Origin of the sequence: Bilophila wadsworthia ATCC 49260 (genome assembly GCF_000701705.1) — a bacterium.
Lineage (GTDB): Bacteria > Desulfobacterota > Desulfovibrionia > Desulfovibrionales > Desulfovibrionaceae > Bilophila > Bilophila wadsworthia.
The window spans coordinates 85,497-143,167 of the sequence record NZ_JNJP01000003.1 but is presented as its reverse complement, the minus strand read 5'-3'; the positions used below and the strand labels follow the sequence as shown (position 1 = coordinate 143,167).

58 protein-coding genes (1 of these 58 only partly in view) are annotated in these 57,671 nt (G+C 54.8%); 49 read left to right on the top strand and 9 right to left on the bottom strand.

All coding sequences use genetic code 11. The annotated features are described in order from the left end of the window. The 10 genes from T370_RS0102715 to T370_RS26235 form a co-directional block, all read left to right on the top strand. Window positions 1-776: the 3' portion of a helix-turn-helix domain-containing protein gene (locus T370_RS0102715; protein ID WP_081847462.1), read on the top strand. It extends 394 nt beyond the left edge of the window; 776 of the gene's 1,170 nt are visible here — the last part of the coding sequence; its start codon lies beyond the left edge, outside the window; its stop codon occupies window positions 774-776. A gap of 9 nt (window positions 777-785) precedes the next feature. Beyond that, window positions 786-1,730, top strand: coding sequence for a DotH/IcmK family type IV secretion protein (locus tag T370_RS0102710; protein ID WP_029434656.1), 945 nt, complete (start codon window positions 786-788; stop codon window positions 1,728-1,730). Between the two features lie 9 nt (window positions 1,731-1,739). Next, the gene (locus T370_RS0102705) at window positions 1,740-2,852 is read left to right on the top strand and encodes a DotG/IcmE/VirB10 family type IV secretion system protein (RefSeq protein ID WP_029434655.1); all 1,113 of its coding nucleotides are present in this window, start codon (window positions 1,740-1,742) and stop codon (window positions 2,850-2,852) included. A gap of 4 nt (window positions 2,853-2,856) precedes the next feature. Next, complete coding sequence (locus tag T370_RS0102700) at window positions 2,857-3,363, top strand: hypothetical protein (protein ID WP_029434654.1); 507 nt, start codon at window positions 2,857-2,859, stop codon at window positions 3,361-3,363. Between the two features lie 10 nt (window positions 3,364-3,373). After that, on the top strand, window positions 3,374-3,616 hold the full coding sequence (locus tag T370_RS0102695) for a hypothetical protein (protein WP_029434653.1): 243 nt from the start codon (window positions 3,374-3,376) through the stop codon (window positions 3,614-3,616). Window positions 3,617-3,769: 153 nt separating this feature from the next. Then, entirely contained in the window at window positions 3,770-4,966 is a 1,197-nt protein-coding gene (locus T370_RS0102690; RefSeq protein ID WP_029434652.1) for a tyrosine-type recombinase/integrase, read from the top strand. A gap of 39 nt (window positions 4,967-5,005) precedes the next feature. Further along, window positions 5,006-5,230: a helix-turn-helix transcriptional regulator gene (locus T370_RS0102685; RefSeq protein WP_029434651.1), complete on the top strand. Its 225-nt coding sequence runs from the start codon at window positions 5,006-5,008 to the stop codon at window positions 5,228-5,230. A gap of 455 nt (window positions 5,231-5,685) precedes the next feature. Then, window positions 5,686-6,009: a plasmid mobilization protein gene (locus T370_RS0102680; protein ID WP_029434650.1), complete on the top strand. Its 324-nt coding sequence runs from the start codon at window positions 5,686-5,688 to the stop codon at window positions 6,007-6,009. Continuing rightward, on the top strand, window positions 6,006-7,400 hold the full coding sequence (locus T370_RS0102675) for a relaxase/mobilization nuclease domain-containing protein (protein WP_051643715.1): 1,395 nt from the start codon (window positions 6,006-6,008) through the stop codon (window positions 7,398-7,400). The genes T370_RS0102680 and T370_RS0102675 overlap by 4 nt, the downstream gene beginning before the upstream one ends. Next, window positions 7,301-7,627, top strand: a complete 327-nt coding sequence (locus T370_RS26235; RefSeq protein WP_428829475.1) for a hypothetical protein — start codon at window positions 7,301-7,303, stop codon at window positions 7,625-7,627. Before T370_RS0102675 ends, T370_RS26235 begins: the two co-directional genes overlap by 100 nt. A gap of 230 nt (window positions 7,628-7,857) precedes the next feature. Here T370_RS26235 and T370_RS24775 read toward each other — a convergent pair whose 3' ends face one another. Beyond that, complete coding sequence (locus tag T370_RS24775; RefSeq protein ID WP_156034318.1) at window positions 7,858-9,360, bottom strand: hypothetical protein; 1,503 nt, start codon at window positions 9,358-9,360, stop codon at window positions 7,858-7,860. 11 nt (window positions 9,361-9,371) lie between these two features. Further along, on the bottom strand, window positions 9,372-12,488 hold the full coding sequence (locus tag T370_RS24065) for a DEAD/DEAH box helicase (protein WP_081847461.1): 3,117 nt from the start codon (window positions 12,486-12,488) through the stop codon (window positions 9,372-9,374). Between the two features lie 646 nt (window positions 12,489-13,134). On the opposite strand from T370_RS24065, the gene T370_RS24770 reads away from it, so the two are divergent. The 5 genes from T370_RS24770 (at window position 13,135) to T370_RS26230 (ending at window position 18,169) form a co-directional block, all read left to right on the top strand. Then, a complete protein-coding gene (locus T370_RS24770; protein ID WP_156034317.1) occupies window positions 13,135-13,299 on the top strand; it encodes a hypothetical protein in 165 nt (54 codons plus the stop codon). A 16-nt stretch (window positions 13,300-13,315) separates the two neighbouring features. Next, complete coding sequence (locus T370_RS0102645; RefSeq protein WP_162177128.1) at window positions 13,316-14,035, top strand: DotI/IcmL/TraM family protein; 720 nt, start codon at window positions 13,316-13,318, stop codon at window positions 14,033-14,035. Then, window positions 14,035-16,467, top strand: a complete 2,433-nt coding sequence (locus T370_RS0102640; RefSeq protein ID WP_051643714.1) for a hypothetical protein — start codon at window positions 14,035-14,037, stop codon at window positions 16,465-16,467. The genes T370_RS0102645 and T370_RS0102640 overlap by 1 nt, the downstream gene beginning before the upstream one ends. Before the next feature lie 128 nt (window positions 16,468-16,595). Further along, complete coding sequence (locus T370_RS0102635) at window positions 16,596-17,792, top strand: tyrosine-type recombinase/integrase (protein WP_009368896.1); 1,197 nt, start codon at window positions 16,596-16,598, stop codon at window positions 17,790-17,792. Beyond that, window positions 17,789-18,169: a hypothetical protein gene (locus T370_RS26230; protein ID WP_428829474.1), complete on the top strand. Its 381-nt coding sequence runs from the start codon at window positions 17,789-17,791 to the stop codon at window positions 18,167-18,169. The genes T370_RS0102635 and T370_RS26230 overlap by 4 nt, the downstream gene beginning before the upstream one ends. A gap of 246 nt (window positions 18,170-18,415) precedes the next feature. On the opposite strand, the gene T370_RS0102625 is transcribed toward T370_RS26230, so the two are convergent. Next, window positions 18,416-18,868 carry a hypothetical protein gene (locus T370_RS0102625; protein ID WP_029434644.1) on the bottom strand — a complete coding sequence of 151 codons (453 nt, stop codon included), beginning with the start codon at window positions 18,866-18,868 and terminating at the stop codon, window positions 18,416-18,418. Between the two features lie 292 nt (window positions 18,869-19,160). Between T370_RS0102625 and T370_RS0102620 the strand changes: the two genes are divergently transcribed. Together T370_RS0102620 and T370_RS0102615 are read left to right on the top strand one after the other, a co-directional pair. Next, window positions 19,161-19,484 carry a plasmid mobilization protein gene (locus tag T370_RS0102620; RefSeq protein ID WP_009368899.1) on the top strand — a complete coding sequence of 108 codons (324 nt, stop codon included), beginning with the start codon at window positions 19,161-19,163 and terminating at the stop codon, window positions 19,482-19,484. Then, window positions 19,484-21,136: a relaxase/mobilization nuclease domain-containing protein gene (locus tag T370_RS0102615; RefSeq protein ID WP_009368900.1), complete on the top strand. Its 1,653-nt coding sequence runs from the start codon at window positions 19,484-19,486 to the stop codon at window positions 21,134-21,136. Before T370_RS0102620 ends, T370_RS0102615 begins: the two co-directional genes overlap by 1 nt. Window positions 21,137-21,215: 79 nt before the next feature. On the opposite strand, the gene msrA is transcribed toward T370_RS0102615, so the two are convergent. From msrA to T370_RS24060, 6 genes are all read right to left on the bottom strand, one after another. Continuing rightward, window positions 21,216-22,256, bottom strand: coding sequence for a peptide-methionine (S)-S-oxide reductase MsrA (gene msrA, locus T370_RS0102610; protein ID WP_009368901.1), 1,041 nt, complete (start codon window positions 22,254-22,256; stop codon window positions 21,216-21,218). 4 nt (window positions 22,257-22,260) lie between these two features. After that, on the bottom strand, window positions 22,261-23,397 hold the full coding sequence (locus tag T370_RS25340) for a cytochrome c biogenesis protein/redoxin (RefSeq protein ID WP_009368902.1): 1,137 nt from the start codon (window positions 23,395-23,397) through the stop codon (window positions 22,261-22,263). 35 nt (window positions 23,398-23,432) lie between these two features. Beyond that, window positions 23,433-24,761, bottom strand: a complete 1,329-nt coding sequence (locus tag T370_RS0102600; RefSeq protein WP_009368903.1) for a HAMP domain-containing sensor histidine kinase — start codon at window positions 24,759-24,761, stop codon at window positions 23,433-23,435. Beyond that, window positions 24,754-25,428 (bottom strand): response regulator transcription factor, encoded by a 675-nt coding sequence (locus tag T370_RS0102595; RefSeq protein WP_009368904.1) that lies wholly within the window; start codon window positions 25,426-25,428, stop codon window positions 24,754-24,756. The genes T370_RS0102600 and T370_RS0102595 overlap by 8 nt, the downstream gene beginning before the upstream one ends. Before the next feature lie 164 nt (window positions 25,429-25,592). Continuing rightward, on the bottom strand, window positions 25,593-25,856 hold the full coding sequence (locus tag T370_RS0102590; RefSeq protein ID WP_009368905.1) for a hypothetical protein: 264 nt from the start codon (window positions 25,854-25,856) through the stop codon (window positions 25,593-25,595). A 197-nt stretch (window positions 25,857-26,053) separates the two neighbouring features. Then, complete coding sequence (locus T370_RS24060) at window positions 26,054-26,707, bottom strand: IS1595 family transposase (protein WP_081847458.1); 654 nt, start codon at window positions 26,705-26,707, stop codon at window positions 26,054-26,056. A 150-nt stretch (window positions 26,708-26,857) separates the two neighbouring features. On the opposite strand from T370_RS24060, the gene T370_RS0102580 reads away from it, so the two are divergent. The 32 genes from T370_RS0102580 to T370_RS0102430 all read left to right on the top strand — a co-directional run. Next, the gene (locus T370_RS0102580) at window positions 26,858-27,775 is read left to right on the top strand and encodes an IS481 family transposase (RefSeq protein WP_009368907.1); all 918 of its coding nucleotides are present in this window, start codon (window positions 26,858-26,860) and stop codon (window positions 27,773-27,775) included. A gap of 427 nt (window positions 27,776-28,202) precedes the next feature. Then, the gene (locus tag T370_RS0102575; protein ID WP_029434640.1) at window positions 28,203-28,775 is read left to right on the top strand and encodes a hypothetical protein; all 573 of its coding nucleotides are present in this window, start codon (window positions 28,203-28,205) and stop codon (window positions 28,773-28,775) included. Continuing rightward, on the top strand, window positions 28,772-29,869 hold the full coding sequence (locus T370_RS0102570; protein ID WP_029434639.1) for a hypothetical protein: 1,098 nt from the start codon (window positions 28,772-28,774) through the stop codon (window positions 29,867-29,869). The genes T370_RS0102575 and T370_RS0102570 overlap by 4 nt, the downstream gene beginning before the upstream one ends. A gap of 11 nt (window positions 29,870-29,880) precedes the next feature. Then, a complete protein-coding gene (locus T370_RS0102565) occupies window positions 29,881-31,983 on the top strand; it encodes a DotA/TraY family protein (RefSeq protein WP_029434638.1) in 2,103 nt (700 codons plus the stop codon). A 1-nt stretch (window position 31,984) separates the two neighbouring features. Next, entirely contained in the window at window positions 31,985-32,626 is a 642-nt protein-coding gene (locus tag T370_RS0102560; protein ID WP_029434637.1) for a hypothetical protein, read from the top strand. After that, the gene (locus tag T370_RS25335; protein ID WP_029434636.1) at window positions 32,623-33,051 is read left to right on the top strand and encodes a hypothetical protein; all 429 of its coding nucleotides are present in this window, start codon (window positions 32,623-32,625) and stop codon (window positions 33,049-33,051) included. Before T370_RS0102560 ends, T370_RS25335 begins: the two co-directional genes overlap by 4 nt. 47 nt (window positions 33,052-33,098) lie before the next feature. Continuing rightward, the gene (locus T370_RS0102550) at window positions 33,099-33,569 is read left to right on the top strand and encodes a DotD/TraH family lipoprotein (protein ID WP_029434635.1); all 471 of its coding nucleotides are present in this window, start codon (window positions 33,099-33,101) and stop codon (window positions 33,567-33,569) included. Between the two features lie 129 nt (window positions 33,570-33,698). Further along, complete coding sequence (locus tag T370_RS0102545) at window positions 33,699-34,811, top strand: type IV secretory system conjugative DNA transfer family protein (RefSeq protein WP_029434634.1); 1,113 nt, start codon at window positions 33,699-33,701, stop codon at window positions 34,809-34,811. 93 nt (window positions 34,812-34,904) lie between these two features. Further along, window positions 34,905-35,966, top strand: coding sequence for a type IV pilus twitching motility protein PilT (locus tag T370_RS0102540; RefSeq protein ID WP_051643713.1), 1,062 nt, complete (start codon window positions 34,905-34,907; stop codon window positions 35,964-35,966). Beyond that, entirely contained in the window at window positions 35,950-36,246 is a 297-nt protein-coding gene (locus tag T370_RS0102535; protein WP_029434632.1) for a hypothetical protein, read from the top strand. Before T370_RS0102540 ends, T370_RS0102535 begins: the two co-directional genes overlap by 17 nt. After that, window positions 36,246-37,019 (top strand): phosphoadenosine phosphosulfate reductase domain-containing protein, encoded by a 774-nt coding sequence (locus T370_RS0102530; protein ID WP_029434631.1) that lies wholly within the window; start codon window positions 36,246-36,248, stop codon window positions 37,017-37,019. Before T370_RS0102535 ends, T370_RS0102530 begins: the two co-directional genes overlap by 1 nt. Continuing rightward, a complete protein-coding gene (gene icmT, locus T370_RS22540) occupies window positions 37,012-37,284 on the top strand; it encodes an IcmT/TraK family protein (RefSeq protein ID WP_034505597.1) in 273 nt (90 codons plus the stop codon). Before T370_RS0102530 ends, icmT begins: the two co-directional genes overlap by 8 nt. A gap of 25 nt (window positions 37,285-37,309) precedes the next feature. After that, window positions 37,310-37,729 (top strand): hypothetical protein, encoded by a 420-nt coding sequence (locus T370_RS0102520; protein ID WP_029434629.1) that lies wholly within the window; start codon window positions 37,310-37,312, stop codon window positions 37,727-37,729. Between the two features lie 16 nt (window positions 37,730-37,745). Further along, window positions 37,746-37,961, top strand: coding sequence for a hypothetical protein (locus T370_RS0102515; protein ID WP_029434628.1), 216 nt, complete (start codon window positions 37,746-37,748; stop codon window positions 37,959-37,961). Further along, the gene (locus tag T370_RS0102510) at window positions 37,958-39,322 is read left to right on the top strand and encodes a zincin-like metallopeptidase domain-containing protein (RefSeq protein WP_029434627.1); all 1,365 of its coding nucleotides are present in this window, start codon (window positions 37,958-37,960) and stop codon (window positions 39,320-39,322) included. Before T370_RS0102515 ends, T370_RS0102510 begins: the two co-directional genes overlap by 4 nt. A gap of 1 nt (window position 39,323) precedes the next feature. After that, window positions 39,324-41,444 carry a DNA topoisomerase 3 gene (locus T370_RS0102505; RefSeq protein WP_029434626.1) on the top strand — a complete coding sequence of 707 codons (2,121 nt, stop codon included), beginning with the start codon at window positions 39,324-39,326 and terminating at the stop codon, window positions 41,442-41,444. Window positions 41,445-41,620: 176 nt separating this feature from the next. After that, window positions 41,621-42,037, top strand: a complete 417-nt coding sequence (locus tag T370_RS0102500) for a hypothetical protein (RefSeq protein ID WP_029434625.1) — start codon at window positions 41,621-41,623, stop codon at window positions 42,035-42,037. Next, the gene (locus T370_RS23385) at window positions 42,034-42,549 is read left to right on the top strand and encodes a lytic transglycosylase domain-containing protein (protein WP_051643712.1); all 516 of its coding nucleotides are present in this window, start codon (window positions 42,034-42,036) and stop codon (window positions 42,547-42,549) included. The genes T370_RS0102500 and T370_RS23385 overlap by 4 nt, the downstream gene beginning before the upstream one ends. Next, entirely contained in the window at window positions 42,546-43,883 is a 1,338-nt protein-coding gene (locus tag T370_RS0102490) for a secretion/conjugation apparatus DotM-related subunit (protein ID WP_029434623.1), read from the top strand. The genes T370_RS23385 and T370_RS0102490 overlap by 4 nt, the downstream gene beginning before the upstream one ends. Window positions 43,884-43,894: 11 nt before the next feature. Further along, complete coding sequence (locus T370_RS0102485; RefSeq protein WP_051643711.1) at window positions 43,895-45,670, top strand: type IV secretory system conjugative DNA transfer family protein; 1,776 nt, start codon at window positions 43,895-43,897, stop codon at window positions 45,668-45,670. 73 nt (window positions 45,671-45,743) lie between these two features. Continuing rightward, on the top strand, window positions 45,744-46,418 hold the full coding sequence (locus tag T370_RS0102480) for a DsbA family protein (RefSeq protein WP_156034316.1): 675 nt from the start codon (window positions 45,744-45,746) through the stop codon (window positions 46,416-46,418). Between the two features lie 10 nt (window positions 46,419-46,428). Further along, on the top strand, window positions 46,429-46,908 hold the full coding sequence (locus tag T370_RS0102475; protein WP_051643710.1) for a DNA N-6-adenine-methyltransferase: 480 nt from the start codon (window positions 46,429-46,431) through the stop codon (window positions 46,906-46,908). Window positions 46,909-46,994: 86 nt separating this feature from the next. Then, window positions 46,995-47,174 (top strand): AbrB/MazE/SpoVT family DNA-binding domain-containing protein, encoded by a 180-nt coding sequence (locus T370_RS0102470; protein ID WP_081847455.1) that lies wholly within the window; start codon window positions 46,995-46,997, stop codon window positions 47,172-47,174. A 520-nt stretch (window positions 47,175-47,694) separates the two neighbouring features. Beyond that, window positions 47,695-48,015: a hypothetical protein gene (locus tag T370_RS25875; protein WP_034505609.1), complete on the top strand. Its 321-nt coding sequence runs from the start codon at window positions 47,695-47,697 to the stop codon at window positions 48,013-48,015. 140 nt (window positions 48,016-48,155) lie between these two features. Further along, on the top strand, window positions 48,156-51,455 hold the full coding sequence (locus T370_RS0102465) for an SNF2-related protein (protein WP_248604189.1): 3,300 nt from the start codon (window positions 48,156-48,158) through the stop codon (window positions 51,453-51,455). Between the two features lie 108 nt (window positions 51,456-51,563). After that, window positions 51,564-52,763 (top strand): tyrosine-type recombinase/integrase, encoded by a 1,200-nt coding sequence (locus T370_RS0102460; protein ID WP_051643709.1) that lies wholly within the window; start codon window positions 51,564-51,566, stop codon window positions 52,761-52,763. After that, window positions 52,757-53,962, top strand: coding sequence for a tyrosine-type recombinase/integrase (locus tag T370_RS0102455; protein WP_029434616.1), 1,206 nt, complete (start codon window positions 52,757-52,759; stop codon window positions 53,960-53,962). The genes T370_RS0102460 and T370_RS0102455 overlap by 7 nt, the downstream gene beginning before the upstream one ends. Window positions 53,963-54,239: 277 nt before the next feature. Beyond that, a complete protein-coding gene (locus T370_RS0102450) occupies window positions 54,240-54,443 on the top strand; it encodes a helix-turn-helix transcriptional regulator (RefSeq protein WP_029434615.1) in 204 nt (67 codons plus the stop codon). Window positions 54,444-55,161: 718 nt separating this feature from the next. Next, window positions 55,162-55,512, top strand: coding sequence for a plasmid mobilization protein (locus T370_RS0102445; RefSeq protein WP_029434614.1), 351 nt, complete (start codon window positions 55,162-55,164; stop codon window positions 55,510-55,512). Beyond that, window positions 55,506-56,720, top strand: coding sequence for a relaxase/mobilization nuclease domain-containing protein (locus T370_RS0102440; protein WP_029434613.1), 1,215 nt, complete (start codon window positions 55,506-55,508; stop codon window positions 56,718-56,720). The genes T370_RS0102445 and T370_RS0102440 overlap by 7 nt, the downstream gene beginning before the upstream one ends. A 14-nt stretch (window positions 56,721-56,734) precedes the next feature. After that, complete coding sequence (locus T370_RS0102435; protein WP_029434612.1) at window positions 56,735-57,106, top strand: hypothetical protein; 372 nt, start codon at window positions 56,735-56,737, stop codon at window positions 57,104-57,106. A gap of 2 nt (window positions 57,107-57,108) precedes the next feature. Beyond that, the coding region (locus T370_RS0102430; protein ID WP_029434611.1) for a nucleotide-binding protein at window positions 57,109-57,671 on the top strand (563 nt) is incomplete at its 3' end.

Sequence of the window (57,671 nt, the reverse complement as noted above, 5' to 3'; positions counted from 1 at the left end):
ACTCCCCCCTTTCCCCCCATGCGCACGGAGAGACGGTCAACCCTGTTCGCCGCATGGTCAGAACGCCTGCGGCGGGGGGCGTGTCTTCTTCTCTTCCCGATTTTGAAAGCGTCTGGGCCATGTACCCCAAAAAGGAGGCCAAGGGCTTTGCCCGCATGGCCTGGCTCAAACTCGTGAGAAGCGGCCAGCTTCCGTCACTCCCTGAACTTCATGCCGCCATTCAACGCTTTGCCTCTTCGGAAAACTGGCAACGCGAACAGGGGCGCTTTGTGCCGCAAATGGGCAACTGGCTGCGCGGACAACGCTGGCTCGATCCGGTGCGGCCTTCCGGTCAGATAGGCGAGGGACACACTCAAGACCTGCGGAGGGCAATGCAGGCACGGGAGGAACGGGAACAACGCCAGCATGAGGCGTGGAGCGCGAACAAGGCACGGCTGCGGCCTGAGTTTGAGGCATTCGCGGCGAAATTTCCGCCCGTGGTCAATGATGCCATGCCGTTCGGCATCTGGCTGCACCTTCATTCCCAAAACCGTGCGCCATCTGCGGACGATGTTCCACCAGAAAATGCCCTGGGCATCATCGAATTTCTCCAGGATTACAAACGCCGCCGTCAGGCCGCCGACTACCGGATGCAACGGGAAACACCGCTGAATGACCGAAAGGATGCCGGAAATCCGTGTCGTTTAGTGGGAGAAATCCTGAAAGGCATGGGCGCGGCGTTCCGCACGGGAAACGCCTTCAAAGCGCCTGATTTTCCCATAACCGCTTGTACATAGAGGATTACCGTGAAGCTAAAAATATGCTGCCTTCTGGCCTTGACCGTCCTTGCCGGACGACCGGCGTTTGCGGACGACATGCCCGCCACGCCGCCCGAAAAACACAACACCGTTCTCGGACAGACGGAAAAGAAAACCGCCCAGAACCCGGCGGACAAAAAAGCGCGGGACGCGCAAGCCCTGTTTGAAGAGAGTCTGCGGCAGATGATGCCGCTGGATGAGAACCAGATACAGGAATACCGCTCGCGCTCGGACGAGCGTGACCGCGCCCTGCTGCCCGTGTCTCCGGCATTGAACACGCGCACGGTGCGCGTGACGCTGGAGCCGGGCCGTTCTCCCGTGCCTGTGTTTACCACGGCCAATATCGCCACGTCCCTGGTCTTCCACGATTCCACGGGCCAGCCCTGGCCCATCACCTCCGTAACCAACGGCGGGCCGTCCTTCTTTCAGGTGCTGCGCCCGGAACTGCCGGACGGAAACCTGCTCAACGTCATGCCCACTCAGGGCTACGCCACATCAACCATTGTGGTGACGCTGGAAGGCCGGGACATGCCGCTGGTCGTCCGGCTGGAATCGGATTCCGTGCGTGCGCCGGAGCGCAAGGCGGATGCGCTGGTGCTGTTTCAACTTGCCCATCACGGCCCGAAAGCCGCCCTCTCGATTATCAAGGACATCAAGGAAACGGCGGATTCCGCCATGCTGGCGTTCCTTGACCGCGTTCCGCCGAAAGATGCCCGGCGCGTCCGCGTGGAGCCGGGGGCTGATGACGTGCTTGTCTGGAGTCACAACGGCAAGCACTACGTCAGAACCGTCCACAGCCTGATGTGGCCCGCCTGGACAGCAGTGGTCAACGGCGCGGGCAATACCAGATGTTACGAAGTCCCGGTTACATCGAGGATCATGCTCTCCAGAAACGGACAGATTCAGACGCTTCTCCTGAAGCCTTCCAGATGAGGGAATGCCATGAGCGATATGACAAGCACGGAAAAAAAGCGGCGACTCATCCTGTTCAGCCTTCTGGGGGTTGCGCTCGCCGTCTCCATACTTCTCGCGTCCTTTTTCCTGTTCTCCCCGGAAAAACCGTCCGCCACAGCCAGCCTGACTTCGGCAAGGACGGACGCCATCAGCGGCAAGGCGGGAGGCGAAGGCTCGGAAGAATACAATCAGAAGCTGAAGGAGCACGACACGCGACAGGCCAATGAAGCTCTCAAAACGGGTGAAAGTTTTGTGCCCACGCCTGTGGGGCAACGGAAACCCGTGGTGAGAAAAAAGGAAGACACGCCCCCGGCCCCGCCGCCGGTCGCGCCGGTGCGTACCGCGCCCGTCCAGATGCCGCGCACGGACAATACCATGCTCAAGCGCATGATGGATGATTTGGCGGCCTTGGATACGAAACTGTCCGCCGTTGCCGTGGGTGAAGGTCGGATAGTCTATCTGCGCGACTTTTCAAAGGAAGCAGCACATGCTGCCGCGCCTGTTGCGGCAACGTCAGAGACAACGCAGTCAGGGAACACGCTTCCCGCCGTGACGCTCAAGCCGGGCGATCTGCTCTATGCCATTGTGGATGTGGGCGTAAACTCGGATGTGCCGTCCGCCGTGCTGGCGACAGTCACATCCGGCGCATACCGCAACGCGCGGCTGATGGGCGGCTTCCAGCGTCATGACGAACGCCTTGTGCTGGCCTTCAACCGGGCCGTGCTGCCTTCCGGCGAGACCGTCCAGCTTGAAGCCTATGCCGTTGATCCGTCCACTTCGGAAGCCTCGGTCGCCAGCTCCGTGGATACCCACTTTTTCAGCCGCTGGGGCGGGCTTGTCGCGTCCGCCTTCCTTGAAGGATTGGGAAGCGCCAAACGCTACAGCGGCGCGCAAAGCACCATCTACGGCTACGGCAATGACACCACGGATCAAATGGTCTGGAACGAATACAGCGTGGAAGACCAGGCATGGATAGCCGCCGGGAAAGTAGGCGAAAAGGCCGGGAAAATCTTTGAAAAGGGCTTTGACCGTCCGCCGACCGTCCGACTGGAAAGCGGCACTCCCGTGGGCGTTCTCATCCTGAACGTCAAGGGCAGGTGATGACATGGACAATTACGTCGCCAACGTCATCCCGCACTTGCAGCAATGGTGGCCCGTGCTTGTCCGGCTGGCCTATCTGGTGGGCGTCGCCTTCGCCGTGGTTTCGCTTGGACAGGCCATCAGCCACAAGCATCGCTTCAACCGCTCCACAGCGGTCTGGACATTCGTCTGCGCGGTTTTGCTGCTCAATCTGCCCGCGCTCATGGATTCCCTGTCCATGACGGTATTCAACCAAAGCTCGGAGCAGTCGTTGAGCTACAGCCCGCCGTCTTCGCCCGGTTCCGTCTACATCCAGTTCGCGGTGTACGCCATCGCCACGGTGGGCCTCATCGGCATTGCGCGGGGGCTGTGCCTCATGCGCGACACGCCCAATCAGCCCATGAACCTCAGCCGGGGCCTCGTCCATCTGTTCGGCGGAATCATCGCCGTCAACCTCGTCACCTTCCTGCGCGGCATCGGAGCCACCATAGGAGGGGATGTGCAAACATATATAGCCAGAATTATTGGCTGAAGGAAACACCATGAACACCATCAAGAATACGTTTTCCGTTTCTCCCGTCCGCTTCACCGTCGCCTGCATGGGCATGGCCGCCGTCTGGCTGTTCGCACCCGAAATAGTCCATGCCGCTGTCACCTTCGGAGAAATCGGCCAGAACATTGCCGACAACTCCAAGGGTGTCGCCAGGGGCATCACAATGGCGGGCTATGCCGCCGGAGCGGGCATGGGCGTGTGGGGTTGTGTGGACATGTACAAAGCCTCATAGTGTCAAATATCATCCAAATTTGTACAAAATATATTGCTATTATTGAATAAAATTTTATTTTAGCATCCAATGAAATTTGAAAACGTACATAGACATACCCCCAATTTTGGGGTACGCATCGGGGTAAGAAAAACCACAAAGGAGGATTACCCCATGCCCCTGACCGACACCGCTATCCGCGCCGCGAAACCCGCTGAAAAGGCACAAAAACTCTTTGACGGCAAAGGGCTGTACCTGCTCATAACGCCGAGCGGCACAAAGAGCTGGCGGCTGAAATACCACTTTCTGGGAAAGGAAAAGCTGATTTCCCTCGGCTCGTATCCCTCAACCTCCCTGAAAGAGGCAAGGGAAAAGGCAGCCGACGCCAGAAAGACGCTTGAAAATGGCATTGACCCGTCCGCTCAGCGAAAGCAGGACAAACAGCTTGCGCAGAATACTTTTGAGCTGGTGGCGATGGAGTGGATCGAACGCCAGAAAACCAAATGGTCGCCAAACTATGCAGACACAACCTATCGAAGGCTGAAGCGGAATATTTTCCCGTTTATCGGTTCCAGACCCGTCAACGCCATAACCGCGCCCGAACTTTTGACGCTTCTGCGAAAAGTTGAGGCTCGCGGCATCATAGGTACTGCCCATGCTCTCAAGAATCACTGTTCCTGCATCATGCGCTACGCCATTGCCACAGGCCGCGCGGAACGTGATCCGGCAGCGGACTTGCGGGGTGCTCTCATGCCCCATGTAAAAAAACACCGTCCGGCCCTGACGACGCCTGAGAAGGTCGGTCGTCTGATGCACGCCATCTACAACTATCAGGGTTCACTGGTCGTCAAAAGCGCCTTGCAGCTCATGGCGCTTACCTTTTGCCGGACAACCGAAATTCGTTGCGCGGAATGGCAGGAGTTCGATTTTGAGGACAAGCTTTGGCGCATCCCGGCGGAACGCATGAAAATGCGGCGCGACCACCTTGTTCCTCTCAGCAGACAGACATTGACCGTTCTGGAAAAACTGCGGGCGTATTCCGGCGGCAACCAGTACGTCTTCCCCAGCTACCGTTCCGAAGCAATTCCATTCGGAAAAACAGCCCTCAGCAGGGCCATACGCCGCATGGGATTTGAAGAGGATGAAATGTGTCCGCACGGTTTCCGCGCTATGGCCTCCACCCTGCTGAATGAACTCGGCTACAACCGGGACTGGATTGAACGCCAGCTTGCCCATGCCCCTACGGAGCAGATACGCGGGATTTACAACCGGGCTGAATACCTGCCGGAACGCCGTCGTATGCTCCAGGAATGGGCCGACTATCTGGACGGCCTGAGAGCAAAAGCGCGGCAGGAGGCCGAACTTGAATAGGTCAACGATATTTCCTTTCACAACAACAGGAGACACCATATGAAAAAATTGGCGGAAGAATCTTTCCTGCGTCTACCGCAGGTTCTTGAACTTATCCCTGTATGCAAAAGCGCATGGTGGCAGGGCTGCAAGGACGGACGTTTCCCCAAGCCGATAAAGCTGGGGCCGCGCACCAGCGCATGGCGGGCCTCCGACATCGCCGCCCTCGTGCGGCAACTTTCCCAGCAGGATACTCAGGGAGAAAACAACGGGGCTCGGGACTGATATGAACAGTCCATCCGACCCATCCCCAAAATGCGGCGCGGCCAAGGCATGAACCTTGACCGCGCCGCTTCCTTTCTACCACTTCATAACGCGCCCCCGTCCCGCTTTCATCGTTTTCCCCACCGGTATCGGGCGGGGCTGTGTCTTGTCTTTCCTCCAGTATGGCAAAAAAATTGATCTGGTATGAGCGGATCAATCCATACACCCTTTTCAATTTTTCTCTGGCAATCCATACAATTTTCCCGCTATGCTTACGTCAAAATCAGAAAAGCAGCACAGCCAATACTTCCGCCAAGGCAATGAGCGTCTGTTTCCAAAGACGAGGCGGGTTCTTCGTAGCAGGATGGGGGTTGTGCTACACACAACCCCACCCTGCCAAAGGACTGACGCCCTCTGGACTCCCCAGAGCGTTCGGCGCTTCGCTTCTCACGCTCTCAAAAAGGCAGGAAAGGCAGATGGAAAAACGGAAGGCGACAACCAGATTTCAGAGACGGCGGACGCTCAGGCTTTCCGCCGAGGAAGACGAAAGATTGAACCGGCAGGCCGCGACAGCCGGAATCTCCGTTTCCGAATACATACGGCGGCTGTTCTTCGGCGGCAGGCCCATCATCGCCAGAACGGACGACCAAAGTATCCGGGAACTGCGGCGGCTTGGGGGCCTGCTCAAACATCATTTCGATGTGGTGAAACGGACGGGAAGTGTGGACACTCTCGCGGAGCTGGACACCGCTCTGCGGCAAATCCGGCGAGCCATCGAAGTCCTGAGCGAGAAACGATGATTGTCAAAAAGCTCAAGCGTACCAGTTTCAAAAAGTCCAAGGCCGCCATGATAGGCGGTCTGGTGGACTACATCCTTGCTTCTCACGATGAAGTGGGAAAAGAGAAACTCGCTTTGGCCGGGAGCAGAAATTTCCTGACCACGACTGTTGCCGCCCAGAAAAAGGAGATGATTTCTGTTGCCGAGGAATCCATTCAAAGCCGGATGCCGGTCACACACTGGACTCTGTCATGGCAGGAAAACGAGCAGCCCACTCGTGAACAGGTGGACGAGGCGGTCAGTCTTTTTCTCCGGGGAATGGGGCTTGCTGAACACCAGACTTTCTACGCCCTGCACAAAAACACGGGCAACTATCATATGCACATTGTCGTAAATCGGACGCATCCCTACACGCAGAAAGTCATCCAGCCGCACAGGGGGTTCGACATCGACGCAGCGCACAAGATTATTGCCGAAATCGAACACAGGCAAGGGTGGGCGCCGCAGCTCAATGCCCGCTATCGCGTCAACGAACAGGGGTATGTGGTTAAAAATCTCCAGCGGCGGACGCAGATAAAACCCAGGCCCAGGGCGGAAGATTTTGAAAGCGCCACCGGCGAAAAGTCCGCACAGCGCATAGCCCAGGAACGCGGCCATGCCGTCATTCAGAACGCCTCATGCTGGGAAGAGCTTCACGCCGGCCTGGACGCCGTCGGCCTGCGTTTCGTCCGCAAAGGCTCCGGCGCGGTGATTTTCGTTGGGGACAGGGCGATCAAGGCGTCCAGTATGGACAGAAATTTCGGCTTGTCCAAACTATGCAAAAGGCTCGGAGAGTTCAAGCCCGGCTACTACTCCGAACGGACATTCAACAAGCCCGCTCCGGAGCCGGCCAGTCACGTTTGCCGTGCGGAATGGCTGGAGTATCAGAAGGAGCGACAGAGATTGGCCGAAGAGAAACATCACGCCAGAAAGAAACGGGAGGAAGAACGGAAAGAGCTGGAACGGCGGCAGCGGGAGCGCCGGGAAACGGCCACAGCCCGTCTTGCTCCGCACGGGCTTTCCATATTGAACATTGCCCGGCATTTCCTGAAAGAGCAGGAACAGGAAGAAAAAACAGCGCTGTGGGACAGGCAGCCTCAGCCGGAACAAACGGAACGGCTCAGGCGGTTCAAGCACTGGCTCGGCAAGCGTAGCCCGTACCTTTTGGCAATCTCTGGCGTTTCCGCAGACGGATTGCGCCCGGCGTGGAAGTCAGGAAACGCGGGTTTTCCAAAGTCGGCACACTGGCCTCGCCGTATGCCGCTTATCGGAACATGGTCAAACAACGGTTCCCTGAAAAGATGGATGAATCACGGCTGGATGCGGCCATTGCCCTGTACATGCGCTGTGCGGGGTACACGCGGCAGGATGTAGCTGGAGAATTGTACAGACACAGCCCCGCCCGCCCCAAAGGACAGAACGGTGACGAACGGATAGAGTACGGCCGCAGGGCGGTTTGGTACGCCTTCAGCACGGCGGGAGATATTGATATTGCCAATGTCAACCCCACGCCGGAACAGATTCAGAAATTCAATCAGGAAGCGGAACACAATGAAAGAAAAAAAGCGTTACGACGAAGCTCAGGACTACACATGAGATAACATGAAATTTTTCGCTTAACAATAGATAATATTTTCAATAAGTACTCCCACATCAATGGAAAAAATTTTGGGCATTGCCAAAACGAAACTTGTACGTTTTCACGACACATGAAACACACATTCTATTTTTATTTAAAAGAATATGAATTTCTATTCATCATAGATAAAATGTGATCTACATAATGATGCTCAAAATGCGCAAAGATTTCCCTCACAGCTAGTCAAGATACTTAATTAATTATACCTGTTCCTAAGCATCGAATACAATTTTTATTCAATCCTCCACAAGAGCATCTTTGATTTTTTGAATTAACCAACAAAATTTTATTTTCAGATGGCAATGAGTGCATCACCAAATCATCAAAAAGAAACGATAAACCATACGCAACATAAAATCTCGTAATATACTTCCTGCATTTTTCAGGCAATTCTAAATCCTCAGGATAAGGCATTGATGTTACGATAGGATCATGGTTATATGTAGTAATGTATTTAAATGAATCTATTATAGCATCTTTATAGGGAAAAGATATGAATCCTCCGCCACTAAAAATAAATTTTACTTTTTCCTGAAGTGTTTTCTGCTTACTTATTCCATTTCCTTCAGGAAGACATTTCTGAGTATCATGCAATGTTTTTTGATTATCACGATAGGCATCATCGTAAACTTTATACTTTGCTGTAATAATATTTTTATTCTCATTTCCTTTTTCTTTTACCCTACGCCAATATTCCAAATTTTGTATTGTAGGATTTTTACAACAAGCATGAAATTCAATAGATCGTGAACCATGAGGAAAAACTTTTCCTGCAAAATAATTCAATTTACGCTCCTCTCGACCTGCAAAAGTAAACACGCTTTGGTCAACTGTACCCGCGCCTACATCTGTAAAAAAATAGATAGTTGTCTGATCTGGACTTGATGCTGGAGAACGGATAAACGCTTGAACATTGGCGCTTACTTCAGGATAAACTTGACATAAATCATTTTCAGTACAATTATTATCACTTATGATAGAGATATATTCATATAGATCATCAATTTTTATTGAAGTATCAATGATAGATTCTGATTTCAACTCCCAAGCGATAGAAAGCATAGAGCGAAAAAGTCCACGCACATTTTCATCGCAGATATCTTCCACAGGAATTGCCATATTAACACGAATCTGGTCTTCTTTCAGACTTCCATAGGCAGGATATTTGTTTTTAATATGAGCCACGACTCTCTTTAACCATAAAGATAAGAAAAATATTGTTGCCATTTTAGTAATCTCAGAGGGGGAATATTTGCAATTTTTTCCGATAATATTCCCATATTCATGAAGAATTTGTGCGTCGAGCTTACTAAGTGCGACCATTTCCAAGGCCACTTTCAAATGATAGAGTCCATTTTTTGGATAAAGCTTATTTATACTATCATGAATCGTAAACGTATCATTATCAAATAAAACAACACTAGGAATAAGAATGGCAGAGAGCTTTTTGGCATCATAATGTTGAAATACCCATGCCTTATCTATATTAATATCACGAATAACCACTTTTGATGAAGATGTACCAAAATCAAATCCTATTTGAAATATAAAAGGATCGCGCTGATCATTTGAAGGAAAAATTTTTTTTGAAGGTTTACTCTGGATAAAAACATTCCTTTCCTTTTCTTCATGCTGTCTATCTGTATCTAATAAACCAGGAAACAATGATTTTATGATATTTTTAAAAGTAGACATCGCTTGCCCTCCTACTGTAAAACATTAACTAAGCCGATGACAACAAGATTGAACTCAGGGTCTACGATTCTTTTACTATTTAATAACTTAATAGTTTCTTTTTTCTTTTCTTCATTTTTTACGATAGTGGCCTGTGTCATCCTTATAACATTTTCTTTACGTTTATTTGCTATAAGAGACTCCAGCCTACTTTTACTTTGTGCTATTTTTCGATCGAATAGGCTCTCCCGCCGATGAATCTTTATCTGCACGATATTCTCATTTTCTATTCCAAATTCAGCTATATCATGATCTATTTGAGTATACAGGAATTCCTCTAGCTTAGTATAGCATTCACCAAGGCAGTCCTTGTTATACTCTTTATAAGTCCAATCAATTCCGCATCTGAGCATATCTTGGACAACCTCTTCAGACTCAGAAGAGGGAAGACACATTCCACTTGATAGAGATATCAATCCATATTTTAGAATCTCTCTGTCTACAACACCTTTCATTTTAAGTTTTTCAACTCTGAATAAGTATGTACCATAAGTAATTTTATTTGTTTTTGACTGTAATGCATACACTCTGTATGTATTATAAGCATTATCAACATTCTCTTTTGTTATCCACCGAATAAATGGAGACATATGATTAATAAAATTAATATTCTTTTTTCGTACACTTTCTATAATCTCACGATTAAAAGTTATAGTAAAAGTTTTTTGGCGTAAATATGTAGAGACAACAGTCCTTTCTTCATCAATATATTTTCGGAATGATTCGCGTGCATCATCGGAAAGTGAAATCTGCAAGCATCCAGGATAAGGAGTATTATAATTTATGATAGTCCCGTAATAGTAACGTTCAAAGAAATTTTTAACATATGATTCAAGTTCTACTGGCTGGATATAACGCCCTTTACCACGATCTTCTTCTATTTTCTTCTGAACATAATCAGAAAAAGCGACCAGACCTTCACCCGATTCTTCCAGCAACTGAATATCAAGCTGTCGTTTTTCTATTGCTTTTTGAGTCTGAACAATACGTCTGTTTTCTTCTTCTTCCGTTAAATTGTTACTCAGCAAATCCATTGTCAAATGCTTTATTTCATAGCCAATAACTTCATCAAGATCCCCAAGGCTATTTGCGAATTTGTCAAGTTTTTGATGAAGTCGTGTAAAAATTCGTTCCTCAATAGTATTTTTTATTTTAAAGCTGACAATAGAAAGACGATCCGCCTGTTGGCCGACGCGGTCAATTCGACCGATACGTTGTTCAACACGCATAGGATTCCACGGCAAATCATAATTTACAACGATTCTACAGAACTGTAAGTCAATACCTTCGCTACCGACCTCTGAAGAAAGAAGAATTCGTGCGCCTGATTTATCTCTAAAAAACTCAATTTCCTTCCAACGATCTTCTGGAGTAACTCCTCCATGTATGAGGGCAACCTTTTCGCCTTGCAGTGAAAGCTGTTTTTTTAAATATTGCAATGTCCCTCTATAGAATGAAAATATAATTATTTTTTCATTTTTTTCTGTTTTTATCAACTGTAGAAGACGTTTAAACTTTGAGTCATTTTTAATAAAGTCATACTGAAGAAGTTGTGTTATATTTGGAATAAAGTCATTAAATGTTTCTAAATGTTCACTTACTAAATTATCGTCCCCAAATGCTTCTGTTAAAATAGATCCATAAGTTTCTATAGAAGATTGTTTCATCTTCTCTACAAACGCAGGTAAGCAGCTTGCTGCCATTAACTGCCAAGTCATAACACGAAAAATATGAAACTCTGTATTATGTTTTGCACAATATGCCTTAACAGCTGTCAAAATTACTTGATATAAAGCCATTTCCTCTTGTGTATACGACAAATCAATCACTCTTGGGACGCGTATTGGACGCTTCTCTTGTACCTGCACTCGTCGAGTTCTATTAATATATGTGCCAAGGGTATTCATTTTTTCTATAAGATCTTGGCATTTTGATATTAATGTTGCATCAGAAAAATGTTTTTTTTCAAGTTCAATTATATATTCAAGAAATCTTTTAAAGTATGGTGAGTCAACAACTGGAGTATACCTCATTTTTTCCAGAGAATTAAAAAGAGCTTCTTTGTCTATAGGATGGCGTCCAAGCGCATTTCCTGTAAGTACAGTCGGCCTATTTGACTCTAACAACATATCAAAACTATATTGTGTTGCAAAAAAATCTTCGTCTATTAATCGTAACAAGCTGTGTAAATCTGTATTTCTATTATTTACGGGCGTTGCAGAAACGCACAAAACGCCACGTGCAGATGCAGATAGACATTCTCCAAGTGAAAATGTCGTCGTTGAAGAATTTCTCATGTAGTGGGCTTCATCAAAAATAACGAGATCAAACGGATAAAAATCTTCTTCCCAAAAACGAATCTCTCGAAGTAACTGAATTTTTGGAGATGCACTTATTTTTTGATCCAAAGGAATCCTCAGCTCATTTTGCAGATCTTTAGGGGGTCTTAGCCCTGTATATGTACCAATAAGAGCAAACGAATACCTCTGTCCGTATTTTTTCGTATTGGTAATCTCATTATTCAGTTCATCAAAATTAACTATTTTTGCATCTATAAAAAATTTTTCCTCAAGTTCAGTTTTCCACTTTGTAGAGAGACTTTTAGGACAGATAATTAAGAGACGTTTAGCCTGATATCTTGCCTGCATCTCAAGCCAAATTAATATTGCCTCGATTGTTTTACCAAGGCCTACCTCATCTGCAAGAAGCAATCTTTCTGACGGTGAATTGATAAATTTTATTACAGGCTTATATTGATAAGGATAAAAATCTATTTGAGCAGCCTCCATTGAATATATAATATCATGTAAACTCCCTTTTAGTTTTTCATAGGTAATGCATTGACGTAAATGAGATATACCTTCAAATCTTCCTTTTTCGAGAAGATCAAAAGGATCTTCAAGAGTTTCTTCATCAACTGCTAGAATCTGACTGACAGGCCTATATTTGGTAAGTCCATTTGGAAAAAGAAGCTGAACCATCATGATGGTACCTGTACGACGATTTTTCCCCGTATATACAGCAATATCACTAGGATGATTCTTATCAACAACTTTTTGCCCGTTGACAAAGGGGATGCTAGAACTCATTAGGATTCCTTAAATTGTATTTTAGCATTTTCAATATTCTGTTTCCATTGGATACAACAATTTCCCGTGGCCGTAGGCGGACGACAAGGAAAAGGCAAAAATCGAAACATTTTCCTAGCCGACTTCTACGATCGACTATGCCGCGGGAACTGCTCAAGACCCACTAGAAACTCGACAGAGAAGTGATGAAGCTCTACGGCTTCCCTGCGGATATGACCGAGACTGAAGTTGTGGCGAAGCTGTTTGAGAGGTATCCGCACCCTGTGGCAGAGAACTGAGTCCTGTTTTTTCGGCATGAACATACTTGTCAATCGTAGCAGGAATGGTCGAGGACAAAGGCCAAGGCGACAAGCAGTACTAAAACAAGTCTCCGCATGGCGGCACCCTCCTCTTTCCGTTTGCGCCGTGCCGACGCATAGGCCAGAGGGTAGCCGTGCGAAAGAATTTATAGTCTGCTTCGCTGATTAGCGCAATATTGGCATCTTTTTCCCTCTGCCTTCCCTCTCCCTCATACGATTATTATCCAAAGCCATGTTTTAACACCCGACAATATCCAAATTTTTTTGGGGTAATTGCCGGGGTATTTTTTTGTAAATTTATTTTTCTACAAAAAATATCAACATATTACATAACAAATTTTCTTGACATGTATAAGGCCACGAAAAATCAGGGACAAAGCACCTATGCCGGTGGCCTGACCAAAGTGGTTATCGGTGCGTTGGCGCTCGGTCTTGGAGAACTTCTCGGTTCCGGCTCGGCCACGCTGTTCGGCTCCGACCAGACCTCCGGCATGGGCGATCTGGGCCTGTAAGCAGGGGATGATGAACATGAGCCTCTTCAAAAAAAAGAGAAACGTCCCCCTGCCGGAGCCGCAGGCAGAAACGCCGTCAAAGAGCATGACGGAAGTTCATGCCTCGCCGCCCGCCCCGGATGCCGCCGCCGTCATCGGCGGCCTGGACTGGTACAGGGCGCAGTTCCGCCGGGCCATGAAACTGGCTCTCACTCTGACCGTGGCCTTGTGCGCCAGTCTGGGCGTTGCCACCATCCTGCTCCTGAATCAGCCGAAGCCGCAATACTTCGCGGCCACGCCGGACTTGCGGCTTGCGCCCATGATTCCGCTCGACCAGCCGCTGCTTACGCAGGAGGGCCTGCTGACCTGGGCGTCGAACGCCATCACCGGGGCCATGTCGCTCAACTTCCTTGAGTGGCGCGAGAAGCTGGAAACCATTCGGCCCCATTTTGATGACGCGGCCTACAAGTCTTTTCTGGCTTCCCTGCAAAGTTCCGGCGTTCTGGACATGATTCGGGACAAGCGACTTTCCGCTTCCGCCGTCGCCACACGCGCCCCGGTCATCATCGCTTCCGGTCTGGTGGGCGGCAAGGCCACATGGAAAGTCGAGTTTCCCCTGATTGTTTCCTACGAATCCAGCCAGGGCGTGGAAAGCACGCAAAAACTCCTTGCCACAGTCCTTGTTTGCCGCGCGTCCACGGCAAAGACGCCGCGCGGCGTGGTCATTCAGCAAGTCGTACTCAAGAGGGATGCGTAATGCTTGATATACTTGTCAACGGCGTGGATCGCGGCATCCGCGCTCTCTCGGAAGCGTTCGCCGGGCCGGTTCACAGTTACTGTCGTCTTGAAACCGTGGATAACGGCGTACTCGTGGCCGATGACGGAAGCCTCGTCAGCCTTCTTCATCTGGAAGGCTCGCTGAAGCATGTGGGGGTGGAAGAATACGCGGCCATCGTCTCCAGCCTGACGGAAAAGCTCCAGGCCACGCTTTCCAAACCGGGGCACGCCCTTCAGGTGGTCTTTGAATATGACCCGGAAAGCAGCGGAGAACGAATTGCCGAGCTTCTTGAGCCGTCGCGCCTGACGGCACACAACCTCGGCCTGCATATCGGCCCGCTGCTGGAAGATTGGGGCCATGCCCTGCAACGTTACTGCGCTCTGGAAACATGCTGGATTGTGCTGTGGACGCGGCCCGCCGTGCTGCCCGACACCCTGCGGAAGACGGCGCTGAAGGAACGCGACGCGGCCATGTCCAAAATGCCCACACTTGCGGGCTGTCAACAGATTGCCCGTGCTGTCGCCACCCTGCATGACGCGCACAATGGCTTTCTTACTGGTGTTCTTGATGCCTTCCGGCAGGCGGATTTGCTGGCCTGGCCGCTCACGGCGCATGACGCCCTGCGTGACATCCGCCTGTGCATCGCGCCGGAGTTCACCAACCGGGCATGGCGGGCGCTTGTACCCGGCGATCCCCTGCCGCTCCGTCTGCCTGACCCGGACACGGGCAAAAGAGAGGCATTGCATAACGTCCTGTACCCGGACTTCAGAACACAGCTCTGGCCGCGCGAGGGGAACATGGTGTCGCGGAGCGCAATCCGAATAGGCGAGCGCATCTATGGGCCGCTGATCATGACCCTCATGCCGCAGACACCCAAGCCGTTTCAGGACTTCTTTCGCGTTCTGGCGCGACGGGACGAGCGTTTGCCGTACCGCATGTCCTTCCTGCTGGAAGACGGCGGCCTGAACATGGGCCTCAAGCCGTTGCTGGCCGCGATTCTGGCGTTCACAAACGCAGACAACAAACGTCTCAATAATGCCGTGGAAACCTTGCGCACGCTGGATTTGGAAGGCGTGTGCTGCGTGAAGTTCCGCATCTGCCTCTGCACCTGGGCCTGTGTGCGGGAAAATGAACAGGACGCTCATCTTCTGCTCAGGCGACGGGTGGCGGAACTCTCCAAGGCTGTTCAGGGATGGGGAACGTGTGATGTGACGGAAGCTCTTGGCGACCCGCTGCTCGGCGTTACCGCGACACTGCCCGGCATGATGCCGTCCAGTCCGGCCCCGGTCACAGCCGCGCCGCTTCAGGATGCCATCGGCATGTGGCCGCTGCGCTCGGCTTCGCCGTGGAAAGAAGGAAGCCTTCTGTTCCGCACGCAGGACGGCAAAATCATGCCCTTTGCGCCGAACTCGTCGGAACAGGCCGCGTGGATCGATCTGGGCGTCGCTCCGATGGGCGGCGGGAAGTCGGTTTTCCTCAACGCCATGAACTTCGCCTTTGTCACGCAGGCCGGGCTGTCCCGCCTGCCGTGGCTGTCCATCGTGGATGTGGGGCCGTCGTCTTCCGGCCTTATCACGCTCCTGAAAGAAAACCTGCCCGAAGGGAAAAAGCACCTTGCCGCCTATCACCGGCTCAGGATGACGCCGGACTATGCCGTCAATCCCTTTGACACGCCGCTGGGCTGCCGCAAGCCCCTGCCCTCGCACAAGGCGTTTCTGGTCAACCTGTTGTCGCTGCTGGCCACGCCCCTGGATGTCACGGCTCCGGCGGACGGCGTACCAGGACTGATAGGCCGGGCCATTGACCTTGCCTATGAGGAACTCTCGGACGGCAATCATCCCCGCCTCTATCAGCCCAATGTGTTGCCGGAACTGCATGACCTCATTGTCCATGAAGGCATCAGCCGCGACGCTTCCACCTCCTGGTGGGAAGTGGTGGATGGGCTTTTTGAACGGGGTCATGTGCATGAGGCATTGCAGGCGCAACGCTATGCCGTGCCGCTGCTGGCCGATGTGGGAGCGCAGATTCGGCAGAACAAGGGCATCCAGAACACTTATGAGGAACATACCATCAACAATGTCTGGCGCTCTCTGCTGGATGCCATCGAGGCGTATGTCATCCTGAAGGAACCCACGCGCTTCGATTTGGGCGACGCCCAGATTGTCAGTCTCGACCTGGACGAAGTGGCTCCGCGCGGCGGCGCCACGGCGGACAGACAGTCGGCGGTCATGTACATGCTGGCCCGACACGTTCTTGGTTCGCGCTTCTTTTTGATGCCCGCTGACGTGCAGCTCATGCCCGAATACTATCAGGACTACCACGCCAGACGCATTGAGGCCATCCGGGAAGATCCCAAAAGATTGTGCTACGAAGAGGACTATCGCAGAAAAATATCATCCGTTTTGATATAAAACATATTGATAATACAAGATAAATTTGAAAATTTGGATATACATGGATTTTCTTGGACGCATGGACATACCCCATTTTTTGGGGTAGCGTATGGGGTAAATCAATCTCAACACGGAGGATTACCCCAATGGCATTGACCGATACAGCCCTCAGAGCCGTAAAGCCCGGCGACAAGGCGCAAAAGTTGTTCGACGGCAAGGGACTTTTCATGCTCGTGTCCCCCAACGGCACAAAAGCATGGCGGTTCAAATACCAGTTTCACGGCAGGGAAAAACTCATTTCCCTTGGCCTGTACCCCACCGTCAGCCTGAAGGACGCCAGAGAACGCGCCGAACAGGCCCGCAAGACGCTTGAAAGCGGTATTGACCCGTCAGAACAGCGTAAACAGGAAAAAGTCGCCTACCAGAACACTTTTGAACTGGTTGCTATGGAATGGTATGAGCAACAGCGCGACAAATGGAGCGAAGCATACACCAAGACCAACCTTTGCCGCATGAAGCGCAATCTCTTCCCGGCCATAGGCTCAAAACCCGTCAACACAATTTCCGCGCCGGAAGTATTGGCGATACTCCGAAAAATCGAAGCGCGGGGAACGAGGGACATAGCGCATTGTGTGCGTACAATCTGTTCGTGCGTTTTCCGCTACGCCATTGCTACCGGCCGCGCCGAGCGCGACCCGGCGGCGGATCTGAAAGGCGCGCTTGCCCCGCGCATACGCCGAAACCTGCCTTCGCAGACCACGCCGGAAGCCGTGGGCAATTTGCTGATTGCCCTGGACAACTACCCCGGAACTCTTGTTGTGCGGAGCGCCTTGCAACTTATGGCGCTCACGTTTTGCCGCACCGGCGAACTGCGCAACGCCGAATGGCGGGAAATTGATTTTGATGACGCTTTGTGGCGCATTCCGGCGGAACGCATGAAAATGTCCCGCGACCACCTGATACCCCTGAGCCGCCAGTCCATAGCGATACTGCGGAGAATGCAAAACTACTCCGGCAATGACGTTTATGTATTCCCCAACTACAAAACAGAAAAGCGGAGCATGAGCAAATCAGCCCTGCTTGGGGCAATACGGCGCATCGGCTTTGACACTGATGAAATGTGCCCGCACGGCTTCAGGTCTATGGCCTCCACCATGCTTAACGAGCTTGGCTATAACGCTGACTGGATAGAACGCCAGCTTGCGCACGTTCCAAGAAACATCATTCGCGGCATATACAACCGCGCCGAATATCTGCCTGAACGGCGGAAGATGATGCAGGAATGGGCCGACTACCTTGATGAATTACGCGAAAAAACGCGCAACAGTCTTGGTGGTGTATGAAAACAATTTTTGAAACAACACCCACAACCAACGGAGGAAAGTATGTCACAAACCATAAACGAAGACGCGCTTTTGCGAATCTCGCAAGTGCTGGAGCTTATACCCATAAGCAGAAGCGCATGGTGGCAAGGTTGCAAAAGCGGCAAGTACCCAAAGCCGATAAAAATCGGCCCCAAAACAACGGTCTGGAAAGCCTCGGACATTGCCAAAACGCTCAGGGAACTGACGGGGGAACAACAAAAAGCGGAGGAGAAAAAGGACGAAAAGCAGAAATGAAAATTGCCCCTGTTTTCGCCCGTCACGCCCGCAACTGTGCCGGAAGCACGGCGGCTCTGTCAAGGCAACCCGCTATGCGGGCGGGCTTTGCCCGGCCTTGACATTCGCCGCCGTGCTTCCGGCGTTTCCGCTTCGCGGGCGACGGGACGAAAAAACGCTCCGCAGGGGGCTTCCGAACAAAAAAACTCCACACAAGCAAAAGGCAGAAAGGCCGAAAGGCAAAATACGCTCACGCCTTTTCTGAAACCGCTTTTACCCTTCACAGTTAAAAATAACTGCACTTTTTCCCGCCGGGCAGGTCAGTAGTCACGGCAGTATCAGCCTGAGCCGTGACCATGCTTTCCGGTTCAGGCTTGCCCGGAATTTCCGGCATATCCCCGACCGTTTGCGCCGCTTCCACCCTCGCCTTGCCCAAGCAGAGCTTTCATGCGCGAGAGCGGAGCCGATATGCCCGCTTTGGCGAGAGTGTCCCTGATTTCATTCAGGCTGTAACCTTGCTCCACGGCCTTGCGAATATCCGCCGCCAGAAACTCCACCGTTTCCGCTCTGGTCTTTCCGGCGTTTTTCACCGCCAGCCCCCGCAATGATTTTTGCGCGGCCTGAATCTGTTCCATTGTGTAGCGTTGCGCTTTTCCCATTGCCTTATCTCCTGTTGCGAAACTGATTTTTGCGAACAGACATATCATAATTGCGACTTTATTTTCAAGTACCAAGGGCAAGACGGCATTGTACAGTAATGCACAGAAAAGACTGTAGCGCACAAATATGCACAGTAACTTTTTTATGAAGTGAAAAATCATGTTTCATCATACAGAAAATGGCTATTGTACTCAAAAGAATAATACCGTCCATTTGCCTTTTTTGCTTGCACATAAAGAAAAATCTCATATATGTTCCAAACAAAATTCAGCGGAAAGCGTCATGCGCTGATTACTGGATTGAATGGAGGTTGTTTTGCATAACGATTGCGGTTTTTCTTCACAAGTTGGTAGCTGTCTGACGACAGCCACACACCTTGCCAAAGGCTGCGCCTCTGGACTCCACAGCGCATTCGGCGCTTCGCTTCTCACGCGCTGAAAAGGCAGGAAAGGCATGAAAGCAAAAGACAAGACCCTCGCGCGTTTTCAGTGCCGCCGGACGCTCAGGCTTACCGGCGAGGAGGACGCGCGTTTGAGCGGACAGGCGGCAATCGCCGGAATCTCCGTTTCCGAATACATGCGCCGCCTGTTCTTTGGGGGCAGACCGCTTGTCGCCAAGACGGACGGCCAGACCATCCGGGAGTTGCGGCGACTTGGCGGCTTGCTCAAATACAATTTTGAAGCGGTCAGGGAAAAAGGCGGGAGGAATGAGCTTGCGGAATTGAGCGCGACCCTGAACGCCATACGGGCGGTCATTGAGAGATTGAGCGAAAGATAATGATCCTGAAAAAGCTGAAGCGCACCAATTTTGAGAAGCCCAAGGCGACCATGATAGCCGCCCTGGTGGACTACATCTTTGCCGAAAAGGACGAATACGGCAACGACAAGCTGATGTATTCAGGAGCGTTGAACTTCATCACAGGGACTTTGGCGGCGCAAAAAAATGAAATGATTGCTCTTGCCGAGGAATCCGTACAAAGCAAAATGCCGATTGCCCACTGGGTTATGTCCTGGCAGGAAAACGAACTGCCGAGCCATGAACAGATTGACGAGGCCGCGCATATTTTTCTTGAACGCATGGGTTTACAGGAACATCAGGCGTTTTACACCCTGCACGGGAACACCGGCAATTATCATGTGCATATCGCCGTCAACCGGACAAACCCCTACACCATGAAAACGGTTCAGCCGCACCGGGGTTTTGACATTGAGGAAGGCCACAGGATAGCGGCCCTCATAACCCACAAGCAGGGCTGGGCAAGTCAGGAAAAAGCCCGTTATCGCGTCAACGAAAAAGGCGAGATAGTGCGCAATATAAAGCAGATACCGTTTCTTGAAATGCCGCAAACCGTCAAGCCCACGGCCAAGGCCGAAGACTTTGAAAACGCTACCGGCGAAAAATCGGCCATGCGTATCGCCCAGGAGCGCGGCCACAAAATCATCAAGACTGCCGGAAGCTGGAAAGAACTGCATGAAAAACTGGCGGCGGTCGGCTTGCGCTTTGAAAAGAAAGGGTCAGGCGCAATCGTGTTTGTGGGTGAAACAGCCGTCAAAGCCTCGTCCATAGACCGCAATTTCGGCTTGTCCAGGCTCTGCAAACGGCTTGGCGAGTATAAAGCCGGAGTGTACCCGCCGGAAGCGGAGGACATGCCGAAAATTGAGCCGGAGCCGGTCAGCGAAGTTTTCATCGAGCAATGGCGGGAGTACCGGCAGGCTCGCGCCGATGAAGCGGAGCGCCGGAGAAGCGGCAGGAAGCGCGTTGCCGCCGACAGGCGGCGAATACGGGAGCGACAGCGGGAACAGCGGCGAAAGAGCCTTGCCGCCCTCGCGCCGCACGGCCTCCCCATGCTGAACATTGCCCGGCATTTTCTCAAGGAGCAACAGCGGGAAGAAAGGGAACGGCTACGGGAAGAAACGCCCAAGCCCACGCCGCTGGGCAGCTTCAAATATTGGCTTGGGCGGAAAAGCAACCGCCTTGCCAATCTCTGGCGCTTCAGGAAGCGCATAAGGCCGGATATGGAAGTCAGAAAATTCGAGTTTCCCAAAATCGGCAGTCTGGCCGCGCCGTACCGCGCCTGTCTGGAAATTCTGCAAAAGGAAAATCCCGGAGCTATCGACGCTTCCCGCATGGACAGCCTGCTTGCCCTGCACATGCGCCTTGCCGGATACACCCCGCAGGAAACCGCCAATGAAATGTACAGGCAGGCCCGTCCGCTCCGGCGGGAGAAAGAAAACCGCGACTGGATAGACTATGCCCGGCGCATGGTCTGGTACGCCTTTGGCGCACCCGGAGATATTGACCTTGCGGCGGCCAAGCCCACAAAAGAACTCATACAGACGTTTCAGAGGGAAGCGGAGCGGATTGAAGCCGAGCGGCAGAAACCCAAGCCGCCGGAAGAACAGCCGCAATACCGTATGAGAATGCGCTGAAACACGGAGAGCGCCCTCAAACAAGGCGCTCTCCGTGTTTTATCTAAAGCCGGTAGGCTGGCTTCAGACACTAAGACCATCACTTCACGGCGCTTTTCAAATCTCCGTACCCCTCTTTGTCCATGTCGTCATAGTGGATGAACCGTATCGCCAGACTGTTGATGCAATAGCGCAAACCGCCACGGTCTTTCGGGCCGTCGTCGAAGACATGGCCGAGATGCGAGTCGCCGACCCGGCTGCGTACTTCGGTGCGCAGCATACCGAAACTTCTGTCTTTGTGCTCGGTGACCACCACCGGCGAGATGGGCTTGGTGAAGCTGGGCCAGCCGCAGCGGGAGTAAAACTTGTCGGCGGAAGAAAATAGGGGCTCGCCGGTTACCACGTCAACATATATGCCCGGCTCTTCATTATCCAAATACCGGCCTGAAAAGGCCCGTTCAGTGCCGTTTTTCTGGGTTACATTGTATTGTTCCGGGCTGAGCAGCTTTTTCAGCTCTTCGGCCGGCGGCTTAGAGTAGTTGCTTGCGTCCAGCGAGTCTCTGTCGCTTGCAGGAATATCTTTGAGACTGTCAAAGCTGATATGGCAATAGCCGCCTGGGTTCTTTTTCAGGTAATCCTGATGGTATTCCTCGGCCGGATAGTAATTTTTCAGGGGTAGAAGCTCCACAGCCAGAGGCTGCGAATATTTGCCCTGTATCTCTTTCCAGACCTTTTCCAGAACCGGCTTGTCGGCTTCATCGGCGTAATACAGGCCGGTTCGGTACTGGCTGCCCAGGTCGTTGCCCTGCTTGTTCACACTGATGGGGTTGATGATCTTGAAAAACTGCTTGGTCAATGTTTCCAGGCTTACTTTGGCCGGGTCGTAGCTGACGTGCACGGCCTCGGCATAGCCGGTTTTTCCCGAGCAGACTTCCCTGTAAGTTGGTTTTTCAGTATTCCCGTTGGCGTAGCCGGAGGTGACGTCAAGCACACCCGGAATACGCGAAAAATATTCTTCCACACCCCAGAAACAGCCACCTGCGAAATAGGCATCTTTTAGGGGTTCAGTTGCTTGGGCGCTTACGCCAAAAAAGCCTGAGCCGAGTATGACCGCAGCCAGCATGAGTATATTTTTTTTCATAATATCACCTCTCTTGCGCGCCGAGGTTTGAAAGTTCCTTAATGACGCGCTCGTTGGATTCGTCTCCGACGCTTTGTTTGAACAGCCTGCCGTCCTTTCCCAGATAGACGAAAGTAGGGTAGGCTCTGATTCCGAATTCCTTGGTTAAAGCGCCGTTCTCATCGAAATAAATCGGGAAAGACAGGCCCTGCGCCTTGGCCCAGGCAGTGAAATCATCCTTGCCTACCTCGCCGTTCAGGCCGGGAGCGACCACGGAGATAACGGCTATATCTTCTGAGCCGGCATACTCGGCGGATAATGCCGCAAAATCCTCGAGACCGGCCAAGCAGAGCGGGCACCAGGTAGCCCAGAACTTTATACACACAGCCTTGCCCCGGAAATCGTCCAGGCTGGCCGGGGCGGCGTTAAGGGCCTGCATGCGGGCGGGATGCCTTTCAGAGTTTGAGACTGGCTCATTCTGCCCGGCCCTCAGCAACGTGATTTGCCCCCAAATCATCCAGCAACCCATAAGGATGATCAGGATACCCCCGGCAATTTTTATTTTGGGAAAATGCGGATATATGCCTTTGATGCGCCCAAACAGACTCCTTGAGCCAAGGGCCAGCACGGCAAAGGGCAGGCTCAGGCCGAAAGCATAGACCAAAAGCAGCCCGCCACCGGTAAGGGCGCTGCCTTGCTGTGAGGAAATGCCGAGCACTGCCCCCAGCACCGGCCCTACGCAGGGCGTCCAGCCGAAAGAGAAAAGAAAGCCGAGGGCAAACGCGCCGATCAAACCTTTGCGTGGATTGAAAGCCACATCCAGCTTTTTTTCCCGTTCAAGCAGGGGGATGCTGATCAATCCGGTCTGATGCAGTCCGAAGGCGATGATTATTGCACCGCAAGCCATAAAGAACCATCTGTTGCTTATGAGCCCGCCCAAAGCTCCGGCTCCGAAACCAAGAATGAAAAAGGAAGCGGCCAGGCCCGCAACAAAGGCAAACGCTTTAAAAAGGCTGGTGTTGTCTTGCTCCTGTGCGGAGTTAACGCCTCCGGAAAGATAGCCGAAATACACCGGCAAGATCGGAAGCACGCATGGCGAGAAGAAAGATAGAAGGCCAGCGGCAAACACCGTGGCTACAAATCCCATTGTGAGCATTTCCATAATATTACTCTATTGCATGACCACGCGCGGCCTCGTTACATGATTATTCTGACCGTGGTTCCTCGGCCTTTATGGCTCTCAATGTCGAGCGCCCAGCCGTGTTTGTCCACGATGAGCTTGGCGATATAAAGGCCAACGCCCTTGCTGTTTACCGCCTTGAAAGCCTGACTGGAACGGTTGATGATATTCTTTGCCGTTTCTTCATCCATGCCCTCGCCACTGTCAGTTATTTCGATTACGACGTTCCGGCCCTCGCGTTTGAGGCTTAGGCTGGCCCCGCCAGCCTGTGTGTACTTGATGGAGTTGGAAAGCAGGTTAATCAGCACCTGGGCCAGACGTACCGAGTCTGCCTCGATAATCACGTCCGGCTCAATATTGTAGATAAAATCCAGTTTTTTTTGCGCGAAGCCGCCCTCGTGGCCGATGGCGACCCTGTGGGCCAGATCGGAAACGTTTACCTGGGTAATGTTCAGATCAAAGGCGTCGTTTTCGTAAATCAGGCGGTCTTCAAGCTCGTTAAGCAACTCGCCGGTGCGGGCAACTTCGGCGCGCATTGCCTCAAGCCGTTCCCTGTCCGCCTCGTAGATGCCGTCGAGCATGGCTTCAAGCTGGCTAAGCAAAATTTGCAGTGGCGTGCGCAGTTCGTGCGAAAGGCTGACGATTAGCTCCTGCCGGAATTTTTCCTGGTTAAGCAGCGATTCGCCAAGGGCGTTGATGGAATCCGCGATCTCGTGCATTTCGGCCACATTGCCCTTGATGGCTATACGGGTTTGCAAGTGCCCGGTCGAAATATCCTTGGCCGCCACGGCAATTTGCCGGATTGGCTTGGAGAGCCGGTAAAAGAACAGCATGGAGATGGCCGCGCCCACCACGCTGATGCAGATTATTGAAAGCACCACCAGCCAAATGCCGCCGCCCCGGAATGCATCGGCTTCGGGTGAACTGATGTGGTTGCTGAAATAGCCGGCCGTAAGTTCGCCAACTGTTTTGCCGTCAACCGTTATGGGCAGCCTGACCCGCGTGTACTTGTGGTTGGGGTTGGCGCAACAGCGCTCCACGCCTTTTTCACTGGTGTAAACAGTGTTTCCGGCCAGGTCGGTTATGGTAAAATAATCGCCGGAGAGTTTGGCTGCGGCCCCGGTCTCGCTGCCGTCATAGCCGTTCCAACTACCATACATCTTGTAGTGCATGGCCACCTGCATGACCAGCATGTGCTGGGTCTCTTCATGCACCTTGTCCACGTAATAGGAAAAGAAGCGGTCGATGATATGTAGGCCGAAAAAGATGAATACAACCACGGTGATGCCCGTTATCACCACAAAATAGGCCGTGAAGAGTCTGCGGAATGGCTTGTTTTTACGCATGGCGCTCCACCCCCAGGCTGTAGCCCTGGCCGTGAACGGTTTTGATAATCTCCGGCTTTTTTGGGTCGTCTTCAAGCTTCTGGCGTAGGTGCGCAATATGCACATCCACAATACGATCCATGGCATCCGGCGAATCGATGTATTCCACCAGTTTGTCGCGGCTGACCACGGCTTTGCTGTTGCTGGCAAGGCAGAGCAACACCTTGTATTCATTGGGGGTCAGCTTGATTTCCGTCTCGTTTTTGCTGACCGTATGTTTATCCATGTAGATTGCAATGTTTTTGCCCAAGTGGATGACGTTCTCCATCGGGCGACAGCGTTTGAGCACGGCCTTTACCCGGGCCACCAGCTCACGCGGGCTGAAAGGCTTGGCCAGGTAGTCGTCGGCCCCAGAGGCGAAACCGTTGATTCTGGATTGCTCGCTACGTTTCGAGGTGAGCATGATTACAGGCGTGTTGTAGAGGCCGACCACGTGTGCGCAAAGGTCTTCACCCTGGCCGTCGGGCAGCATCAGGTCGAGTACGATGAGGTCGATATCGGAACTGACGAGTTTCAAGGCCTCGGCGATGGTCGCGGCGTGGAGCACCGCGTAGCCCTCGCGGCGAAGGTAGTCCATCACGGTTTGGGCGATTTTCAGTTCGTCTTCCACTACCAAAATATTGTACATAAACACCTGCTGTTCAGCGTAGTAGGGAGTTCTCCACAGCTTTCGCCAAACTTAGCTTCTAGGCGTCGGAGGCACAATGGAGAATTTGGCCTCCGGCTCCCCTGTTTTAACGGTGGAAAGCGGGGCCAAGGCAAAGGCCCCGCTCACCACCGGCAGCTTGGGAGCTACATTTTTTTCTTCATGCTGTCGCCTTTCATCACACCCTTGTCGTCTTTCATGCCCTTATCTTTCATCATCCCGTCCTTTTTCATGCCGTCGTCCATCATCTTATGGTCTTTCCCCATGGCGCCGTCTTTTTTCATGCCATTGTCCATCATGGTCTTGTCGCTTTTCATGTCGCCGGACTTGGCTTCCATGGCGATGGCCTGGCTTAAGGACAGTGAGCAGATAATGGCCGTAATGCTGAGAATGGAAAGAAGCTTTTTCATAATACCCTCCAGGTATGTAAAAATGAACACTCAAGCGTGTTGCCTGCTGGGACCGGCTACATTCAGCGGGTTGCCAGCCGTCTTGAGCTCAGATTTACAGGAGAGTTGTTAAGAAATTATTTAGGAATAAATATTTTTTGATTATGCCTGTCCAGCTTGAAAATTTTTTTCAATTTTAGGGGCTGTCCTAGTTAAGACTAATGTTTTGCTTGTTTTACCCAATAAGTTAGCTGAGTTAGGAGCTGTTTATGATTGCCTCCATTGAAACGCCATTCGCATTCCTTGAGGAACCAGTAAAAGTGTTCAGGCTTGATACCGTTAAAGCGACGCAAGTGCCTTTTGGCCTGATTCCAAAAATTTTCTATTCCATTGATATGATTATGCTGTTCCGCAAACTTCTGGGAATGATTGATGCGATGATGATGGAATCCGTTGATATCCAGGGCATTGTAAGCTGAAAATGTATCCGTATAGACTATACTGTCGGGTTCCACCTGTTCTTTGATGATGGGGAGAAGTGTTTCAGTGCGGGCATCAGGAATGATTGCCGTGTAAACTCTGCCGTTTCTCTTCAGTAAACCAAAAACAGCTATTTTTCCGGCAGCTCCCCGTCCTCTTTTACCTTTTCTTACACCTCCAAAGTAACTTTCATCGGCTTCTATTTCACCGGACAGTCGATAACTGGGGAGATGCGAAGCAATGAGACGTCGCAAACGCATGAAATAGGATGTGGCTGTGTTACGGTTTACTCCTGCCATTTCTCCGGCAGCCCTTGCCGTGGCACCAGCCACAAAAAATTTTATGAGTTCGGCCTGTTGCCGATAATTTAGTCTGCTGCGTCTTTCATACATGGTCTTATCCTAGCTCTTTTTTCTTAGCTAGGACAGCCCCCAATTTTATTATGTTCAAACCTAGATGTAATGTTCCAATAGGTTGTTCACCCTGCCTCAAGCCGGTAAAGCTGGAGTTGACAGACAACAGTAAACCGAGCCGAGGACAGGGTGAACAGCCATAAGAATGCCAAATTGACTGCACGCGGTCGAGAGGAAATGATCCGGCGGATGAGCGAAAAGCCCGCAGCCGCAGTTGCGGCGGGTTTTGGTGTAAGCCTGCGTACCGCCAGAAAGTGGATGAGCCGCTACAGGCAGGGAGGCTTTGAGAATCTTGCGGACAGAAGTTCTCGCCCGAAGCGATGCCGGGGCACACTGACGGAACAAGATTTTGGTTCCATTTTGGCTTTGCGCAAAGAGCGCCTGACTGGTGATGAAATTGCGTTACGTCTTGGCCTTTGCCGCAGCAGCGTGTTCCGGGCCTTGCGTAAACTCGGCTGCTCCCGGATTTCATCTTTGGAGGAAAAAGCGCCCATCCAGCGTTACCAGTGGGAAAAGCCCGGGCAAATGCTGCATCTGGATATCAAGCGACTGGGCAAGATTGACGGCGTTGGCCACAAGAAAGCAGGAACACGGCAAGTCCGTCGCCGCCACCCAGGCTGGGAATACTTACACGTCTGCGTGGATGATGCGTCCAGGGCAGCGTATACAGCGGTGCTCCCGGATGAGACCGCGGAATCAGCGATAGAGTTTTTATGGTTTGCGGTAGCTTGGTATAGCGCCCACGGCATAAAAGTGGAACGAGTACTGACGGATAATGGAGCGTGTTATAAATCCCAAAAATTCCGGGATGCGTGCCGGGAGTTTGGCATAAAGCATAAACGGACCCGACCTTACCGGCCTCAAACCAATGGCAAGGCGGAACGCTTTATCAGGACGGCCTTGAAAGAGTGGGCATACGCACACACGTATACCCACTCAGAGAAAAGAACAGCGAACTTGCCGGTCTGGACGCATCGCTACAACTTTGTGCGTCCGCATACGGCTCTTGGCAGAAAACCTCCAGCCTCAAGGCTGAACGGAGGGTGAACAACGTGTTGACACTCTACACCTAGAGCTTGTCCGGGCAAACCCTAAAATGTCCACTCAAAGCTAAAATTTTTAGGGGTATAAAATTTATTTTTCTAAATATGCCGTATAAATTAAGAGAGTTAAATAGGTAATTTAAATCCCGTCTCCGCATTTTGAAATTATGAGCATTAGCTGTGCTTCTCCGATGTGCTTATCAAAAAATGCCTTAAAATGGAATACGTTTACCCCGCTTTTTCGTCCCACTCCAGTTGCCCAATTTTTCCGAGTCCCGCTCCCTTCTGTCTAATCCCGTCCGCAAACGTCCTCAGCTATCCCGAATTTTTTGGGGTAACTGGCAGGGTAAATTTTTTTCAAAAAAATTTTTATTAAATTATATCAAGTAGATATTTGCCAAAAAAGACTGAGCTACGATGAGGCTCACCGTGTGACCAACAACATCTCGGTGGCGGGACAGCTTCAGGCCGACATGACCACAATGGCGCGGGAATCACGCAAGTGGAACCTGTCCATCGGACTGTACACGCAGTCCATTGACGACATTCCCAAAATCATCACGGACGAACTGGCCACAACCGTGGTCATTCTCGGTTCTGGAACCGAGAAAAGCATCGACAATCTCTCGGAACGCTTCGGCCTGAACGGGGCATGCCGTCATGCGCTCTCACGGTTGGGCAAGCCCGGCAAGGCCGGTTCCAATCTCATTGCCCTGTTCAGGACTGGTTCGGGCATGTCCCAGCTTGTCCTCAGTCTTACCATCGGCCCGCAATCCCTCTGGGCCTTTTCCACCACCACGGAAGACGTGGCTATCCGCAACAATCTCTATCAGCGCCTGGGGCCGTCCGAAACCCTGCGGCGGCTGGCCGCGCGTTTTCCGGGCGGTTCGGCCAAGGCCGAAGTGGAACGCCGCAGGCGCAAGGTCGAAGACCAGAGCGACGCCGATGGGGAAGTCGTCAACGTCATTCTGGAAATTGCCAACGAAATAGCGAGGGAACTATGAAAAAAGTTCTTTTGGCTTTGCTGATAACGGCTTTTCCGGCTCAGGTCTGGGCCGGAGGCTGCGGATGCGGCTCTGTCAGAGCCATCGTCACGGCGGCGAAATCCGAAACCATTCAGGCGGTAAACGCCTATACAGCGGCGGAAGCGCAGGCCATCCGTTCGGAAATCCTGTTGGCCGCGCAGAACATCATCGGCACCATCAAGACGGAATCCGCCACCATCGTGCGGGCGCTCGTCGCGCTCAAGGAAAGCAATGCCGCCACGCTCAAGGGACAGGCCGTGGCGGGCGAGGCCATGAAAACCGAGGACATGTACGGCAAGGCCGCGCAGCCTGCCGGACTGTGCGGAAGCAGCTCCCTGGGCGCGGGCATCCAGCTCGGCGCTCAGGCCGGACAGGAAATCCACGCCGCCATGCGCGAAAAGCAGCTTGAACACGCCCATACGTCCAAAAAGCCGGTGGAATTTCTTCAGCGTGTGCTGGCCGATGACCAGCCTTCCGAACAGGAAAGTCTGGACGCGCTCTTTCCGCTGCAAAGTACATTGACCGAGGATCAGGTGGCGCAGGCCCATGAAGCCGTCAAGACGCTGGCCAATCCCCGTCCCTTGCCGGTGGTGACGGAGGAACAGAAGGAAACGCCCGCCGGGCAGACCTACGCGGCGGCACGAAAAATCCATGAGGAACGGGTGGCCGCCGTCATGGAATCCCTGAACAACCATGTGGTCTATCACGCGCCCACGCTGCCGGAAGATGTCACGGCCTGGGCGGAAAACCAGTGGTCGGAAGCGGGCGGGAGCGGCACGCCGCCCGGCATTGTGGACGGCAGGCTCTCCGAAGCCGGACTGTACAGGCTCCTCTCGCAGATGCGCGTCGGGAACCCGAACTGGTTTGCCCAAATAGCCACAGCAACGGATGCGGGGCTTTTGCGGGAGCTGGTGATTATGCAGGCGTTCCAGATGGAGCTGACGCGCAAGAACACGGACTTGCTGGACAGGCTGACCGTCATTGCCTCGCTGGACTACCTCACACGCATGGAGGGCACGACCGGCAAGGAAATGGATGACCTCTACACGCGCATGGTCGGCGCACAGCAGTAGGGAGGAGCTGTATGGCAACTGACCTTCCCGCGACTTCGGAAGTCCTGCTCCAGACCGATGCCAGCAAGCATATTCTGGACACCTTTCTCGGTCAGGGATGGGATACCTGGGGCACGAGCCTCGGCGGTTCGCAGGCATCGGAATTGATGCTTGAAATGTTCAGCGCCTTCAACCTGATCGCTCTGGCTGTCATTTCCGCGCTGTTCCTGTGGGTTCTGGCAGTCGCCGTGGCCGGAACAGCGCACGAGGGAACGCCTTTCGGCAAGCGATACAGTTCCTTGTGGATGCCCTTGCGCTTTGTGGGCGCAATGGGGGCATTGGCTCCCATTTTCAAGGGATTGTCGCTCTTTCAGGTGGCAATCCTGGCCTGCATCGGCTTTTCCATCAATCTCGGCAACTACGTCTGGGAGCTGGGTACGGAGTATTTTGTGGAGCATGGTGGGCAGCTTTCTCCCCAGGCTCCGGATCAGAACGTCACGCACTATGCGTCCATCACCAACGGCGCTCTGGAATCGCTGACACTCCAGTATTACCTGAACGAACGGCGCGGCCTGAACATCACGCCGGGCGGAGAATGGACATACAGCGGCAACTGGTTCCGCTCCGGTGGTGAATACAGATTCATCTTCAACGGCAATGCGGGAAGCATCACGGTTTCCTGCGTGGACGAAGGCGATGCCTTATGCCGGGGTAAGGTCAATGCCGTGGGCGCGGCCATTTCCGCGCTCTCGCCGCTGGCGCAACAGCTTGCCGATCCCGATACTCCGGCTTCCTCCATCGAGCCTCGCGCCCTGTATGATACGGCCAATCAGGTCAACACGACCATCCTTTCCGGCCTGCAAAGCTACGCACAACAGGGACAGCTTCACGACAAGCTCAACGAGTTCAGGGAAAACGCCGCGCAATACGGCTGGTTCATCGCCGGGTCTTCCTACTGGTCAATCGCCTGGATCAATCAGGAAGTCCGGGAAGCCATGTACTCCGGCATCACCTACAGTCCGCATGAGTACACCATGTCGGAGCTTCAGGCGCTGATGCACGGCCTGCGCGACTATGAAGCGGCAAAAGAGCGCGTGGCCAACTACATCAAGACCGCCTACGCCAGCCGGAGGGGCATTTCCGACACCACGGCCACGCCGTCCGTCACGGACGAAGGCCGGGCTTTCGACGAAATCTGCAACTGGCTGCGGGCCACGCTGAATCAGCTTGTGGCCGGGAACATCCTGCCCGTCGCCATTGAAAAATTGTCCTCCAGCGATCCCATTATGGCCGTATCTGATGTGGGGGACTACCTCATCGGCTCGGCCTGGGGTCTGGCCTCGGCGCTCGGCGTCGTGGATGTGGCGCACTCAATGGGCAAGGCGCTGCCGTTTGTGGGCAAGGCCGTTCCCAATCTGGACAAATATATTTCCTTTGTCTTGTTCACGGTCTTTCTGCCGCTCCTGCTCTATGGCCTGGCTCTGGCTTATTATCTGCCCGCCATTCCGTTCATCCGCTGGATTTCAGCTCTCGTCGGCTGGATTATTCTGGTGGTGGAAGCTCTGGTCGCGGCCCCGCTCTGGCTCTGTGCCCATGCCCTGCCCGAAGGGGACGGCGCTGCGGGACAGCACGGCAAACGGGGCTACTTCCTGCTGCTCGGCATCATTATTCGTCCTCCGCTTATGGTCTGCGGATTCTTCGCCGCCGTCATCCTCATGAACGTGGTGGGAAGACTGCTCGGCGCGGGTTTCGAGATATTTGTCGGCGGAACCATGCAGACAAAAATCATCGGCATCACCGGTACATTCGCCATGCTGGTCATCCTCGGCATCGTGGTCATCATGACGGCCAACAAGTTCTTCAGCCTCATTCACTATCTGCCCGAACACGTCACCAACTGGATAGGCCAGCAGTTCCACGCCCTTGGCGAGAAGGAAGACCAGGCAGGTGTGAAAAACGTCTTTGTCGGTTCCACCAATGCGGTTTCCTCTGGCGCTCATGGAGCGCGGGAACTGCGCGGCGACATTTCACGGCAATGGAACAACCCCGGCGCGGGCAACGCCCGGACTTCAACGCCGCAGGCCCCTGCGTCCAGCCCCAGGCCGGGACTGACGCAACAGAATTTCAGGAGCTGATATGGATATTTTCGACAAGGAAAAAACCGTCATCAGTTGCTTTGACCTGACCGGCAACATGGTGCGCCCCTGGGCGGAAGCGGGATACCTCTGTTACTGCGTCGATATACAGCATCCGCAGGGAGAAACGAGACAGGGAAACATTATCCGTGTCGGCGCGGACATGCGCGACTGGCTGCCGCCGTTCCGCCCCATCACCTTTGCCGCCTTCTTCCCGCCCTGCACGGATGTGGCCGTTTCCGGGGCACGGTGGTTCAGGGACAAGGGGCTGTTCGCGCTGTTCCAGTCCATACGCCTGTTCTACGCTTCCATCCGCCTCGCGGAATGGACACATGCGCCGTACCTTATCGAAAACCCCGTTTCCACCATCTCCACCTACTGGCGCAAGCCGGATTACACCTTCGATCCCTGTGATTACGCGGGCTATCCGGGAGGTGAAAACGACCTGTACACCAAGAAAACCTGCCTCTGGACAGGGGGAGGCTTCATCATGCCGCCACCCAAACGTCTTGAACCGGTACAGGGAAGCAGGATGCACCGGCTTCCTCCTTCTCCGGAACGGGCGAACCTCCGCAGCGCCACGCCGATGGGCTTTGCCCGCGCCGTGTTTGAGGCGAACTGTCCCGGCTGGAGGTCGGCATGAAAACGCCCGTTTCCCTTTCAAGCCTTCTGGCTGTCGCCGCTGAATCCCGTCAGCACCTGACGGAACTCCGTTCCGGTTTCCGTTCCCGGCTGGCCGCTTTCCGGCGGAACCGCGCGGCATCGGAACAGGCCGCACTGGAAAAAGATTTCACCCTCGTTCTTGCGGCCTGGGGTATTGCCGACGCGGATATTCCCGGCGTCATCTCGGCCTTGTGCCTGCGGCTGCTGGTGTTCCTCGCTGCGGCTCTGGCCTGCCTCCTCGCGGTGGCATGGTCGCACAGTCCGCTTTCCTTTCTGTCCCTGGCCTGCATCGCGCCGCCCTGTCTGCTCGGCATGGTCACAACGCTCTGGCGCATTTCCATTTTACGTCACCGTCGCTTTACGCCGCTGTGCCGCTGGCTGTTGCATTTCCGCAAACGCCCGTAGCGGGCGGGGGCGTGTCTCCCTTAACCTTAAATATAAGGAGTACCTTTGTGTTTTCCAGAACCGTATTGATAGTGTCCTGTCTGGCTCTTGCGGCCTGCGCGGAGAAAACCGCGCCTCCGGTTCCTCATGAAGTCGATTTCGTATCAGCTACGCTTGGACAGGCTGCGGAGCAGGCCCACGGCGAACTCGCCATGCTTGCCAGACTGCGCGGGCAGGGCTTGCAGCCCTTGCTGCCGCCCGCCGATCCCTCGCTGAATCTGCCCGTTTCCCTTGCCTGGACTGGCGAAGCGTCCGGGGCGCTCAAGGAAATCTGTCTGCAACTCGGCTACCGCTATAAAGAGGCAGGGAGTCCTTCCGCGCAGGCTTTGACGGTCGTGGTGCGCGGTTTGAACCGTCCGGCGCATGAACTGCTGGAAGACATCGCATGGCAGATTCAGCCGCAGGCCATAGTGCGCGTCGATCCGGTCAACCGGGTGCTGACGCTGGCCGGAACTTCCGGCGCGGAGGGAAGGTTATGAGTGCGACAGACATGGAAATACTGTCTTCCCCCATGCCCACGCCCAAAATCGACGACTACAGTTATACGCTGGGATTCAGCAAAGGGGTATGAAGCCGCCGACTCTTCCGCTGTCTGCTGGGCGTTCGGCATGTGCGCCGTTCTGGTCATCATTGGCTGTTTTATTGTGCTGTATCACCATCTCAGCCGACAGAACGATATTTTGTCACGTTTCCGCATTCCTGAAAAACGCGGGGAAAACACGGGCAACGGCAAAGTCTTTTCTCTGCTGCTTCCGCTGGCCTTCACTGTCTGCCTTGCAGGCTGTGCCGGGAAACGGGGGGACGTGGTGAATCCCGCGCCCGTGCCGCCGGATGTCGTCAACGCCCCGGCTCCCGCCGACAGCGCCAACAAGGGAACGGGGAAGTTCGTACCCCATGACGCCGCGTACCGGGAAGACGGCGCGGGACAGTCCCTTGACGTGTACCTTCCCGCCGATCCCGCATCCGGGCCGCGCAAGGGAGAACCGAAGGAACTGGCAAAACTGCTGGAACTGACAGGTACGGCGACCAGCAAGGAGCAAACCGCCGTTCAGCTCATGCGGCCCAAAGCCATCCGGGAGGCGGCGCGGCTGGTCACGTTCCAGACTGCCATGTCCTGGCGTTACGGCCAGCTTGTGACGGAAACGGAACGTTACAGCGCCATTATGGACACGGCCTTCAACTTTGCTCCGTTGATGCTCACGCAGGGTGAAGCCCTGATTATGCCGCCCCTGCTCACGCGGGCGGGAGCATCCATGCGCATTGAAGATGCCGCCACGGCCACGGCGGCGAAAACCACCTATGAACTGCTGGAACCGGCCAGGTACATCGCGGTTGTGCCCAACTGGAGGGAGTTTCTCATGGCCGATGACTTCCCCGCGCCGGAACAGCCCAATCCCGCCGTACTGCCGCAAAACGCGGAAGAACGCGCCATCTGGCGAGCCGCCGTGCGAGAGGCATGGGCACAGGGACTGGCCGAAGCCGACCATCTCTATGCCGACAATGTGTCCCGCATGGCGCGGAGCTATCGCGGCATCATGCTCTATCACCTGCTCACCGCGCAGCACCTTCTGAGCCGGGTCAATACCGCGTTCTCCGACCTGGGGACGCGCCGATCCGACAACGGCAACAAGCTGAATATCGGCCAGAAGGTCTACCGGATTACCGCGCCTTCCGCGTTCACGGTCGCGCCCGCCGCGTCCCGGAAGAAAGGGGGAAAATAGCATGGGGCCAGAGATTTCTACCCTCATGAACCCCGTATCCGCTGGACGCATTCGGAACTCAACGACCTGTTGCTCTGGGGAACCCATTGCGACATGTCAGACCTCAATCTGCGCTCCGGTCTGCCCGCATGGATGCGGTTGAACGGCATATGGAGGAAGGTCACGCAACGGCCCATCACAACTGACGAGCTGCTGGCCGCGCTGGAGCGTCTGACCAAAAACAACTCCGTGTCCGCGCTCATCAAGTCCGGGCAGTCCGATTACGACTTTGCCCACGAGATTGAGGAATCACGCGGTGTGCGCCGCCGTTTTCGCGGCAACGCCACACCGGTGGCGGACGGCTATTCAACCGGCGTCAAGATTGTCTTCCGTACCATTCCTTCCATGCCGCCCGCTCTGGAAGACCTGAACGTCGAACAGGGGATTCTTGACCATGCCATGCCGTCCAACGGCCTGGTGCTGGTCACGGGCGTCATGGGATCGGGCAAGTCCACGCTGCTGGCCGCCATTCTGCGGCGCATCATCGAAAGCGGCGGGCGCAATGTCAGCACTTATGAAGCGCCCATCGAGTTTGATTTCGATGCCGTGCCCAATCCCGGCGGGCCTGTCTCGCAAAGCACGATTCCCGAACACCTGAAATCGTTTCTGACGGCCACGCGCAACAGTACGCGCACAGCCCCGGATGTGGTGCTCATCGGGGAAAGCCGCGATCCCGATACCCTGCGGGGCATGATGGAAAGCGCGGAAATCGGCGTCGCCGCCTATTCCACCGTGCATACACGCTCCGTGCCGGAAACGCTTTCCCGCATCATCAACGTCTTTCCCTTCGCGGAACGACTGCAAGTTGCAGCCACGATGCTTTCCAGCCTGCGGCTGGTCATCTCGCAGCGTCTGCTTCCCCTGCCGGACAACAGCGGACGTATCGCCCTGCGCGAATATCTGGCCTTTACGCCGGAAATCCGGGAAACGCTGCTGGAAACGCCGCTGGAACGTCTGATTCTGAAAACCGAAGACCTGCTGGCCGCTTCCGGCCAACGGATTCAGGATGCCGCCCAAACCGCCTACGCGAACGGAAACATCGCCAGGGACAGCTATCTGGCGATTCTGGCCGAACGCAAACACAGGAAAGGAACCGATTATGGCGCAACAGCATAACGACAACATACCATATTACGAAATCTTCAGCATCAGGGAATACGTCAAGGAAGGAGAGACAAAATCCTCCTGGCTGCGTATCGGTACTGGCTTCAAAAACAGGGATGATTCCTTCGGACTGCTCTTTCAGGCTATGCCCCTGCCCGATCCCAAATCCGGTCTGCTCCGTCTGTACATGCGTCCGTTCCGTCCCGAAACGGAACAGGATGCCGCTCAGGGTGAAGATGCCTTCTATCTGGAGATCGACCCGCTCATGGGCGCTCCGCTGGAGGAGCTGTGATGAAACATCCCGCGAATGTGGTTTCCCTCTCCGGCGGAAAGGACAGCACGGCCATGCTGCTCATGCTCCTCGAACGCGGCGAACCCGTGGCCGATGTCGTGTTTTTCGACACAGGATGGGAATTTCCCGAAATGTATGAACATCTGGAAAAGCTCGAAGCCTTTACCGGCCTGAAAATCACGCGCCTGCATCCCAGGATGCCGATTGGCGTGGAAACGGACAAGTCGCCCTTTGACTGGATGTTTTCAGAATATCCGGTAGCCAGGCGGGGAACACGTCAGGTGCATATGATTGGCCGGGGCTGGCCCAACGCGCCCGTTCGCTGGTGTACGGGCCGCAAACGGGATGCGCTTCACGCGCATTTTCTGGCGCTCACCCACCGGAGTGGCCTTGAACTCCCCCTGCGTCAGTGTATCGGATTCGCCGCCGACGAACGGCATCGGCTGGACGGTTCCACCAAAAGGGGCAGCGCCTACTGTGTACAACGGTATCCGCTAGTGGAATGGGGCGTCACGGAGACCGACGCGCTGGCTTACTGCTACAAACGCGGCTTCACCTGGGGCGGACTGTACCATTTCTTCAGTCGCGTCAGTTGCTTCTGCTGTCCTTTGCAATCTCTTGATGAACTGCGGACACTTCGTGGTTACTTCCCTGACCTGTGGCAACGGATGCTCGTCATGGAATCCTGGCTGCCGGAAAACAGACGGCGTTTCAAGGATTCCAGCGTCTCGGCCCTGGATGCCCGCTTTGCGGAGGAGGCGGATAATGGCTGACGTTCTCTGGCGCGATACCGCGCTCACGCCCAAAATCTTCATTCTGGACGCCCGCGCCGTCTTTCCTCTGGCCCTCTGGCTCTTTCATTGGGCCTGGTGGACGGCGGGGCTGGCGCTTGCCGCGATCCTCGTCCTCTACCTTGTCCAGCGCACAGGCATGACGCCCGTCGCCTGTTTCCGCGCCATCCGCGTGGCCTGCATGGGACGGAGACGCGAAACACGAAACACTGAAAGCCAGTGGCGCAAACGCTGTCGCTGGCAGTAACCCTCTCACTAAAAAGGTGATCAATATGACCCATTACGCCATGCTTTTGAATCTTGATGAAGCCAACGCGCACTCCCTGCGAAGAGATGAACTGTTTCATCACATTCTTCAGGGCAGCATTTTGCGAAAAATCCTGCTTGGTCACGGTCAGACCGAGTATACAGCCATGAAAAACTCCCTTGATGCCATGCTGGATAACGGTCTTCTTGAAATCTGCGAATGTGACGGCGGCGTCGCTTCCATTCTGGAGGGCAATACGTCAGGCAGAGAGGCTTTCCGTCACCTCTGGCTGCATGATGAAGAAAGTGAATCCATGCCCATCCTCCATACTCTGCCCGGTCATGAGTTTGCCATGCAATTTTGCCGTAAATACAGCCTTCCCGGAGAAGCTGAAACTGAGCTGTCCTCTTTCTTCAATATATTGTTCAAGAATAACGAACAGTAACTACAAAGGGATCATCATGAACAGAAAAGAACGCAACAGCCTTGGCCTGTTTGATACCGCGCGGCGCTCCCCGGAAAAGGAGCACGTTTCTCTTACCCAGGAGGACATTGAGCGTCAGCTTGACGCGGGCGCGTTTCTCATGAGCCGCGAGGAAGCCGTCGCCGCCGGATTTCTTAATCCGTATGACGAACAGGATACCGTGATTGTGGACATCAGGGAGGAACAGAAATGAACCAGACGCCACAGAATGAAAAGAAGAGCCGCTTTCAGCTCAGTCGGGAAGTTCAGGAGGAATTTGTCAACGGCATTGCCCAGACCATGTTGTCGCTGGCCGAAAACGCTGAACAAAGTCAGCCGTCTGTGACTGAAACGCCCTTTTGCCCCGCCACCGGAAAGGAATACAGCGGAGCGAACATGGTGCGTCTGACGCTGACCGCTATGGAAAAGGGCTACACCGACAATCGCTGGCTCACTTTCAAGCAGCTCCAGGCGGTCAGGGAGGAATATCCTGACCTGAACATCCGCATCCGAAAAGGAGAACACGGCGTCACCGTGCTGCGCCCGGAGGACGTGTTCTTCACGGTGGAAAAGGACGGAAAGTGGAATTTTGTTTCCGAAGAGCAGGCAAAGGGCATTCCTGATGTGCAGCGACATACCCTGCTGTATCCCTTCACGGTCTTCAATGCGGCCCAGATTGAAAACTTTCCCGCCAGGGAACAGCCCGCGCCCGTCATGAGCGAAGCCCAGCGCAACGAGTTGCTGGAACGCTTTGTCGCCAGTTCGGGTGTGGCGGTCGAACACGACAAGGGCGTTCCGCGCTTCGACCATAAAACGGATACCGTCAGGCTGCCGTACCCGGAGAATTTTCACAGTTCCGGCGCTTACTACGCCGCGAAGCTGCGGGAGTTCTTCAAGGCCACTGGCCATACATCACGGGAAGCCCGACAGCCTGTAAAGGCCCAAACACTCAAAAGCTGCGCCTTCGAGGAAATGCGGGCGGAAATGTTCTCCATGCTGGCCGGGGCGAAATTCGGTCTGCCCATGCCGGAACACGGTTCCGCGGAACGGCTCAGGCTCTGGAACCAGACCTTTTCCAGCGGGGAATCCAGGGCGCTTTTCCGGGCCGCCTCGGAAGCCGCGCGGGCGCTGACAACCCTGCGCCAGTTTGAAGCGGGCGAACAGCCCGCCGCCCGATGGTTCCCCAAACGAGAAGCATGGCCGGAACTCATGGAGATGCAGAAACAACGGGATGCCGTGACCGGTGTGTCCTTCCGGGAAAAGGTTGGTTCCGACGCTCCGCGTCCCGCGCCCGGCGGAACCGCGAATTCTCTGTCCGAATCCGCCAGAGCATTTGCGGAAACGGATGACCTGACCGTCAAGGCCCGCCTGATTCTCCAGAATCCCGACTTCCTGAACATGGCGCTCAGGCTCGACCCTTCCGCCACCAGAGAGCTGGCCGCGCTCTGCGACCAGGTGTCGCAGGCGTTGCACATGGAGCTGGACGAAAAGCTCCGCTCCGCGCCGGGCGCTGTGGAAAATCCCCTTCCCCTGAACGAACAGAAAGCCGCTTCCGCGCGGCGTATGAGGATGTGATATGCGACTTTTCATTGCCGAAAAACCCAATCTTGCAAAAGCCATCGCCAATGGTCTGGGCAATGGCCGCACGGAAAGCGGCTGCATCCGCTGCGGCGACGATGTGGTGACATGGTGCTTCGGGCACATGCTCGAACTTGCCTGGCCGCAGGAATACAAGCCCGAATATTCCCAATGGCGGCGCGAACACCTGCCCATCATTCCTTCTGAATGGAAATACAAGGTCAAAAAGGATTCCGCCAAACAGCTTGCCGTCATCGGCTCCCTGCTGCGCGAGGCCGATTCCGTGGTCAACGCAGGCGATCCCGACCGCGAGGGCCAGCTTCTTGTGGACGAAGTACTGGAGCATTTCAACTATCGTGGCCCGGTGGCCCGTATCTGGCTGCCGTCTCTAGATGACAAATCCGTCCGCATCGCCCTGAACGGCATCAGGGACAATACGCCCTATGCGCCTTTGCGCGACGCCGCCCGCGCCAGAAGTCTGGCCGACTGGCTGGTGGGCATCAACGCCACACGCGCCCTGACCATCAAGGGAAGAGAAGGCGGACGTTCCGAAACGCTGTCTCTGGGCCGCGTCCAGACTCCCACCCTCGCTCTGGTCGTTGCCCGCGACAGGGAAATTACCAACTTCAAACCCGTGGACTATTTCGTGCTGCGGGCCTCACTCACCCATGCCGCCGGAGAATTTACGGCCACCTTTGTTCCTTCCGAGACGCAGGCCGGTCTGGACGCTTCCGGGCGGCTCGTGGATTTCACTCAGGTTGCCGCTGTGCTTGAACAGGTCAACGGCGTGGAGGGCCTTGTCACGGAATCTCTGCGGGAAAACAAGAGCAAGGCCGCGCCCCTGCCGCACAGTCTTTCCTCCCTGCAAAAAGCCGCTTCCGCCCAACTCGGCATGTCAGCGCAACAGGTGCTGAACATCGCGCAATCCCTCTATGAGCGCAAACTGACCACCTATCCCCGGACGGACTGCCGCTATCTGCCTGTCGAGCAGTATCAGGAAGCCGCCGCCGTGCTGGCCGCGCTTTCCTCGCTTCCCGGCCTGGAACAGATCGCGGGAAAGGCTGACGCCTCGCTCAAAAGCGCCGCGTGGAATACGGGAAAAGTCACCGCGCACCACGCCATCGCGCCCACGGGCGAACTGCCCCCGGACAACCTCAAACCAGAGGAGCGTTCTCTCTATTTCATGATTGCCACGGCCTTTTGCCTGCAATTCCATTCGCCCATGCGTTATGAAGCGCGAAAAATCGCGGTCAACCTTGCTGATACCCGTTGGGAGGTCACGGGGCGGCGCATGGTGGACACCGGATGGACGGCCTTCTCCAAAGACGAGGAAGACGACAGGCAGGAAGAGGAATCCCTGCCGCCGGTTGAACAGGGCGATGCCGTGACCTGCCGCACAGTGGAAAGCGTAAAGAAAAAGACTTCCCCGCCTTCCCGTTTTTCCGAAGGCACGCTCATCGAGGCGATGGCCAACGTCCACCGTTTTGTGGGTGACGCCGATGCCAAAGTCACTCTCAAGGAAACCAAGGGTATCGGAACCGAGGCCACCCGCGCAAAGGTTCTCGAAACGCTCAAAGAGCGCGGCTATCTGGCGCTTGAGAAAAAGTCCATCGTTTCCACGCCTCTGGGCCGGGAAATCATCGACCTCACCCCGCCCGCGCTCAAAGACCCCATTACCACGGCGGAATGGGAGTCCCGTCTTGAGGCCATCGCCCAGGGCAGGGAAACGCTCGACGCCTTTCTTGCGGAGCAGAAGAAGATTCTGCCGGAACTCCTTGCCCCCATTCTGGGCGACGGCAGGCCCGCGTTTCCCTGTCCTTCCTGCGGCGCAGCCCTGAACCGCCGCAGGCGCAAGAAGGACGGTTCGTGGTTCTGGGGCTGCACGGCGTATCCCGACTGCAAGGTCATCCTGCCCGACGACCACGGCAAGCCCGGCAAGGCCAGGCCCAAACCCGCGCTTTCGGAATACGCCTGCCCGGCCTGCGGCAAGCCGCTCGTCAAACGCTCCGGCGCGAAAGGCGAGTTCTACGGCTGCTCCGGCTACCCCGGATGCAAGAAGACCTGGCCTGTCGCTCCGGGCGGCGCTCCGGATTTCAACGCGAAGAAAAGAGGAAAATAGGAGGGAAGATGTGGGGGCACTGCCCCCACTCCCCCGCAAGGGGCATGATGCCCCTTGACCCCCATTGCCGGAACACATGGCAAGCCATGTGTTCCGAAATGAGGGGGTTCGGGGGAAATCATTTCCCCCGACGGGGTTTGGGGTGGAACCCCAAATAGAAAAAGGGAGATAGCGACATGAAATATATTGTCACATTTCTGCTGTGCATGGCGCTGGCCGAGCCGTGTTTCGCCGGTTCCTGTCAGGACATGCAAGACGCCGTAGGCGGCGCGATTCAGGAACGTAACGAACGGGTATCGGACACGCATGACGTGCTCATGCCCGACCCGGAAACCGAACGGGACGCGCTTTCCGGCTGCCTCGGTTCCGTCAATGCCATCGGAGATGTCTTCTCTCTCGGCGTGACTCTGCCGAGCATGGATCAGATTGTCGCGGGCATGTGCAGTCAGGTCAATTCCTACATCAACCGGAAAATCAACGAGGCGCACACTCAGGTCAACAATTCCGTCAACGGCATGGGCGGCAACAATCCCTTCAAGGTCTATGGCACCGGCGGGGAGTATGTCGTTAGGATTACGGGGAAACTCAAATGAAAGCGACGTTCTTTCTGTTCGTGGCCCTGTGGCTGTTGCCGGATGCGGTCTTTGCCGCCGGACGGGCAAAAGTCGTTTTCCCGCCTATGCATCCGCTGACGGTTGACTGCGTTGTGGACGCGGCCCACGCCAGTGGAATGCCTGTCGCCGCGCTCTTCGCCATTCTTGCCACGGAAGGAGGAAAAACCGGAGAAGCCCTGAGCAATAAAAACGGCACATGGGATTTGGGAGGATTCCAGGTCAATTCCGTGCATCTCAATGAACTGGCCACGATGGGCATTGCGCCGGAAACCGTACTCCGTGATGGCCGCGTCAACGCCTATGCGGCGGCCTGGTTGCTGCGGAAGGAATATCAGCGCACGGGCAGTCTCTGGCGAGCCATCGGGGTGTATCATTCCCGCACGCCGCATCGCCGGGATGCCTATATCCGGCGCGTCAAAAGCAATCTGGAACGGCTGCGCCGGGAAGGCATTGTCACGCTCTCCGTTCTTGAGCGGGAGGCAGGGCAATGAACAGTCGGGATAGCAGGGACGACCATCTCTTTTTGTGGTGCGCCTTTCTGGTTTTCGTCTTTGTGCTGCTGCCCGCCCTCTATGTCGTGTATGCGGACGATGTGAACAGACCGCTGCTGGCGCTGGCCGAAGCCCAGATTCAGGTCTTCGCGCCCTTCTTTGAGGAGGCGCAAACCGCGTGGGCGCGTATCGCGGATGCCGATCCGGCCTCCCTGTCCTGGGAAAACATGTGGAAGGTGTTGCGCTACACCGGTTCGTGGATTCGCTGGCCCTTTGCCTTGCTGCTCGTCCTGTTCGGCGTGGCGGCCATCTTCATGGGCCGCGTGGATGGTCTTGTCCGGCGTTTCAACATGGAAAGCCTGCTGAAAAACAATGCGGAGTCTTTTCCCTGCCTGCGGCCCGTTGTGGGGCGCGGCAAGTATCTGCTCTCGCCGGAATCCTACGATTCCGGCCTGTGGAAAGTCGCCCGGACACCCGCGCAATTCGCTCTGGAACATGGCTTGCTGCTTGATGAACAGGGAAAGCCGTTCTCACCGGAACAGGCCCTGAAAAACGGCCTGCCGTCCACGGAACTGCCCGCCTGGGGCAACGCCCGGCTGGATGGAGAAAAAGCGCTTCGTGTGCTGACGGAACAGCTCGGCAAACGCTTTGAGGGCTACGAGGGCTTGTCGCCCTGCCGTCGCGCTCTGGCCGTCGCTTTTCTGGCCTATGCGGGCGGGGACAAGAAGGGCTGCGTCTCCCTGCTGGATGCGGTTTCTCTTTTCTACTCCGAAGAGAATGGGCAGGCGTACTGTCCTCTTCTGGAAGACGGCGATTTTACCAACAAGCTGAAAAAGCAATGGGAACGCCATGCTTCCGTGTTGAACGAGAAGTGTCTGAGCATCCATGCCGCCTATGAACTGCCCTGGTTCATGGCCTTGCTGTATCGGGCGCGACAGAAAGGCGTGCTGGCCAGTTCGCAGTTCCTCTGGCTCCGTCCGCTGGATCGTCCGCTCTGGTACGCGCTCAATCAGTGTGGAGGACGCGCGGCATGGGCCGAAGGTTTTGCGCCCTGGGCACACTACACGGCGGAAGAAAAAGAAAGGAAGACGTTGACAAAACCGCATGTGGCTCCCGCCGTGGCAAGCCTCAGGGAAGCTCTGTCCGCTCAGGGCTGGCTGACGGAAATCTTTGTGCCGCCTGCCGAGTCCACAAATACGGAATCTTCCCCTGATAGTTCCGCCCAGGCGTCTTCACCCATTGAGTCGCCGCCGGACATGGTAGTGGCCGATGCGGAAGACGACCCCGAATACGACGCCAATGAAGACCCCTCACTGGCACAACAGGATTATTGAGGTTCAAACTCATGGTACGACATATCAGAGGTCTGGAAGACCACGAAACTCAGGAGCGCAAACGCCTGCACCGCGATGTGCGCTCCCCCTCGCAACGACTTGCGGACGCACTCAAGCTCGGTCAGGTGCAGACCGGCGGCATTTTCACGGCGGGGCTGTGTCTCCTGCTTTTCCCGGCCTGTGCCACGCCGCTGTTTTGTCTCGGACTGGCGCTCTTTCTCGCCCGTTGCGCCTGCGTGAACAGGGAACGCCTGCCGTTCCGTATGCCGATGGGTCTGACCGGTACGGACAAAGGCGATCCCCTGCCCGGACGGGGCGGTTTTGCCAGACCGGAGGGCATTTTCTTCCTCGGCAATCGACTTCAGGACAAACAGGAGCTTTGGCTGAAAGCCAAGGACATCCTCACGCACTGTCTGCTTTTCGGCACGACTGGTTCCGGCAAGACGGAAACGCTGGTTTCCTTGTCCTACAACGCCCTGGCCACGGCATCCGGGCTGTTCTACATCGACCCCAAAGCCAGCCCCAAGCTGGCAGTCCAGATATGGCAGATGGCCCGATTCCTGGGGCGAGATGACGATTTCCGCGTGCTGAACTACGGCACGTCAGGCAAGGTCAAGGGCAAGTCCCCGCGCCGTCTTTCCAACACCAATAACCCGTTCACGTTCGGTTCGGCGGAAGCTCTGACGCAGCTTCTTGTTTCCCTCATGCCCGCGTCGGAGGGGGCCAATTCCATCTTTGCCGACAAGGCGCAGGCCCTGATTTCCGGCGTCATGTACGCGCTGGTGGACTTGCGGGACAAGGGCCTGCTCAAGCTCTCCACCTCCATTATCCGCGACTCCCTGGCACTGGAAAAATGCGTGGCGCTGGCCCTGCATCCTGAACTGGATGAAGAGTCCCGCGCCTCCATCCAGGCCGCTCTTGCCACCTCCGGCTGGATTGCCGGTCGTGACCTGAAAGAGCAGCCGGAATCCTTCGCGGAACAGTTCGGCTACGCGCAATCCTACTTCGGCAAGGCCCTTTCCAGCCTGACCGATACCTACAGCCACATCTATGGCGCGGAAGATGGAGAGGTAGATTTCAGTGATGCCATCATGCAGCGAAGAATCCTCGTCGTTCTCCTGCCTTCTCTGGAAAAAGCTCCCGCCGAACTCGCCAGTCTCGGCAAAATCAGTCTTTCAGCCATCCGTAATGCCTGCGCCGTGGGCCTTGGCGCTCATATCGAAGGCGACGCGGCGGACGTACTGGAAACCCTGCCCACGGATACCGTGGGCATCGGGCCGTATCTGTGCATCGTAGATGAATACGCCGCCATTGTTACGCCCGGCTTTGAAGTCGTGCTGACACAGGGGCGCGGGCTGGGTATCGCCGCCATTGTAGCTTCACAGGACTACGCCGGTATTCTGGAAGCCGACAAGAAAGGCGCACAACAGATGGTCGCCAATACGTCCATAAAAATTTTCATGAAATTGCAAGACGCGGAAAAGACATGGGAATTGATACGCGGGCAGGCAGGGCAAAGCACTGTCCTGCGTACCACAGGTTTCAATGTCAATGAACAGATCAGTTCCGATTACCGTGACGCCATGAATACCACAGTTGAACAGGAAGACCGCGTTGTCCTGCGCGATTTGCAGGAACAGATAGAGGGCGAAGCACACTTTGTCTTTTCCGGTCAGATCGTCCGGGGAGACATGTTCTACGCCAATCCCTCTCTCAAAAAGGCTCAACTGCGCGTTCCTCAACTTCTACAGCTTTCTCAGGAGAAACAGTATGACCATGCGGCATAACATTATATTGGCCCAGATTCTTTTCTTTTGGTGCCTTATTGGACTTTGCCATACCGCTTCCGCCGGAACGCCCATGTCAGACCGGATGGCCGTGGAAGTGGGCGTAAAAACCGAGATAGCCAAAGACCTGGCATCCCCTTACTCCCCGCACGAAAGTCTCTCCGGCAGAACCTGTCTCGACGGCAGGCCGGTGGACGGCTTTGAGGACGACATTCTTGAATACTGGTCGAATCTCGAATGCCCGTACTGCGGCATTCAGGAACCGCTCCAGGCGCAGCGGGACAATCCCGGCCTGTGCATCGTCGTGCGGCATATCCCCTCGGATGAATACGGCGAATCGCTGAAAAAAGCCCTGGCCTATGAGGCATTGCGCGGCTTTTCCATCAATGCGGCGAATCGCTTCTGGGATGCCGTTCTGCCGAAAACATCTCTCGGCATTCCGGTTCCCTATGAAGCTGCTCTCCAGACCGCGATTCAGGAAGCCGCCATTGCGCCGGAAGCCTTCGCGGACGCCCTGCAAGCTGCCGCACCCCTGGTAGGCGCGGATATTGTCGCCGCGCAATCGCGCATCGTATCCACGCCGACATGGATTCTGGACGGCATCCGCTTTCCGGCTTGCGATTTCAAGGCTGGAGAACTACCCACGGCTCTGGAACTAGCCCGCAAGGCCCGCTCTGGAGATATGCGGGCAAAAGACGAAATCTCGCAAATCATAACACGCGGCCTGCTGAACGAGTCGCTTCTTTGAGGGGGAACGCATGAACGTGCATTTTCTGAGTAAAAAACATGATTGGGCGACTCCCTGGCCGCTGTTCCGAGAACTGAATGCCAGATTCGGGCCGTGCGAACTGGACGTATGCGCCACGGCGCGGAACGCCAAGTGCGGGAATTTTTTTTCACCGGAAGAGGACGGACTGCGCCAGGTCTGGCATGGCGTCTGCTGGATGAATCCTCCATACGGACGGGCACTGCCGCATTGGATGGCCAAGGCCGTGAACGAAATTGAGATGGAACGCGCTGAAAGAGTGATCTGCCTGCTTCCCGCCCGAACCGATACGGCATGGTGGCACAGGTATGTCCTGCCCTTTGCGGCGGAAATCCATTACCTGCGAGGGCGTATCCGCTTTGAAGGCGCCGGTTCTTCCGCGCCCTTTCCGAGCGCCGTGGTCATCTTTGAAAAACGCCACCACAGCACCGGGGCTTTTGGCCTGCCAGTCGAAACAGAAGCGTGCCCCTGATGGAGCCTCTTGACAGCTTCCTCTCTTTGCCGTAGTCTTACTTTCAAGGAATACATTACTAGTAAGACCACCCAAGGAGGCAAAATATGGAACTCGCCAAGCTCACGACCAAGGGCCAAATCACGATTCCCGCTGAAATTCGCAAAAGACTCAATGTGCAGGCGGGAGACAAGGTTGTCTTTCTTGAAGAAAACGGGCGGATTTTCATTGAAAACGCTGAAAAACTGAAATTCACCCCGGATGAACATTCCGGCGGGAGGGAGTAGCGCCGCAAGCATTGCGCCGCCTTCCCGCCGTTCAGACAAGGATGGGAACACATGGCCAGACGGCGCAAGCAGACGCACGATCCCCGCCAGTTGTTGTTCTTCGACTTCATGGCGAACCAGATCGAGGAAATACGGGAAGAAAACATTCAGGACGACATGCGGGAGGAAAGTATCCCTGCCCCCGCTACACAGATTGAGCAGAAACAGTCCATTTCCGTCACGCCAGAGGCGGAGCTGAAAAAAGAGGAGACAGACCAGCAGGAACCGGCACGGACAGAAAAGCCTTTTCCCTTCCCCACAAATGACGGGGACAAAAGACGCCTTGGCATCAATGGAAGTGGCGATTCCGTATATGAGCTGCAAGACGGCTCCCGCATGTACAGCCCCAACACGGCCATCATGCAGTTCCTTGACGGTGAAAAAAGAACGCCCGAAAAACTGTTTGAAGATGGGGCGGACGACTATCTGACCATACAGGAAATTTCCGAGTTCACTCATACCCTTTCTCTGGAGGTGCAACATGCTCGACAGGCAAGCCTATCCGCTCGAAATCGCACGAAAGGTTCTCAAGCCCGAAACCATCAACGACGTGAGAAGCGGCGGGTACACCAGTTTGGGCTACTCGATTCTGGATCGCTGGGCGCTGAACAGCCCCGAAGAACTGAAGAAGCTGGAGGCGATGGGGGACATTCCTTTCATGGTGAAACTTTACGGACAGCAGCAGACGGAAGCGGAAGCATTGAGCAGCGAGACCTCCCGGCAGGCGAGCCTGCGGGGGATGTCGGATTCGGAGATATTGGAGAGCATGGGCATCGACATGAGCCTGAAAATTACCGGATAACCCCGGAAGACCGGCTGGGCGTTGGCGGCGCGAAAACCAAATATGCGGATAACGTCGCCGCCATACGCCTGCTCAAACAGCTCCAGACCAGCGGCGCGGCACTGGCCACGCCGGAAGAGCAGAAAATCCTCGTCCGCTATGTGGGCTGGGGCGGCCTGCCGCAAGTCTTTGATGCAAGAAATGCGCAATGGACCGCTGAATACCGGGAATTGCAGGGCCTGCTTTCCCCGGACGCCTATGCCGCCGCCCGCCGTTCCACTCAGGATGCTCATTATACCTCGGAAACTGTTATCCGAGGTATCTATCAGGGACTTTCCAAGATTGGATTGGGAAGCGGCAAAAAAATCCGCATTCTGGAACCCTCGGCGGGCATCGGCAATTTCATCGGTCTCTGCCCTGAAAATTTTAACACGAACTTTCTTGCGGTGGAACTCGATCCCACAACTTCCGCCATCGCCAAGTATCTTTATCCCAATGACCATCATATAAATAATGGTTTCCAAACTACCCGACTCAACAGAGGCTTTTTCGATGCCGTAGTCGGCAATCCTCCCTTCGGCAATCAGTCGCTGTATGACCCGGACTTTCCTGAACTGCGGAAGTTCTCTGCCCACAACTATTTCCTCGCCAAATCCATCAATCTGTTACGGGAAGGCGGCGTCGCGGCCTTTGTGGTCAGCCGCTATTTCATGGATGCCGTCGATTCCTCGGCGCGTGAGCATATCTCGCAATACGCCGACTTCCTGGGGGCTGTCCGCCTTCCGGAAACGGCATTCCGCCAGAATGCGCTGACCGATGTCACGACCGACATCGTGTTTTTCCAGCGGCATGACGGCGAAAACAAACGCAGCCGGGATTGGGTGAACACCGCCTCCATAGAAATTGATGACCTCAAAAACGGCGGCAGGCGTCCGGCCACGGTCAACAGCTACTTTGTGGAAAATCCACGGCAGATTATCGGCACATTGGCTTTTTCCGGGGGGATGTTCGAGGGGGCGCTGAACTGCCTGCCCGATCCGGCTCATGCGGATTTGGGACAGGAAATCGCCGCACGGCTGGACGTGCTTCCGGCGAACTGTTTCGTTCCGCAGGAGGAAAATCCGCTCAATACGGAAGTCAGGGTACGCAACGCCGACTTCATCCGCAGCCCGTATTTCCAGTCCCTGAAAGCGGACGCCCTGTGCGTGGAGCCGCAAAGCCGGAAGATTGTCTTCAAAACCGTCGCCGCATTCGGTGAAAGCGATTACGACATTTTCCCGGTCAAGAATGAGACGGCCCGTCTGCGCCTGGTTTCCATGATTCAAATCCGGGATACCCTGCGCGAACTGCTCAACGAGGAAAAGAGCGACGGCGATGAAAGCCGGATGGCGACGCTGCGCCAGAGGCTCAACTCGCAGTATGATACCTTTGTCAGAAAATACGGCCACCTCAATTCCCAGACCAATCGCGGCCTCATGCGGAGCGACCCGGAACATTCCCTGCTGGAGTCGCTGGAGCTGGATTACGACAAGGGCCTGTCGCCGGAGACGGCCCGCAAGCATGGTGGCGAGGCTCGTCCGGCGTCAGCGAAAAAAGCCGCCATTTTCCGGCAACGGGTACTCAGGCCCGCCCAGATCGTGGAACATGCGGAAACCATCAAGGATGCCCTGCTTATTGCCCTGCGGGAAAACGGCAGGGTGGATTTCAGCCGTATGTCGCGGCTCCTGCATCGTCCGGCGGAGGACATTCAGACGGAGTTGCGCGAGCAGGGGCAGATTTTCCTGAATCCTTCCACCGAGGAATGGGAAATCCGCGACAGATACCTGACTGGCAATGTCCGGGCCAAACTGCATCGGGCGCAGGCCGCAGCGGAATCCGATCCGCGTTTCGCTCCCAATGTTGAAGCCCTGGCCGCCGCCATGCCGCCAGACATCGAGGCTGTGGACATCGGCATCAGGTTCGGCTCCTCCTGGGTTCCGGCGCAGGTCTTTGCCGACTTCGTGGAACATCTGCACGGCGGCAAGGGAATGCAGACCATCAATTATCTGCCGACGCTGGGCCGCTGGGAAGCGTCCGTCAGCATATGGGATGCTTCGCTTGCCTCCAGCGTATGGGGCATTCCCGAATATTCCGCAGGAAAGATTATCGAAGCCCTGCTCATGAACAAACCCATCAAGGTGCAGAAGGAAAGCGGCCAGCATGACGACCAGGGCAGGCCCATCATGGTCATCGACCAGGAACTGACCGCCGCCGCCATGCAGAAAGCTGATGAAATCAAACAGGCATTTCTGGATTGGGTGTGGACGGATGACGAGCGGCGGGACATGCTGACCAGGCTCTACAATGAAAAATTCAACACAAACGTCCCTCCGACCTATGACGGTTCCCATCTTGAGCTGGTGGGCGCTTCCGAAGCCGTCAAACTGCGCCCGCATCAGAAAAATGCTGTGTGGCGGGCCATTCAGGAAGGTACTTGCCTGTTTGACCACGTTGTTGGGGCGGGAAAGACGCTGGCCTGCGTGGCTACAGTTATGGAATCAAAACGCATGGGCTTTCTCTCCAAGCCAATGATTGTTGTACCGAATCACTTGTTATATCAGTGGAAAGATGAATTTTATAAACTCTATCCCGATGCGAACATTCTGGTAGCCGACAAGACGGACTTCACCAAACAGAACCGGGAACGGTTGTTTGGACGTATTGCCACCGGCGATTGGGATGCCGTTATTGTGGCGCACAGTTCCTTCAAAAAAATCGACATGCCCCGCGATGTGCAGGAGGAGATTCTCAAGGAACAGATCGATGCGGTCATCGAGGCCATTGAGGCTTCCAAAGCCGCTGAAGGCGGACGGGCCACCATCAAGCAGCTTGAGAAACAGCGCGAGAAAATGGAGGAACGTTACAATGCCCTGCTTGCCGGAACAGGGGAAAAAGACCGGGCCGTGGATTTTGCGGATTTGGGCGTGGATGCCCTGTTTATCGACGAAAGCCACGAGTTCAAGAATCTGGCCTTCCAGACCACCATGAACGTCTCCGGTCTCGGCAATGTTACCGGTTCCGCCAAGGCGCTCGACCTGTTCATCAAGTGCCGCTATCTGCAACGCAAGAACGATGGCCGTGGTGTGTATTTCATGACCGGAACTCCCATCAGTAATACCATTGCCGAAGTTTATACTCTGCAACGATACATGCAGTATGATGATCTGAAAGACAAGAATATTGAACACTTTGATGCGTGGGCATCAACTTTCGGACAGGTCACAAGCGGTTGGGAACTTGACGCTACTGGCGTGAACTACAAACTCTCATTTCATGTCCAAATAGACTTATCTAGACTCATAATATTTTATATTTCAATATATTATCTAAAATTATCCATCCAGAGAAGTCCAGGAAAAGCGTCTTGCATCCCGCTGTTTTCCGGGTATTATTCAGGGTATTCATACAAATTGGCATCTTGAAATATTCTCAGATAATCCTTTGATAATACTGCAAATATTTTTATTTGTGGGTATCGGATGCCATTGGATTCATGAGGATTTACGGGCACCCCTGACACGGAGAAAATTATGCTGGATGACTACATTATTCAAGGCTTGAAAGCCGCCGACAAACCGAAAAAGTATGCGGACGGCGGCGGGCTGTTCCTGTTCATTCCGACCAGCGGCAAGAAACTCTGGCGGCTGGCGTACCGTTTTGAGCGAAAGGCCAAACTCCTTTCCTTCGGTGAATATCCCCAGGTATCACTCCGCGCCGCACGGCAACGCCGGGATGAAGCCAAGGCTCTGCTCAAGGACGGCATTGACCCGGCGGAACACAGGAAGGCCGCGCGGATATCTACCTCCAATGCTACGTTCCAATCCGTGGCTATGGAATGGTACGAGCGGGAAACCCTTCACTGTAAAAACCGCTATCGCTTCTTCATGATGCGGGGGATGACGGAATATTTCTTTCCCGTCTTCGGCGGCAAGGCCATGACAGACGTTACCGCCGAGGACATTATGAGTGCCATCGAACCGTTGCGGCAATCCGGGAAATTGCGCGGAGGCCGCAGGCTGACGGATGTGTGCGGCCAGATATGCCGCTATGCCGTCGCCACCGGCAAGGCCGCACGGGACGCCACGGAAGAACTGCCCGCGTCGTTACGTTCCAGACAGACAGGGCACAGAGCCGCCGCGCTTGACGCCGGGAAACTCGGCCAGATTATGCTGAACCTTGAGCGGCATGACGGCTATTTCCCTGTGCGGTGCGCCCTGCGACTGGTTCCCCTGCTGTTCGTCCGTTCCGGTGAATTGCGCTGTGCCGAATGGAACGAATTTGATTTCTCCCGCAGACTCTGGGTTATCCCCGCGCAACGCATGGCGACGAAATATGAGCATATTGTACCTCTCGCGCCGCAGGCAGTAAAAATTCTCAGGGAACTGAAGGAATACTCTGGTCATGGAACCCTGCTGTTCCCCGGCGTCCGTTCTCCTGAACGCCCCATCGACATATCCACCATCACCGTTTCCCTGCGCAGGCGCGGATATGACGGCGTAAAACTGTCCTTTGACGGAATCCGTTCTCTTGTCGCCAAATTGCTGCTCGTCCTTGGGTACGAACAGAACATCATCGACATGCAGTTGGCGCACTCCGGGCGCACACGTTTTGACCCGTGGCAGCATCTGCCGGAAAGAAAAACCATGATGCGGGAATGGGCCAGGTATCTTTTTCTCCTGCGGGACAAGGCGTTGCGGGATACATCCAGCCAGAGAGGTACGTCATGCTGACCGACACACAAATCAGAAATCTGAAGCCCGCTGAAAAAGCGAAAAAATACGCGGACGGCGGCGGCCTGTACCTTTATGTCGCCAAGACAGGCTCAAAACTCTGGCGCATGGCATACCGCTTCAACGACAAGGAAAAGCTGCTCAGTTTCGGGGAATATCCGATTGTCTCCCTGAAGGATGCCCGGACAAAACGGAATGAGGCAAAAAAGCTGCTTGCCGACGGCATTGATCCGGGCAAACGCAAGAAGGATATGAAAAACGCCGCCCTCCTCGCGGAAGCCAATACCTTCGAGCATGTTGTCCGTGAATGGCATGAAACGCAGACAATCCACAATTCCCCAAAAGACAGAAAGCGGAAACTGTCCACGTTCGAACTCCATCTTTTCCCCACTTTGAAACGGAAGCCCATTTCCGAGGTCACGGCGCAAGAGCTGCTGCTGATACTCAAGCCGCTTGAAAGAAAGGGAAAGGAGCTTATCGCCCACAGAATCATCCAGTATTGCGGCATGGTTTTCCGCTACGCCGTTGCCACAGGCAGAGTGACGCGCAACATTGCCGCCGATCTTCGCGGAGCCATACGTCCGCATCAGGGAAGGCACAGGGCCACCATCGTTTCCGCTGAAAAAATCGGTGTGCTTCTGAACAGGCTGGACAACTATCACGGACATTTTCAGGTCAGGTGCGCGCTGCGCCTTTTTCCTCTGCTCTTTGTCCGTTCCGCCGAACTTGTCCGCGCCGAATGGAGCGAGTTCAATCTGGAAACACGGGAATGGCACATACCGGCCGAACGCATGAAGATGCGAAAGCCGCACATCGTCCCGCTGTCATCGCAGGCTGTTGCCATTCTCAAGGAGCTTCATGCCGTCACCGGGGGTGGAACATACCTTTTTCCCTCAAGAAACAGTGTGAGGAAGCCTATCCACTACTCCACTCCCCTACAGGCATTACGCGCTATGGGGTACGGCAAGGAGGAAATGTGCATTCATGGCTTTCGGTCTATGGCCTCAACCCTGCTCAATGAACAGGGCTTTGACCCCGACTGGATAGAACGCCAACTGGCCCACAAGGAAAAGGACACTTCCCGTATCGCCTACAACCATGCCCAATATCTTCCCCACCGACACCGCATGATGCAGGCATGGGCCGACTATCTGGACAGCTTACGCAAAGAGACACAGAAGGACAGTGAAATGCGGTAGTGGTTTCTTGGGCCTGCAAAAGACAAATACGTCTAATATAGCCCAGTGAAAACATTAATTTTATATGCTATTAGAGTTATGCAATTTCAACAAGTTACAGGAATACATCTTTAAACACAAAAACATGTCAAGTGGTATTTTGAATTTTTTTTGAACACAAATGGCATCTCACAGGACAATATTGGATTTATCCTGTTGTATGCGGGAACCTCAAAATAAAAAGAGCAGGAAAAGCCATGAGATACTGTGCCGAACATAACCAGACAGGAGGAACTCCATGCAAAATATATCCAGTAACGCTCTGCTTCGTCTGCCCCAGGTACTCGCGCTCATTCCCGTCAGCCGCAGCGCATGGTGGGCGGGTTGCAAAAGCGGCCGCTATCCGAAACCCGTCAAACTCGGCCCGCGCACAACGGCGTGGCGAGCGGCAGATATTGCCGCGCTTCTGGAAAAGCTCACCGCCGAACCGGAGGAAAAATGAACCTCGTTTCTTCCCCGGCTCTTCGTCCGTCACCCCCGCACGGGTGCCGGAAGCGGTCATTCGGTCAAGGCCATGCCCTGTCGGGCCGCTTCGCGGGCCTTGACCGGATGACCTTGCTTTCCGGCTATGGATGCTTGCGGGCGACGGACGAGGAAGCCTCCAGCGGGGGCTCGGTCAAAGGAAGTCCGCAGTTCAAAAACACAAAGGCAACAACACAAAAAAGCGTTTTTCGCCTCCCGCAGTTTTCCCACATACCGACATGCGGCGAATACGATACATGCAAATCTGCCCCGGCGTACGCTCCGCAGAGTTTTACCGATACATGTGGCGTTGCCTTCCGCCCGGCCTTCAGATGTCCGCGCCGTCATGTGTGTTATGCCGATCTTGCCTTGCGTCGGATACTGCCTACACGGCTTGCGCATAGCGTTCAGGCATTCGCCGCATACCGTTTTCCCATGAGCCGGATACTTACCCGGCACCGTCGTCATACCCACCAGCGACACGCCGTATACAACTTCGCTCCACAGCCGATACGCACTTACCGCATTCCCGATGGTCGCATCATGTGTCCTCGTTTTCGCACGGATGCCTGTTCATTCGTCCGGCATTGTCTCCGAGGGCCAGCCTACGTTTCGTCTATACGCTGCGCGTATAGCCTCACGGCTGGCAAGGGGCACTGCCCCTTTGAACCCCGGAAAGGCAAAAGGCAGGAAAGGCAATGAAGCGCGTCAAGCCTGTTCGCACCGCAGCCGTGGTCGTGCGCGTGTTCCCGGAGGAACGCGACATCCTCCGCTTCAACGCGGGACTGCACGGCATGAGCATGTCGGACTACATCCGCCAGACCTGCCTTGGCATCCGTCTGCGGAAAACGCCGGAAGAGAAACGGCGGTTGCGGGAACTGGCACGCATCGGCGCGAACATCAATCAACTTGCGAGATGGGCCAACACCTATAAACGCGCGGCGGAAGCCGTGGAGGTATTGACGGCGCTGGCGGGCATCGAACAGCGCATTATCGAGTTCGCATCATGCGCTTCAGCGGAAAATGAACCGGAGGCCGAGCCATGCTGATGAAGGTCTTTCCGCACGGCACAGGAGAAGGCGACAAGCCCAGCCGCTATCTTGTACGCCCGGACTATCCGGGGAGAGACACAGCCCCGCCCCAGGTGCTGCGCGGCGAGCCCGCCATGACCCGCGCGCTCATCGACAGCATAGAGCGGCGATGGAAATTCACCTCCGGCGCTCTGTCGTGGCATCCGGATGAGAAGATCAGCGAGGCACAGGAGGAGGAAGTCATGGATGCGTTTGAGCAGGTGGCCTTTGCCGGGCTGGAAGCGGATCAGCGCAATATCCTCTGGGTGCGGCATACCCATGCCGGGCATCACGAGCTGCATTTCCTCATTCCACGCATGGAACTTTCCAGCGGCAAGGATTTCAACGCCTGCCCTCCCGGCTGGCAAAAAGACTTTGATGTTTTCCGCGATCTCTTCAACTGGCGCGAAGGCTGGGCGCGGCCGGACGATCCGGCGCGAACGCGGGATGAACTTCCAAAAAAGGCCGACCTGTTCAAGGCGCGGATGGCGAGATGGGGCAAGGAAATCAGGGAAAGCGACCGCGACAGGGCCAAGGAGGTCATTCACGCCTTTCTCAGGGAGAAAGTGACGCGGGGACTTATCCGGGATCGAACGGATGTTCTGAACACCCTGAAGGAACAGGGACTGCGCATCAACCGCGAAGGCAGGGACTACATCAGCGTCATTGCCCCGAACAGCGGCATGAAGGTGCGCTTCCGGGGAGGCTTTTACGCCAGAGGCTGGACGCCCAAAGTCGCTCAGGGTGAAGAATCCGAAGAAAAGAAAAAGGAAACGGCGCGGCGCATGGTCGCCCGTCTGCAACCGGCTTTTGAGCGCGTCATTGAAAAACGCGCCGCCTGCAATACCAAACGCTATCCGGCAAAATGGAAACAGCTCCCTGACGAGGAAGCTCTTCTTTTGCCCCGGATTCAGGAGGATACCTTTCATGACCGAAACAGAACGGATGCTGACGCAGAGCCTGAAACGGATGGAGGAGAACTGCAACGCTCGGCTGACGGCCCTCAGCACGAGACTGGACATGCAGGAGGACAAGCAGATGTTGATTCAGACGGAACTTCGCACCTTGAAGCGATTGTTCACCGATGTCAGCGAAGTGTACAGCAGCTTGCAGACTTTGTTGGCGACCTTGAAAAACGGCGCATAGAGCGGGAACGGCAGAACCGACCGCGCAGGCGGATGCGATAGGCGGGAGTGGCCATATGGGAAAATTCAAGCGTATTCCGGTGAAAGACATCAATGCCATGCGGAAAATCCTCGATGATTTGCCGGACAAAAATCTCGGCAAAACGCGGGAGGAAGCCGCCGAACTGCTCAACGCCAACATCCTGAAAGCAATAGAGAAGGGATACACGGTGAAGGAAGTGGCGGCAATCATGGCCGAGGGCAATGTGATCATTCCCGCGCCCGTCATCCGGGCAAAGGTGCTTCCCGCGAAGGCGGCTCCGCGAAAACGCGAGCCGAAGCCCCGGCCTGAAGCCGTGAAACCCGTCGCGGCTCCTCCCGTCACGCCTCAGGCACAGGAAGAAATCCCGGACTTCTACACGCCGGACAAACCCGATTCGGAGCTTTGATCATGAACATTCAGAACAGTGTATTCTATGTCGGCGGCAGCAAGGGCGGCGTCGGCAAGAGTCTCTTTTCCTTCGCCCTCGTGGACTATCTTCTCAACAGGAACGCGAATATTTTGCTTGTGGATACCGATACCGACAACCCGGACGTGTTCAAGGCGCATAAGGACCTTGCCCTGCCGAATCTGCTCTGCCGTCTGAACAGTCTGGACGACGCCGACGGCTGGGCGGATTTGCTGGACACTGTACAGAACTACCCGGATTATGCCGTTGTCATCAATGCCGCCGCCCGCACCAAGACCAGCACGGCCAGCTACGGCGACATCATGAAGGAAGCCCTGCGGGAGATGCGGCGGGAACTGGTTGTTTTCTGGATAATCAACCGGCACCGCGATTCCATCGAGCTTCTGCACTCCTTTCAGGAAGTGTTCACAGACGTGCCCATCCACGTTTGTCGGAACCTGTATTTCGGTGAAGCGCGGCGTTTTGATTTGTATAACACTTCCAAAGCGCGGGAAGCGGTGGAGAAGAACAGCAGGACGCTGGATTTTCCGGCTGTCGGCAACCG

Bases quoted from the DNA above. Each gene is read 5' to 3' on its own strand.
- T370_RS0102705 (WP_029434655.1), top strand. From the start codon at position 1,740: ATGAGCGATATGACAAGCACGGAAAAAAAGCGGCGACTCATCCTGTTC.
- T370_RS0102700 (WP_029434654.1), top strand. From the start codon at position 2,857: ATGGACAATTACGTCGCCAACGTCATCCCGCACTTGCAGCAATGGTGG.
- T370_RS0102695 (WP_029434653.1), top strand. From the start codon at position 3,374: ATGAACACCATCAAGAATACGTTTTCCGTTTCTCCCGTCCGCTTCACC.
- T370_RS0102690 (WP_029434652.1), top strand. From the start codon at position 3,770: ATGCCCCTGACCGACACCGCTATCCGCGCCGCGAAACCCGCTGAAAAG.
- T370_RS0102685 (WP_029434651.1), top strand. From the start codon at position 5,006: ATGAAAAAATTGGCGGAAGAATCTTTCCTGCGTCTACCGCAGGTTCTT.
- T370_RS0102680 (WP_029434650.1), top strand. From the start codon at position 5,686: ATGGAAAAACGGAAGGCGACAACCAGATTTCAGAGACGGCGGACGCTC.
- T370_RS0102675 (WP_051643715.1), top strand. From the start codon at position 6,006: ATGATTGTCAAAAAGCTCAAGCGTACCAGTTTCAAAAAGTCCAAGGCC.
- T370_RS26235 (WP_428829475.1), top strand. From the start codon at position 7,301: ATGGTCAAACAACGGTTCCCTGAAAAGATGGATGAATCACGGCTGGAT.
- T370_RS24775 (WP_156034318.1), bottom strand. From the start codon at position 9,360: ATGTCTACTTTTAAAAATATCATAAAATCATTGTTTCCTGGTTTATTA.
- T370_RS24065 (WP_081847461.1), bottom strand. From the start codon at position 12,488: ATGAGTTCTAGCATCCCCTTTGTCAACGGGCAAAAAGTTGTTGATAAG.
- T370_RS24770 (WP_156034317.1), top strand. From the start codon at position 13,135: ATGTATAAGGCCACGAAAAATCAGGGACAAAGCACCTATGCCGGTGGC.
- T370_RS0102645 (WP_162177128.1), top strand. From the start codon at position 13,316: ATGAGCCTCTTCAAAAAAAAGAGAAACGTCCCCCTGCCGGAGCCGCAG.
- T370_RS0102640 (WP_051643714.1), top strand. From the start codon at position 14,035: ATGCTTGATATACTTGTCAACGGCGTGGATCGCGGCATCCGCGCTCTC.
- T370_RS0102635 (WP_009368896.1), top strand. From the start codon at position 16,596: ATGGCATTGACCGATACAGCCCTCAGAGCCGTAAAGCCCGGCGACAAG.
- T370_RS26230 (WP_428829474.1), top strand. From the start codon at position 17,789: ATGAAAACAATTTTTGAAACAACACCCACAACCAACGGAGGAAAGTAT.
- T370_RS0102625 (WP_029434644.1), bottom strand. From the start codon at position 18,868: ATGATTTTTCACTTCATAAAAAAGTTACTGTGCATATTTGTGCGCTAC.
- T370_RS0102620 (WP_009368899.1), top strand. From the start codon at position 19,161: ATGAAAGCAAAAGACAAGACCCTCGCGCGTTTTCAGTGCCGCCGGACG.
- T370_RS0102615 (WP_009368900.1), top strand. From the start codon at position 19,484: ATGATCCTGAAAAAGCTGAAGCGCACCAATTTTGAGAAGCCCAAGGCG.
- msrA (WP_009368901.1), bottom strand. From the start codon at position 22,256: ATGAAAAAAAATATACTCATGCTGGCTGCGGTCATACTCGGCTCAGGC.
- T370_RS25340 (WP_009368902.1), bottom strand. From the start codon at position 23,397: ATGGAAATGCTCACAATGGGATTTGTAGCCACGGTGTTTGCCGCTGGC.
- T370_RS0102600 (WP_009368903.1), bottom strand. From the start codon at position 24,761: ATGCGTAAAAACAAGCCATTCCGCAGACTCTTCACGGCCTATTTTGTG.
- T370_RS0102595 (WP_009368904.1), bottom strand. From the start codon at position 25,428: ATGTACAATATTTTGGTAGTGGAAGACGAACTGAAAATCGCCCAAACC.
- T370_RS0102590 (WP_009368905.1), bottom strand. From the start codon at position 25,856: ATGAAAAAGCTTCTTTCCATTCTCAGCATTACGGCCATTATCTGCTCA.
- T370_RS24060 (WP_081847458.1), bottom strand. From the start codon at position 26,707: ATGTATGAAAGACGCAGCAGACTAAATTATCGGCAACAGGCCGAACTC.
- T370_RS0102570 (WP_029434639.1), top strand. From the start codon at position 28,772: ATGAAAAAAGTTCTTTTGGCTTTGCTGATAACGGCTTTTCCGGCTCAG.
- T370_RS0102565 (WP_029434638.1), top strand. From the start codon at position 29,881: ATGGCAACTGACCTTCCCGCGACTTCGGAAGTCCTGCTCCAGACCGAT.
- T370_RS0102560 (WP_029434637.1), top strand. From the start codon at position 31,985: ATGGATATTTTCGACAAGGAAAAAACCGTCATCAGTTGCTTTGACCTG.
- T370_RS25335 (WP_029434636.1), top strand. From the start codon at position 32,623: ATGAAAACGCCCGTTTCCCTTTCAAGCCTTCTGGCTGTCGCCGCTGAA.
- T370_RS0102545 (WP_029434634.1), top strand. From the start codon at position 33,699: ATGTGCGCCGTTCTGGTCATCATTGGCTGTTTTATTGTGCTGTATCAC.
- T370_RS0102540 (WP_051643713.1), top strand. From the start codon at position 34,905: ATGTCAGACCTCAATCTGCGCTCCGGTCTGCCCGCATGGATGCGGTTG.
- T370_RS0102535 (WP_029434632.1), top strand. From the start codon at position 35,950: ATGGCGCAACAGCATAACGACAACATACCATATTACGAAATCTTCAGC.
- T370_RS0102530 (WP_029434631.1), top strand. From the start codon at position 36,246: ATGAAACATCCCGCGAATGTGGTTTCCCTCTCCGGCGGAAAGGACAGC.
- icmT (WP_034505597.1), top strand. From the start codon at position 37,012: ATGGCTGACGTTCTCTGGCGCGATACCGCGCTCACGCCCAAAATCTTC.
- T370_RS0102520 (WP_029434629.1), top strand. From the start codon at position 37,310: ATGACCCATTACGCCATGCTTTTGAATCTTGATGAAGCCAACGCGCAC.
- T370_RS0102515 (WP_029434628.1), top strand. From the start codon at position 37,746: ATGAACAGAAAAGAACGCAACAGCCTTGGCCTGTTTGATACCGCGCGG.
- T370_RS0102510 (WP_029434627.1), top strand. From the start codon at position 37,958: ATGAACCAGACGCCACAGAATGAAAAGAAGAGCCGCTTTCAGCTCAGT.
- T370_RS0102505 (WP_029434626.1), top strand. From the start codon at position 39,324: ATGCGACTTTTCATTGCCGAAAAACCCAATCTTGCAAAAGCCATCGCC.
- T370_RS0102500 (WP_029434625.1), top strand. From the start codon at position 41,621: ATGAAATATATTGTCACATTTCTGCTGTGCATGGCGCTGGCCGAGCCG.
- T370_RS23385 (WP_051643712.1), top strand. From the start codon at position 42,034: ATGAAAGCGACGTTCTTTCTGTTCGTGGCCCTGTGGCTGTTGCCGGAT.
- T370_RS0102490 (WP_029434623.1), top strand. From the start codon at position 42,546: ATGAACAGTCGGGATAGCAGGGACGACCATCTCTTTTTGTGGTGCGCC.
- T370_RS0102485 (WP_051643711.1), top strand. From the start codon at position 43,895: ATGGTACGACATATCAGAGGTCTGGAAGACCACGAAACTCAGGAGCGC.
- T370_RS0102480 (WP_156034316.1), top strand. From the start codon at position 45,744: ATGTCAGACCGGATGGCCGTGGAAGTGGGCGTAAAAACCGAGATAGCC.
- T370_RS0102475 (WP_051643710.1), top strand. From the start codon at position 46,429: ATGAACGTGCATTTTCTGAGTAAAAAACATGATTGGGCGACTCCCTGG.
- T370_RS0102470 (WP_081847455.1), top strand. From the start codon at position 46,995: ATGGAACTCGCCAAGCTCACGACCAAGGGCCAAATCACGATTCCCGCT.
- T370_RS25875 (WP_034505609.1), top strand. From the start codon at position 47,695: ATGCTCGACAGGCAAGCCTATCCGCTCGAAATCGCACGAAAGGTTCTC.
- T370_RS0102460 (WP_051643709.1), top strand. From the start codon at position 51,564: ATGCTGGATGACTACATTATTCAAGGCTTGAAAGCCGCCGACAAACCG.
- T370_RS0102455 (WP_029434616.1), top strand. From the start codon at position 52,757: ATGCTGACCGACACACAAATCAGAAATCTGAAGCCCGCTGAAAAAGCG.
- T370_RS0102450 (WP_029434615.1), top strand. From the start codon at position 54,240: ATGCAAAATATATCCAGTAACGCTCTGCTTCGTCTGCCCCAGGTACTC.
- T370_RS0102445 (WP_029434614.1), top strand. From the start codon at position 55,162: ATGAAGCGCGTCAAGCCTGTTCGCACCGCAGCCGTGGTCGTGCGCGTG.
- T370_RS0102440 (WP_029434613.1), top strand. From the start codon at position 55,506: ATGCTGATGAAGGTCTTTCCGCACGGCACAGGAGAAGGCGACAAGCCC.
- T370_RS0102435 (WP_029434612.1), top strand. From the start codon at position 56,735: ATGGGAAAATTCAAGCGTATTCCGGTGAAAGACATCAATGCCATGCGG.